Origin of the sequence: Allobosea sp. (genome assembly GCF_051860145.1) — a bacterium.
Taxonomy (GTDB): domain Bacteria; phylum Pseudomonadota; class Alphaproteobacteria; order Rhizobiales; family Beijerinckiaceae; genus Allobosea.
The window spans coordinates 1-42,058 of sequence record NZ_JBHYEM010000007.1 but is presented as its reverse complement, the minus strand read 5'-3'; the positions used below and the strand labels follow the sequence as shown (position 1 = coordinate 42,058).

Here is a 42,058-nt window from a genome sequence, read left to right as displayed (position 1 = left end):
CGATCAAGCTCGTCGGCACCGGCGAGAAGACCGACGCGCTCGAGGATTTCCATCCCTCGCGCGTCGCCAACCGCATCCTCGGCATGGGCGACATCGTCTCGCTGGTCGAGAAGGCGGCGCAGACGGTCGATGCCGACAAGGCGCAGGAGCTGGCCCAGCGCCTGGCCAAGGGCAATTTCGACCTTTCCGACCTGCGCACCCAGCTCCAGCAAATGGAGAAGATGGGCGGGTTAGGCGGCGTCATGGGCATGCTGCCCGGCATGGCGCAGATGAAGAACCAGCTCGCCAACGCCAAGATGGACGACAACGTCATCAAGCGTCAGGTCGCGATCATCAACTCGATGACGGCCGCCGAGCGCAGGAATCCCGACCTGCTCAAGAACAGCCGCAAGAAGCGCATCGCGGCCGGCTCCGGCACCACGCCGGAGGCGATCAACAAGCTGCTCAAGATGCACCGCCAGATGGCGGACATGATGAAGGCGATGGCGCGCCAGAAGGGCGGCATGCTCGGCAAGCTCGGCCAGATGTTCGGCATCGGCGGCGCAGGCGGACTGCCGGCCGGCATGCCCGACCCCTCGAAGATGGATCCGGCGCAGCTCGAGGCCTTGCAGAAGCAGTTTGGCGCGGGCGGTGGCATGCCCTCGCTGCCGCCCGGCGGCTTTCCCGGCCTGCCCAAGGGCGTCACCCCGCCTGCCGGCATGATGCCGAAGCTGCCGGGATTGGGCGGCCTGCCCGGCCTCGGCGGCAACCCGTTCGGGGGGAAGAAGAAGTGAGAGATCGTTCGGCCGTGACGCTCGCCGTCATGGTCGGGCCTGTCCCGGCCATCCACGTCTTCGCGACGTGGCGGCGGGGTGAAGACGTGAATGCTCGCCACAAGGGCGGGCATGACGGTGAAACGCCGGCTGCCGTTTGCGCAGCCCGGCAGAGCAACGACTGAGCAAGGAAGAACACAATGTCCCTGAAGATCCGCCTGACCCGCGGCGGCGCCAAGAAGCGCCCCTATTACCGTATCGTCGTCGCCGACGCCCGCTCGCCGCGCGATGGCCGCTTCATCGAGAAGATCGGCGCCTATGACCCGATGAAGGCGAAGGATTCGCCGGAGCGCGTCGTGCTCGACCTCGAGAAGGCCAAGTCCTGGATCGCCAAGGGCGCCCAGCCGACCGACCGCGTGCTGCGCTTCCTCGACGCCGCCGGCGTGCTGAAGCGTCCGGCCCGCAGCAACCCGGAGAAGGCCGTTCCCGGCGAGAAGGCCAAGGAGCGCGCCGAGAAGCGGGCCGAGAAATCGGCTGCCCCGGCCGCCGCCGCCCCGGCTGAAGCCGCCGCCCCGGCCGAAGAAGCCGCCGAGGCGTGAGCTGCTTCTCGTCATTCTCGGGCGAAGCGCAGCGCAGACCCGAGAATCTCGTGTCCGGAGATGCTCGGGTCAAGCCCGAGCATGACGTGCCGGCTCGGTTCACGCCCGGAATGACGGCTGATGGCTGACAACGACCTCGTCCTGCTCGGCATCGTCGGCGCGCCGCATGGCGTGCGCGGCGAGGTCAGGATCAAGGCCTTCACGGCCGATCCGCTGGCGATCGCGGAATACGGCCCCCTGCGCGACGAGCAGGGGCGCAGTTTCGAGATCGCCGATATCCGGCCGGCCAAGGAGGTGGTGGTCGCCCGGCTCAAGGGCGTCACCAGCCGCGAGGCCGCCGAACTGCTGAACGGCGTCAAGCTCCACGTCACGCGCGACAAGCTGCCCACGGTCGAGGATGAGGACGAGTTCCTGCAGGCCGACCTCGTCGGCTGCGCGGTTATCGCGCCGGACGGCACGGTGCTCGGCAGCGTGAGCGCCGTCGTCAACTATGGCGCCGGCGACCTGCTCGACATCGCGCTTCCCGATGGCCGCTCGGTGCTGATGCCCTTCACCAGGGCCTTCGCGCCGGTGATCGACATCGCCGCGCAGCGCATCGAGGCCGTCCCTCCGGAGGGGTTGTTCGAGGCCGACGATGGCAAGTGAGAGCCCCGTCCGCGCGCTGATCTTCGACATGGACGGCACCATCGTCGACAACATGCGCTATCACGAGGACGCCTGGGAGCATCTTCACAAGGCCCATGGCCTGCCCTTCGACCGCGAGAGCTTCTTCCTTCATACCGCCGGGATGGCGGTGAGGGAGATCGTCGGGCCGCTCTTTCCCGATGCGAGCGAGGACGAGATCGCTGCGTTGGGCAAGGAGAAGGAGCTCTTCTACCAGCAGATCTACCGACCCCATGTCGCCGCCATGCCCGGCCTGCTCGAGCTGATGGCGCGGGCCGATGCAGCGGGCGTCGCCATGGCGGTCGCGAGTGCGGCGCCGCCCGGCAACATCGCCCTGGTGCTCGATACGCTCGGCCTGCGCTCGCGCTTCACCACAGTGATCGCGCCGAGCCAGGGCTTTCGCGGCAAGCCGCATCCCGATCTGTTTCTTGGCGCGGCCGAGCGCATGGGTGTGCCGCCCGAGAGCTGCCTCGTCTTCGAGGATGCGCCCAACGGCGTCGAGGCGGCGCAGCGCGCCGGCATGCGCGCCATCGCGATCCTGACGATGCTGGACGCGCAGGCGTTTGCCGGCTTCGGCAATGTCATCGCCAGCGCGCCCGATTTCGCAGCGCTGGACGGGCTTGCCGCGCTGCGCTTTGCTTGACCGATGCCCTTTCGCGCCTCGATCCTGACGCTCTATCCCGAGATGTTTCCCGGCCCGCTCGGCGCGTCGCTGGCCGGCGAGGGCCTGCGCAAGGGCCTCTGGTCGCTGGAGACGCACCAGATCCGCGACCATGGTATCGGCCGCCATCGCAATGTCGACGACAATCCGGCCGGCGGCGGCGCCGGCATGGTGCTGCGCTGCGACGTGCTGGCGGCGGCGATCGACGCGGCGGTGCCGGCCGACGATCCGCGGCCGCGGCTCCTGATGTCGCCGCGCGGGCGAAGGCTAGACCAGGGGCTGGTGCGCGAGCTGGTCGCGGGCGAGGGCGCGCTCATCGTCTGCGGCCGCTTCGAGGGTGTCGACGAGCGCGTGATCGAGGGGCGCAATCTCACCGAGATCTCGATCGGCGACTACATCCTCTCCGGCGGCGAGATGGCGGCGATGGTGCTGCTCGATGCCTGCGTCAGGCTGATCCCCGGTGTGATGGGCAAGGAGGCTTCCGGCAGCGAGGAAAGCTTCGAGAACGGCCTGCTCGAATATCCGCATTACACCCGCCCGCGCGACTGGGAGGGCAGGGGCCTGCCCGAGGCGCTGCTCTCCGGCGACCATGCCCGCATCGCGAAATGGCGGCGCGACGAGGCCGAGCGGATCACGCGGGAGAGAAGGCCGGATTTGCTGGCTTCCCCTTCTCCCCTCGGGGGAGAAGGTGGCCCGGCGAAGCCGGGTCGGATGAGGGAAGAGTAGCCTCCCGATCCATCCTTCCCTCATCCGTCAGCGCTTCGCGCTGCCACCTTCTCCCCCGAGGGGAGAAGGGATTACGGCGTCACCGGCAGCTTCTCCGCCAGCCAGCCCTTATCCTTCGGCGTTCCGAGCATCCCGCCGCGCACGTCGATAAGATCGCGCCAGCCGCGGCCGGCGAGCTTGCGCTGCAATGTGCTGGTGCGGCTGCCGGTGCGGCAGATCAGGGCGATCGGCTTGCCGGGGTTCTCCAGCCGCAGCGCCGCGAGCCGGACCTCGAAGGCACTGCCGGTCATGTCGAGCCTGATCGCACCCTGCGGCACGCCGGTATCGGCCCATTCCTCGGGCGTGCGGATATCGACGAGGACGATCTTGTCCGCCCTGGCCGCGTCATGGGCCTCGCGGACCGAGAACGAGGGCAAGGCCGTCTGGGCCTCAGTGCGACCCGTGAGCGAGCAGAAGGCGGCGAGCAGCAGGAACACGCGGCGGTTCATACTGGAGCGTTATCCAAAGGCAGGGATGAGAGCAATTCACGAAGCCCGAATGCGGCGAGCGGCGACTGCTCATGGACGGGAGGAGAAAAACCCCGTCTTATCCGCCTCGGTGATCTCGCGGAGCACCTTGCAGGGTACGCCAGCCGCGATGACACCGGGCGGCACATCGCGCGTCACGACGCTGCCGGCTCCGATGATGGCGTCGTTGCCGATCGTGACGCCCTGGTTGATCTGGACGCCGCCGCCGACCCAGACCCGGTTGCCGATCGTCACGGGCTTGGCATAGCAGCCGCCCGCCACCCGCTCGGCCGGATCGATAGCGTGGTTGGAGGTGTAGATGCCGACGCGCGGCCCGAGCAGGACGTAGTCGCCGATCGTGATCTCACCGCCATCCAGCATGACGCAATCGAAATTGGCGTAGAAGTTCCGACCGATGCTGATGTTGAAGCCGAACTCGCAACGGAAATTCGGCTCGAAATGCGCGCCGGGGCCGACATCGCGCAGGAAGGCGCGCAGCAGCGCCTCCCGCTCGGCCTGCGGCTGGCCGAAACTGCGATTATAGGCGTCGGTCAGGCCGACGGCCCGCGCTCGCGCTGCGATCAGCTCGGGCGTCAGGTCGTCATACATGCGCCCCGACAGCATCAAGGCACGCTGATCTTCGAGTGTCATCGCGTATCAGGACGAGGCCGGCAGTCGAGCTGCCGGCCTTGCCAATGTCTCAGCGCAGCTCGGCGCAGAAGCGCTGGATGCGGCGGCAGGCCTCTTCCAGCTTCTCGTCCGAGGTGGCGTAGGAGATGCGGAAGTTCGGGCCGAGGCCGAAGGAGGAGCCGTGCACGGCGGCGACCGCCTCGTCTTCCAGCAGGCCCATGACCAGGTCCTCGTCGGTCTCGATCGTCTTGCCGTTCGGCAGCTTCTTGCCGATCAGCGCCGAGCAGTCGGGATAGACGTAGAAGGCGCCTTCCGGCGTCGGGCATTTCAGGCCGCGCGCCTGGTTCAGCATCGAGACGACGAGGTCGCGCCGGCGCTCAAAAGCCTTCCGGAACACCGGGATATGGTCCTGCGTGCCGTCGAGGGCCTCGACCGCCGCCCATTGCGAGATCGCCGAGGTGCCCGAGGTCTGCTGGCCCTGGACCAGGTCCATGGCGTTCATCAGGTGCTGCGGGCCCGCCGCGTAGCCGATGCGCCAGCCGGTCATGGCATAGGATTTCGAGACGCCGTTCATGGTCAGCGTGCGCTCGTAGAGGCCGGGCTCGACCTGGGCCGGCGTGACGAACTTGAAGTCGCCATAGACCAGATGCTCGTACATGTCGTCGGTCAGCACCCAGACATGGGGGTGGCGCATCAGCACGTCGGTGAGCTTCTTCATCTCGGCGTGGCTATAGGCGGCGCCGGACGGGTTCGACGGCGAGTTCAGGATCACCCACTTGGTCTTGGGGGTGATCGCCTTCTCGAGATCCTCCGGCTGGAGCTTGAACTCGTTCTCGATGCGGGTCTCGGCGAAGGTCGGGGTGCCGCCGCACAGCGCCACCATCTCGGGATAGCTGACCCAGTAGGGCGAGACGCAGATCACCTCGTCGCCGGGGTTCAGCGTGGCGAGGAGCGCGTTGTAGATGACATGCTTGCCGCCGGTCGAGACGATGGTCTGGCTCGGCTTGTAGTCGAGGCCGTTCTCGCGCTTGAGCTTGCGGGCGATCGCCTCGCGCAGCTGCGGGATGCCGGAGACCGGGGTGTACTTCGTCTCGCCGCGCTTGATGGCGGCGATGGCGGCGTCCTTGATATTGTCCGGCGTGTCGAAATCGGGCTCGCCGACCGAAAGCGAGATCACGTCCTTGCCCTGGGCTTTCAGGTCGCGCGCCTTCTGCGTGATGGTGATGGTCGCTGACGGCTTCACGCGCTTCAGGGCATCGGCAAGAAAGGCCATGATCGATCTCCAGGGGGAGCGGACGGGGACGCGCCTTCCGGCGCGCGCGTGGTTTAGGACCCGCAGGCCGGGACCGCAAGCCAGAGTGATTCATGGCTGACAACAGCAAAGTGAATGATGCGGCCCGCTCGGGACGGAATGGGGCGGCCACCCGTGCCATCCCGGCTCGAAAAGTGCATGGTGCCGCATGGCTGAGGGGCCACGCATCACCGGCGCATAGCGACGCGCAGAAGGCAGCTCGTGAAACTCAGGATCGGCTACCAGCTCGACTACGACTTTCCACAGCCGACCCCCGTCATCCTGCTGCTGCATGTGCATTTCAGCCGGGTCTCCGATCTGGCGGAGCCGGATCACATGCGGATCAGCCCGGCCGTCCATGTCAGCGCCTATCGCGACGGCTTCGGCAACTGGTGCAGCCGGCTGCTGGCGCCGCAAGGCCGGATGCGGATTGCGGCCGATGCGGAGATCAACGATAGCGGCCTGCCGGAAACGATCCGGCTCGAGGCCGGGCAGATCCCAGTCGAGCAATTGCCGGAGGAATGCATCGTCTTCCTGCTCGCCAGCCGCTTCTGCGACAGCGACCGCCTGCTCGACCTGGCCTGGCAGCTCTTCGGCCACACCCAGCCCGGCGCCCGGCGCGTGCAGGCGATCTGCGATTTCGTGCACCAGCGCATCGCCTTCGACTACAACGACGCGAGCGTGACGCGGACCGCTTCGGAGGCCTATCGCGAGGGTCGCGGCGTCTGCCGCGACTACGCCCATCTCGCGATCGCCTTCTGCCGCGCGATGAACATCCCGGCGCGCTATTGCACCTGCTATCTCGGCGATGTCGGCACGGCGCCGCCGTTTCCGCCGGGCGATTTCGCGGCGTCCTTCGAGGCCTATCTCGAAGGCGGCTGGCAGATGTTCGATCCGCGCAACAACGTGCCGCGGATCGGCCGGGTGCTGATCGCGCAGGGCCGCGATGCGGCGGACGTCGCCATCGCCACCACCTTCGGGCCGAACACGCTGATCGGCTTCAAGGTCTGGACGGACGAGGTCGCGGAGGCCGCGTGAGCGGCCGACACCCGGACAGGATTCGCGTAGGCGCCGTCCAAGGTGCAGGCGGTCCTGCATCTTGGAATCAGGGCTCCCAGGCTCGCCGGCCTATTTGTCGAAGAGCGGAGCCGCCTCGGTCTTCTTCGCCCGCAACGGCGTCTTGCGGGTCAGGCCCTTGGGCTTGGCTCGCGGCGCGGAATCATCGGCTGCGACGACCCCGACGCTCGCTTCGGCTGCCGATGGCGCAAGCGTGGCGGGTCGGGGCGCCGGCGTCTCGGCCTCGCCCGGGGCGATCGTGCGGAAGCGGATCATTTCTTCTTCGGTCCGGCAGCGGCCGCCTTCGCGACCACGGCAGCAAGGCTCGACGGCGCGGCAGCCGTCACCTTCGGCTTGTCCTTCTTCGGTTTCTTGGCTTCGCGGTTTCCGCGCTGTTCGCCTTTTGCCATCGTCCTGTTCCTTGTTGTCAGGGTCGCGGGCTGCGACCCTTCTGGGTCACGCGGGCAGTCGCCCCTGGCGAGGCGGGATGCCCGATAAGGCGTGGTGCGGCGCCAGGTCCGGCAGCACGAAGGCGCTGCGCTGGTCTGCGAGATCGGTGCTGTCTTTGCTCATGGGCGGCCGCTTTCGGCTGCCGCGTACGGCCCGGCGGAAGCCGGATCACGTCATATCGAAGCAGGAGGCGAGCCTAGGCCGGAATCGGGGAGGGCGCACGCGGATTCTTCCGGGGTTTCGACACTATCCGACCTGGTCTGCCCTGCGCTCCCAGCGGCGTCTCACCCGGGCGACCGCGCCGGCGCTCCAGCGTGGCCGGCCATAGCAGGGAAAGCCGCGGCGGTTGAGACGGCGCGCGATGTCGGCAGGATCGGAGATCCCCACCGCGACGAGCTGCTCGATCAGGGCGCCGGCCGCCTCGATGAAAATGAGAAAGAGGTCCCTGTCGAGGCGACGCTCATCGCCATGACGGGCTCGGCCGGGCTTGCGCCCGGCCGAGCTGGAGGAGATCTCGTCGTTGCGGGCGAGAATTCAGTGTACTCCCATGCCATAGCTGGGCTCGACCGCGCTGGGCGAGAGCATCACGGCATTCGCGTGCCCGCCCTCGAACAGGGCGAAGCGGAGCGCATCCTTCTTCTCGCGAAAAATGCCTTCGGAGCGGCCTTCGAGGTCGCGCGCGACCCAGAAGCCGTGTCTCGACTGGCCGACGAGGAAGAGATGGCTCGTTCCGTCGAGCGGCCGGATCGGCGTGGATTGTCCCATCGCGTGGCGCTCAGTTCGGCAGGTAGAGCCAGGCGCGCAGGCCGATGAAGCCGGCCGTGGCGAGTGCGAAACAGGCCAGCGCGGCGAGCTCGGCTGCGAGCAGGCCGACCGGCGGTCGCGTCTTCGCGATCGTCCGATAGACGATGCGGGCGCGGCGCTGCTGCGAGGTGTGGGCATAGGCGGTATCAGTCGTCATATCGACCTCCATCGATGGCCCTGATGTAGGTCTGCGCCCGCTAAGCTTGCGATGTGGAAGATCGGCCGCCGCATAAGGCCGGCATAAAGCCAGAGCTTGCGCGCAGTGATGTTCCCTGCGATGCGCTCTCAGCCATGGAACCCGGCCGCAACACCATCGCGATCTATGTCGATGCCGACGCCTGTCCGGTGAAGCCGGAGATCTACCGGGTGGCCGAGCGCTACCGGCTCAAGGTCTTCGTCGTCGCCAACAGCTTCATGGCCGTGCCGCGCGAAAGCTGGATCGAGCGGGTCGTCGTCTCCGACGGTTTTGACGCGGCCGACAACTGGATCGCGGAGCGGGTCTCGCGCGGCGCGATCGTGGTGACGTCCGACATCCCGCTTGCTGATCGCTGCATCAAGGCCGGCGCAGACGTGATCGGGCCGACCGGCAAGCCGTTCACCGAGGCCTCGATCGGCATGGCGCTGGCGACGCGCGACATGATGGAGGACCTGCGCGCGGCGGGCGCGGTGACCGGCGGGCCGAAGCCGTTCTCGCAAAAGGATCGTTCGGCCTTCCTGCAGGCGCTCGACCTCGCGATCCAGCGCCTGAAGCGGGCGGGGTTTTCAGGATAGCGGCGTCATTGCGAGGAGCGTAGCGACGAAGCAATCCAGGGGGGAGCATGAGGCCCTGGATTGCTTCGCTTTGCTCGCAATGACGCCCCGCTCAAATATCCCCGAAATCGCCGCCCCGACCCTTGCCCCCGGCAAAGCGGCCGGCGCCGGCTGCGCCCTCACTCGCGATGGTTCCGACGCCGCCGGCCCATTCCTGTACCAGCGCCTCGCGGACGCTCAGCCCGTGACCTGCGATCGCGCTCCTGCGGTCGGCCAGCATCGCGCCTTGCGGGAAGCGCACGATCTCCTGGGCCATGGCCTCGGCGGCGAGCCGCGCCTGCCCGCGCGGAACGAGCTTCTCGCAGAGCCCGATCAGCAGCGCCTCCTGCGCCTCGACCTTGCGCCCGGTCATGATGATCTCGAGCGCACGGCCCTGGCCGACGAGACGGGGCAGGCGCACGGTGCCGCCATCGATCAGCGGGATGCCCCAGCGCCGGCAATAGACGCCGAAATAGGCGCCTTCGGCCATCACCCGCACATCGCACCAGAGCGCAAGCTCCATCCCTCCGGCGACCGCCGGTCCCTCGACGGCGGCGATCACGGGCTTGCCCATTTCCAGCCGAGAGGGCCCCATCGGCCCACGCGGGGGCGGGCCGTCGCCGTCAGGGAAGGCGAGGCCCTGCACGATCTCGCTCTCGAAACGCTCGGGATCGGTGAAGGCCTGCGCGTATTTCAGGTCCCAGCCGGCGCAGAAGGCGCCGCCTTCGCCCCAGAAGACGATGGCATGGGTGGCTGTGTCGCGATCGAGCTCGATGAAGGCCTCGGTCAGCGCCGCGGCGCTGTCCGGATCCATCGCGTTGCGCGCCTCCGGTCGCCTCATGATCACGGTCGCGACCTTGCCGTCGCGTTCGATGCGAATTGCCATCGTGCTCCCTCTCCCCTTGTTGTCGAACGCAGGCTAAAGGCTCCCGCGGCCCCGATATCCGGCGCTGGACGCATGGCGCCTTTGCCCGTAATCCTCGCGCCAAGCCCAATCCTTCAAATCGGGCGCATTCCGGAGGAGTTTCATGTCGTTTACCCGCCGCACCACGCTCGGCCTGATGGCCGGCGCCGTCTTCGCTCCGGCCATCGTCCGGGCGCAGAGCTATCCGTCGAAGCCGATCACCCTCGTCGTGCCCTATCCGGCCGGCGGGCCGACGGATGCGATCGCGCGTTTCGTGGCGCAGGACCTCTCGACCTCGATCGGCCAGAACGTGCTGGTCGACAACCGCGCCGGCGCCTCCGGGGCGGTCGGCACGCGCGCGGTCGCCCATGCCGAGCCGGACGGCCACACCTTCATCTTCGGCAACAACCAGACGCATGGGAACAACATGTTCCTGCTGAAGGACCCGGGCTATGACGCGGTCAAGGATTTCGCACCGGTCTGCGGCGTCGGCGCCTTCGAGCACGCCTTCGTCGTGCGCAACGACCTGCCGGCGAAGAGCATCGCCGAGCTGGTCGCGCTCGCCAAGGCCGATCCGGGCAAGCTGAACTATGGCTCGACGGGCGTCGGCTCCGGCTCGCATCTGGCGATGGAGCTGTTCATGCAGCGCACCGGCATCAAGATGACGCATGTGCCGTTCCGCGGCGCGGCGCCGCTGGTGCAGGAGATCGTCGCCGGGCGCATCGACATCGCCAACTCGACCCTGCCGAGCGTGCTCGAGCAGATCAATGCCGGCAGCATGCGCGCGCTCGCTTTGGCCAGCCCGGAGCGCAATCCGCGCGCCAAGGACATCCCGACGCTGCGCGAGCAGGGCGTCAGCAATGCCGACGCCGATTCCTGGGCGGCCTTCTTCGCGCCGGCGGCGGTTCCGGCGCCGATCCTCGAGACGTTGTCCAAGGCGGTGATGGCCTCGATCGCCAAGCCGGCGATCACGGAGTCGATCCTCAAGCTCGGCTTCACCCTGAAGGTGCGCGATCCGGCCGCGTTCCGGCCCTATCATCTCCAGGAGATCGCGACCTGGAAGCAGATCATCACCGAGGCCGGCGTCAAGCCGGAGTAGGCTCAGGCGCGGTTCGGCCTGCCCTGTCATTCCGGACAAGCCAGTTTTCCCGTCATGGTCGGCCTTGTGCCGACCATCCACGTCTTCGCTCATCGCGGACGGCGTTCAAGACGTGGATGCTCGCCACAAGGGCGAGCATGACGATGAGCGCAGAGCCTTATATGGATACCGGCGTTGCGGCCGGGCCGACGCGTAGCCGATCGTTTCACTTCGGCGTGAGGTCGCGGCAACGGAGTGGTGACCGGCGGCGTTATGCTTCACTGACGTTCATGGGGAACGACAGGGAGACACCGATGCGCCGCACTGCCCTCGTCATCTCGATCATCGTCGGCCTTTCAGCCCTCGCCACCGCTCCGGCGGGCGCGCAGCAGCGCTACCCGTCGAGCGCGGGCGAGCTTGCGGTCGAGACGGTGGCGGGCGGGCTGGAGCATCCCTGGGGCCTCGCCTTCCTGCCGGACGGGCGGATGCTGGTGACCGAGCGGCCGGGCCGGCTGCGGCTGGTCGGCGCAGACGGCAAGCTCTCGGCACCGCTGTCCGGCGTGCCGAACGTCACCGGCCGCGGCCAGGGTGGGCTGCTCGACGTCGTGCTCGATCCGCAATTCGCGCAGAACCGGACGATCTACCTGTCCTTCTCCGAGCCGCGCGCCAATGGCAACGGCACCAGCGTGGCGCGCGCCAGGCTGAACGCCGCCGGCACCGGGCTGGAGGGCACGAGCGTGATCTTCCGGCAGATGCCGACGATCAACAGCAACATGCATTTCGGCTCGCGGCTGGTCTTCGACCGGACGGGCGCGCTCTTCGTCACCGTCGGCGACCGCTACAGCCAGCGCGACCAGGCGCAGAACCCGGCCAACCATATCGGCAAGGTGCTGCGCATCAGCCCGCAGGGCGGGGCGGCGCCGGGCAATCCCCAGAAGCAGGGTTGGCAGCCCGAGATCTGGTCGATCGGCCATCGCAACGTGCAGGGCGCGGCGCTGCATCCCGAGACCGGCCAGCTCTGGACGGCTGAGCATGGCGCGCGCGGCGGCGACGAGGTCAACACGCCCAAGGCCGGCCTGAACTATGGCTGGCCGGTCATCACCTATGGCATCGACTATTCCGGCGCGAAGATCGGCGAGGGCACGAGCAAGCCCGGCATGGAGCAGCCGCTGTTCTACTGGGACCCGTCGATCGCGCCGTCGGGCGCGGCCTTCTATACGGGGCCGGCCTGGCCAACGTGGAAGAACTCGCTCTTCGTCGGCGCGCTTGCGGGTCAGATGCTGATCCGGCTCTCGACGCAGGGCGAGAAGGTCACCGGCGAGGAGCGTCTGCTGACCAATCTCGGCGAGCGCATCCGCGACGTGCGGCAGGGGCCGGACGGCTTCCTCTACCTGCTCGCCGACGCCGCCAGCGGCAAGATCCTGCGGGTCAGGCCGGCGCGCTGAGCGCCGTCCTTACGGCCCGCAATCCCATTCGTTCTCGATGACGAAGACGTTGCGGTTCGCGAGCTGGCCGCGCGTGTCGTAGAGGTCGCCGACATAATAGGATGTCCCGGCGGCGTCGCGCGCCTCCCGCTCGACCTGGAGCGACCAGCCCATGCCGATCTGGTTCGCGCCGCGCCAGTCGCGATGGATCGCGTTCGGCGAGGCGGAGGAGAGGATGCGCGCGCGGTCCTCGCTCGGGCTGCAGGTCGGGCCGGCGGCGGCTTGGGTCGAGGCAGCCGCAAGGGTGCAGGCGATCAGGGCCAGTCGTCTCAAGGCAAGTTCCTTCGGGAATCAGTCAGGTGATCTCGGCGAGGCGCGTATCACGCGACAGCACCAGGCACCAATGCGGCTCGAAATCGGCGCCGAGCGGCCAGATCTGCTCCTTGAAGATGTCGAGCAGCCGGGTCTGGTAGCGCTCGAACCAGCTGCGCTGGCAGAGCACGAACTTGGTCGCGCCGACGATGGTCTCGCGGTCGATGATGCAGAGCGGCACGATCTCGGGGTTTGCCTCGAGATAGGCTTGCACCGCGACCATCAGCGTCGGGTAGCCGGGGTGCAGCATGTCGTCGAGGACGATCAGCCCACCCTCGGCCAGGCAGGCCGTGGCGAGCGCCAGGTCCCGGGTCAGCGCCGCGCGCGAGTGCTCGCCGTCGATATGGATGAAGCGCAGCGTCCGGCCGCCGGCATGCTGCAGAAGGGCGTCCGGCGCCATCGCCCCGGCATCGCCCTTGATCGTGACGCGCCGCTGCGGCCCGACGCCGTGCCTCAGGCAATTGGCCTCGAAACGCTCCTTCACGCCGGCATCCGGCCATTCGAAGATGTCGATGCCGAGCGCCAGCTCGCCCGGTTCGAGCGCAAGCGCGAGCGCGATGAAGAAGCGGCCCTCGAAGGCGCCGATCTCGGCGATCGGGCCATGCAGGCCTTCCTCGCTTTGCAGGCGCAGGAGGCGGGCACAGATCGCAGCGGCGAAACGCGACGACATGCCGACGACGCCGTCATAGCCGTCGGCGAGATAGGCGGCGACGGCGGGATGCCCGGGCGAGGGAAGGTCGGCGATCTCGTTCATGCCCAAGCCTCTCATGCCTTGCCCTGGAAGATGAAGAAGGCCCCGGCCGCGATCAGGCAAAAGCCGATGGCGTGGTTCCAGCCCAGCGGCTCCTTCAGCCAGAGCACCGAGAAGCCGGCGAAGACCGTCAGGGTGATGATCTCCTGCATCGTCTTCAGCTCGGCGGTCGAATAGACCGCGCTGCCGAAGCGATTGGCCGGCACGGCGAGCATGTATTCCGGCAGCGCGATCATCCAGCTCGCGAGGATGACGAGCCAGATCGCTGCGCCCTTGTGGCCGAGATGCCCGTACCAGGCGAAGGTCATGAAGACGTTCGAGCCGACCAGCATGACGATCGGCAGGAGATGGGCTGTGGTGAGGGCGGGCATGAAGAGGGAATCCGGGACGGGGTCGCGGCAGCCTAGCCAAGCCGTGCGGCGAATGGTAGCGCGCCGGCCTTGCCGGTGGCCACCCTATGGTTAACCTCCTTTAACCAATCAGCCCTAGTTTCGCGTCATTCCTCGGATTCGGTGGGTTCATGCGCGCTCTCAAACTGGCTCTTCCGCTCATCCTCTTCGCCTCGGCCGCCCAGGCCGATTTCCAGTCCTGCCTGTCGGGCCTGCGCTCGGCCGCGGCGGCGAAGGGGGTGTCCGGCGCGACCTTCGACCGGGCCATGGCGGGCGTCACGCCCGACATGAAGGTGATCGAGGCGATGAACAACCAGCCCGAGTTCAAGACGCCGATCTGGGACTATCTCGGCACGCTGGTCGACGAGGAGAAGGTCGCGGAAGGCCGCGCCATGCTGCGCCAGCACGCCTCCACGCTGGCCGCCGCCGAGCGCCGTTTCGGCGTCGACCGCCACACCATCGTCGCGGTCTGGGGCGTCGAGAGCGATTTTGGCAAGGCGCGCGGCAAGATGCCTCTCGTGCAGGCGCTCTCGACCGGCGTCTGCCTGGCGCCGCGCCGCAACGCCTTCTTCCGCGGCGAGCTGATCGCCACCTTGCAGATCATCCAGCGCGGCGACGTCGCGGCCGACCGGCTCTTCGGCTCCTGGGCCGGCGCCTTCGGCCATACCCAGTTCATTCCCTCGACCTATTTGCGCCTCGCGGTCGACGGTGATGGCGATGGCAGGCGCGACCTGGTCGATTCGATCCCCGATGCGCTGCATTCCACCGCGAATTTCATGGACAAGGCCGGCTGGGTCACGGGCGCGACCTGGGGCTACGAGGTGCGCGTGCCCAACGGCTATTCTGGCGCGAGCGGGCGCAACCCGAAGCGGCCGCTGTCGCATTGGCAGGCGCAGGGCATCGTCAAATATGACGGCTCCTCGCTCTCGGGCTCCGGCAATGCCGGCCTGCTGATGCCGGCCGGCCGCAACGGCCCGGCCTTCCTGGTCTTCAAGAACTACGACGCCGCCTACAGCTATAACGGCGCCGATTCCTACGCGCTCGCCATCTCGCTGCTCTCCGACCGCATCCGCGGCCGGCCGGGCATCCAGGCCGACTGGCCGACCGACGATCCGCCGCTGTCGCGTGAGGAGCGCCGCGAATTGCAGCGACTGCTGATCGCGCGCGGCTTCAATGTCGGCGAGCCGGACGGGGCCGTCGGCTCGCTGACGCGCGGGGCGATCAAGCAGATCGAGGCGCAGATCGGCATGCAGCAGACGGGGCGCCCGGGCGCCAAGGTGCTGCGGGCGCTGCGGGGGCGTTAGGCCGTCACAGGAATCGGGTGGCGGGCGCCCAATGGGCGCCGGCAAAGATCGCGGCCCATGCTAGCAGGAGTCTTCATCCGATGACACGCCGCCTGATCTCCACCGGCTCGCCCTTCGAACAGGCCTTCGGCTATTCGCGCGCCGTGATCGACGGCGACCTGGTCTTCGTCTCGGGCACGACCGGCTACGACTATGCCACCATGGCGCTGCCGGAGGATGCGGCCGAGCAGGCCCGCAACATCTTCCGCACGCTCGATGCGGTGCTGACCGAGGCGGGCTCGGCGCTCAGCCAGGTGGTGCGGGCGCAATATTTCGTCACCGACCGCAGCTATTGCGAGCCGGTACTCGCCGTCTGCGGCGAGGTTTTCGGCGAGATCCGCCCTGCCGCCGCGATCTATGTCGTCGCCGGTCTGCTCAAGCCGGAGATGAAGGTCGAGATCGAGGTCACGGCCCGGCTGCTGGCACCCGAGCAGGACGAAGACCCGCTCCGCGCCTTCTGAGCTTGCGCCGCCCGCCTCACGCCCGTAATCAGCCGGCGAGGTTTTTCCCAGCGCGAGGCGACCATGGCCACCCACAAGCTCCTGCTCCTGCCCGGCGACGGCATCGGTCCCGAGGTGACCGGTCAGGTCGAGAAGATCGTGAGCTGGTTCGAGAAGCAGGGCCTCGCTTCCTTCGCGCTCGAGCGCGGTCTGGTCGGCGGCGCCGCCTATGACGCGCACAAGCAGGCGATCTCGGAAGGCGACATGAAGCTCGCCCAGGATGCCGACGCGGTGCTGTTTGGCGCAGTCGGCGGGCCGAAATGGGCCGATGTGCCTTACCAGCACCGCCCCGAGGCCGGCCTGCTGCGGCTGCGCAAGGACCTTGGCCTGTTCGCCAATCTGCGCCCTGCGATCTGCTACCCGGCGCTGGCTTCGGCCTCGTCGCTGAAGCCCGAGGTGGTCGAGGGGCTCGACATCCTGATCGTGCGCGAGCTTACCGGCGGCGTCTATTTCGGCGAGCCGAAGGAGATCGTCACGCTGGAGGACGGTAGCAAGCGCGGCGTCGACACGCAGCTCTACACGACGCCCGAGATCGAGCGCATCTGCGCCGTCGCCTTCGAGCTGGCGCGCAGCCGCCGCAACAAGGTCTCCTCGGCCGAGAAGCACAATGTCATGAAGACCGGCGTGCTCTGGAAGCAGACGGTCACCGCCCAGCACGCCAGGGACTACAAGGATGTCGAGCTCGAGCACGTGCTCGCCGACAATTGCGCGATGCAGCTCGTGCGCTGGCCGAAGCAGTATGACGTCATCGTCACCGACAACCTGTTCGGCGACATCCTCTCCGACGTCGCGGCGATGCTGACCGGCTCGCTCGGCATGCTGCCTTCCGCCTCGCTCGGCGCCGAGGACCCGGCGACCGGCAAGCGCAAGGCGCTCTACGAGCCGGTCCACGGCTCGGCGCCGGACATCGCCGGCAAGGGGCTGGCCAACCCGATCGCGATGATCGGCTCCTTCGCCATGGCGCTGCGCTATTCCTTCGGCGCCGGCGAGGCGGCCGACCGGCTTGAAGGCGCCATCGCCGACGTGCTCGGCTCCGGCACCCGCACCAAGGACATCGCAGCGCCCGGTGCCAACGCCGTCTCGACCACCGAGATGGGCGACGCCATCATCAAGGCGCTCGAAGCGCGCGGCTGAGGCCGTTTCGAGGCCTCCTCAACCCCGCCGTCATTGCGAGGAGCGTGAGCGACGAAGCAATCCAGGGGCCGCACGAGACCTCTGGATCGCTTCGCTTCGCTCGCGATGACGGCTCCGATCCGGCGGAAGCCGCTCAATCCGCGGCGACGATCTTGCCGTTCTCCCATTTGAACATCGAGAAGGCCGGCGAGCTGAGATCGCCGGTCTTGTCGTAGGAGAGCTTGCCGATCGCCGTGGTGATCGGGCCGCCCGATTTGATGGCGGCGGCGACGTCGGTCGCCTTGTCCGCCTTGCCCGCCTTCTCGATGCCGGCCTTCAGCACCTCGACGGCCGCATAGGCGTTGAGCGTGAAGGCCTCGGGCGGAATGCCCTTCTCCTTCAGCACCGCGATGGCCTCGGCCGAGTCGGGGTTCTTCTGCGCGTCGGTGGCGTTGGTGAACAGGGTGCCGGCGGCAGCGGCGTCGCCGATCGCCCAGTATTCGGTGTTGGAGAGGCCCTCGCCGCCGATGATGGTGGCCTTGACCCCGGCCTCCTGGAGTTGACGGGCGAGCAGGCCGCCCTCCGGATGGTAGCCGCCGAAATAGATCAGCTCGACATTGGCGGCCTTGAGGCGGGTGATGACGGCCGAGAGGTCCTTCTCGCCCGGGTTCAGCGACAGATACTGTACCTCCTTGATGCCACCGGCATTGATGCCCTTCTTGAAGGCGTCGGCGAGGCCCTTGCCGTATGTGCCCTTGTCGTGGACGATCGCGACCTTCTTGTCCTTCAGGTTCTTCAGCACATAGGCGGCGGCGACCTCCGCCTGCTGGTCGTCGCGGCCGCAGGTCCGCAGGATATTGGTCAGGCCGCGGCTGGTGAGGGCCGGGGTGGTCGCCGTCGGCGTCACCATCAGCACGCCATGCTCGGCGAAGACGTCGGAGGCCGCCATGGCGACGCCAGAGGTCACGGGGCCGACGACGAAGCGGACCTTCTCACCGACCAGGAGGTTCGCGGCCGAGACGCCCTGCTTGGGATCGCCGACGTCGTCGGCCGGCTTCAGCACGAGCTTCTCGCCAAGGATGCCGCCCTTCTTGTTGATGACGTCGATCGCCGCCTCGGCGCCGTTGCGCACCTGGTCGCCATAGGCGGCGACCGGGCCGGTCAGCGGCGCGATCAGGCCGATCACGATATCGGCCTGTGCCGCCGTCGTGGAGGCGAGCAGGCCGGTGGCGCAGGCTGCGCCAATGAGGAATCTCAACTTGCTCATCGCAATCGTCTCCTTAGATGTGTCGTGTGTCGTCGGCATCGCCGCGCTCTGATCGGGCTGTCGCGACGAGACGTCCCTCGGGGAGGTCTCGCCCGCGGCGAGGCGGACGTGGTCGCTCCGATCACTGCCCAAATTTCTAGCATGTGCCCGCGAGAGGAGCATCAAGCGACGTGAGCGGGGCGGCATGACTGCGATGCAGGCGGCAGGCGCTCCATCGCGCCGGCCGCGTGAGGCGAGCCCCTCGCACGAAGTCCTCTCCCCCTCGTGAATTGCGCGCGAGCGGCTTTGGTGGGCTAAGCTTCGAGCACCGAAACGGAGCATGTCCGTCCAATGTTGATCAAACGCCGCCTGGGCTGGGAGATGCCCGAAAGCCAAGCCACGCCCGAGCATGTCGCGCTCAACCGCCGCGCCTTCATCGGCGCGGGAGCAGGCCTCATCGCCGGCGCCGCGCTGCCGGGCCTCGCGGCCGCGCAGGGGGCCGACCCGAGCCTCGATCTCTACCCGGCCAAGCGCAACGAGAGTTTTACGCTCGACCGGCCGCTGACCGACGCGGAGCTGGCGGCGAACTACAACAATTTCTACGAGTTCGGCACGTCGAAGGATGTGGTCGCCGCCTCGCAGAAGCTCGTCACCCGGCCCTGGACGATCGCCATCGACGGCATGGTCGAAAAACCGTTCGAGATCGGCATCGACGACCTCGTCCGGAAGATCCCGCTGGAGGAGCGGCTCTACCGCTTCCGCTGCGTCGAGAGCTGGGCGATGGCGGTGCCGTGGACCGGTTTCCCGCTGAAATCGCTGGTCGCGCTGGCGAAGCCGCTCTCGGGCGCCAAATATGTCAAGCTCGAGACCTTCCTCAATCCGCGTGTCGCGACCGGCCAGCTCCAGCGCTGGTATCCCTGGCCCTATACCGAGGGCCTGACCATGGCGGAGGCGACGAACGACCTCGCCTTGATCGCGACCGGCATCTACGGCAAGCCGCTGCCGAAGCAGCATGGCGCGCCGATCCGCTTGGTGACGCCGTGGAAATACGGCTTCAAATCGGTGAAATCGATCACCAAGGTCAGCTTCGTCGCCGAACGGCCGAAAACGTTCTGGGAGGCGCTGCAGGCTTCGGAATACGGCTTCTGGGCCAATGTGAACCCCGAGGTGCCGCATCCGCGCTGGAGCCAGGCGAGCGAGCAGGTGCTGGGCACGCGCGAGCGCCGGCCGACGCTGCTGTTCAACGGTTATGCCGAGCAGGTCGCGGGGCTCTACAAGGGGCTGGAAGGCGAGCGGCTCTACGTCTGAGGCGGCACGGCCGAGGCAGAAATCGGGTGCCGCCCGGCCGCCGCATGCGCTAGCGTCAGGTCATGCAAAACTTCTGTCTCTTCGATACGGCCATCGGCGCTTGCGCGCTGGTCTGGCAGGATGAGCGCATCGTCGCCGCGCAACTGCCCGAGCATGACGAGGCTGCGGCACGCCACCGCCTGGCGCGGCGTTTCCCGCAAGGGACCGAGGCCGAGCCGCCGCTCTTCGTGCGTGACGCGATTGGCGAGATCGTGGCTCTGCTCGCTGGCGAGCGGCGCGATCTCGCGCATCTGCCGATCGATCTCAGTGCGACGCCGGACTTCAACCAGCGCGTCTACCGGGTCGCACTCGCCATTCCGCCGGGCGAGACGCTGACCTATGGCGAGGTCGCGGCGCGAATCGGCGAGCCCGGCGCGGCGCGCGCCGTCGGCGTCGCGCTCGGCCAGAACCCGATCCCGATCATCGTGCCATGCCACCGGGTGCTGGCGGCCGGCGGCAAGACCGGCGGCTTCTCGGCCGATGGCGGGGTGGAGACCAAGCTCAGGATCCTGACCATCGAAAAGGCGCGCACCAGCGCCGAGCCGTCGCTGTTCGATTCGCTGCCGCTCGAGGCGCGGCGGCGCTAGGACGCCGCTTGCGTCATTGCGAGGAGGCGAAGCCGCCGAAGCAATCCAGGAGGGCTCGCTCAACCGTCGCTGGATTGCTTCGCTTCGCTCGCAATGACGGGAAGGCCAGACAGTGCCGGGCCGAATCGCCACGAAAAAAAGGCCGGCTTCCCGAGGGAAGACCGGCCTTGAAAGTTTGAAACATCCGGCGCAAGCGCCAAACATCTCAGAGGGGAACGGCTGGAACGAACTCAACGCCGGGAGGAGAATGCGGAGCCCGTTCCGAACAACCGTGATTGCAATATTGAGCAGCAGCTGCCTTTTTGCAATGCAACATTGCTTGGGTCCGACATGCGTCGGTTGCATGACTTATGGTCATCTGCGACAAATTTTAGCCTAAATGCCTGAGAAGCATGCGTCTCCCGCAGCGTGATTCGCCTGCGTGGGGCGCATGACCTGCCGGTACGTTAGATTATCCCTGGTAAAGGGCGCGCCCGGCTCTCCAGAAACAGCAGCGATTGCCTATCACGTGGGCACTGCACCATGCGGTGTTCATCCCGCAATGAGGCGGTCATTCCGGGCGGCTGGGCTCTCTGGCAACCCATTCCGAGCTTTTGGGAGATGTTGCGGGATGAAGCCCGGCTCTGGGCCGCTGAGGCGGCCTGGCCGGGATAACGTCCGCCGCAGCCTGGCCTAATAGGTCCAGCGCTGCGCCTTCTGGATCAGGAAGTCGCGGAAGACCTGCACGCGGGCGACGGACTTCATCTCTTCTGGATAGACCAGATAGCTCTCGAGCTGCGGCATCTCGGTCTCGCGCATCAGCTGCACGAGGGGAGAGCCGGCCTCGATCAGGTAGTCCGGCAGGATCGCGATCCCGGCGCCCGAATCGACCGCCCGCTTCATCGCCGTGATGTTGTTGACGGTGAGATGGATCGGCCGCGGGTTGCGCTGCTCGCGGCCGAGCGACCCGAGCCAGTGCACCGCCGTCAGGTAGGACGGCGAGGTGCCGCCGAAGGAGAGCAGCCGGTGATTGTCGAGATCGTCGAAACTCTTCGGCTCACCGAACCGCTTGATATAGGCCGGCGAGCCATAGACGTGGAAATGCACGGTGAAGAGCTTGCGCTGGATCAGGTCCGGCTGCTGCGGCTGGCGCAGGCGGATCGCGATGTCGGCCTCGCGCATCGAGAGGTCGAGTTCCTCGTCGGTGAGGATGAGGTCGACCTTGATGTCGGGATAGAGATCGAGGAACTCGGCCAGCCGTGGCGTCAGCCAGTGGCCGCCGAGACCGCGCGTCGCGGTCACCTTGAGCTCGCCCGAGGGATGCTCGCGCGTCTCGGAGAGCTGGGCGCGGGTGCGTTCCAGCCGCTGCGTCATCTCCCGCGCCGCGCGCCAGAGCAGTTCGCCCTGTTCGGTGAGAATCAGCCCGCGGGTATGGCGATGGAACAGCGGCGCCCGCAGCTCGCGCTCGAGCGCGCCGATCTGCCGACTAACGGCTGATTGACTCAGGCCGAGGACGTCGCCAGCCTTGGTGAAGCTGCCGGACTCGGCGACGGTATAAAAGATCCTGATGCGGTCCCAATCCACCGCGTTTCCCCCGTTATGCGTTTCGTGCATGTTGGGGGGTAAAACGCAGGAACGTCAACGACTGCTTTGCCGGTGCAGCGTCTTTTCACACTGAATCTCGTGAGAGGATCCATCAACAATCGTGATGAATGGCCCAAAAAGGGCTATTCGGCCGCCTGGCGCTGCTCGCTGACATTGGCGGCGAGCCATCTCTCGGCGTCGAGCGCGGCCATGCAGCCAAGCCCGGCGGCGGTCACCGCCTGGCGATAATGCTCGTCGGTGACGTCGCCGGCCGCGAAGACGCCGGGGACATTGGTCTGGGTGGTGCCGGGCGTGACCTCGAGATAGCCCGAGTCGCGCATGGCGAGCTGGCCGGCGAAGAGCTCCGTCGCCGGCTTGTGGCCGATGGCGATGAAGACGCCATCGGTCCTGAGCTCGCTTTCGGCGCCGGTCTTGAGATTGCGCAGGCGCAGATGGGTGACGGAGGGAGGCTGCGTGCCGCCGCAGATCTCGGCGAGCTCGCTGTCCCAGATCACCTCGACCTTGGGATGCTTGAACAGCCGGTCCTGCATCACCTTCTCGGCGCGCAGCGAATCGCGGCGATGGACCAGCGTGACCTTCGAGGCCAGGTTGGCGAGATAGAGCGCCTCCTCGACGGCGGTGTTGCCGCCGCCGACGACCACGACCTCCTTGCCGCGGAAGAAGAAGCCGTCGCAAGTGGCGCAGGCCGAGACGCCGAAGCCCTGGAAGGCCTGCTCCGACGGCAAGCCAAGCCATTTCGCCTGGGCGCCGGTGGCGATGATCAGCGCATCGCAGGAATAGGTCTCGCCGCCATCGCCCCAAAGGCGAAAGGGGCGCTGCGAGAGATCGACTTTCGAGATGTGGTCGGAGACCATCCTGGTGCCCATGTGCTCGGCCTGGGCGCGCATCTGCTCCATCAGCCAGGGACCCTGGATGACGTCGGCGAAGCCGGGATAGTTCTCGACATCGGTGGTGATCATCAACTGGCCGCCGGGCTGGAAGCCGGAGACCATCACCGGCTCGAGCAAGGCGCGGGCGGCATAGATGGCGGCGGTATAGCCGGCGGGGCCGGAGCCGACGATCATCGCGCGGGCATGGGTATGGGCCATCGTCTTCCGTCCTCGTCGCGCGGCGTCCCGCCGCGTCTTGCTTCGCTCAGATACGGTCTCGCGCGCCGGGCGCAAGGGCGGCCCGGGTCAAGTTCAGGCGAGGCCGAGTTCGGCGCGATGCCGCAACCAGCCCTGGCGCACCGCTTCCGCGATGACGCCGGTTGAGTCTATCGGGACATAGCGGGCGCCATCAAGCCGCCCCTCGAAATGATGCACAGCGCCTTGGCGCTTGAGCGCTTCCAGGAATTTCGCCAGCTTGCCATGGCCGCCATGCGGCTCGAAGACGAGGATCGGCGCGCCGGTGGCGGCGGCCTCGCCGATCATGTTGGTCGAATCGGCCGTCGCCACCACGGCGTCGGCATTGGCGAGCAGCGGCACATAGGGGTTGGGGCCGGTCCCGTCCCACCACCAGCCGCCATGGCGCGCGAAGACCTCCGCCACGGCCTTGTCGAGCGCTGCCGGCGTGCGTCGCGAGCGCGAGCCCATCAGCGCCACCCCGGAGGCGGCGAGCCTGTCGAGCAGCCCGGCGAACCGAACGACGTCGTCGGGCCGGAAGCGGTGGTGGCGGCTGTCGCCGCCGACAAGGACCGCCGCGCGCGGACCGGGCAGAGCTGCGAGCGCGGGAGGGGGATGGCGTTTGGCGGCGCCCAATTGCCCCGGCGCAAGCCGGTGCGGCGAGGTCACGGTCACCAGGACATTGTCGCCGCGCAGGCGATCGTGCTCGGCGACCCAGATCAGGTCCGCCGCAGTGGTGCCGATGCGCGGGTCCTTGAGGAAGACGGTGAAGGCGCGGCCGTTCGAGGCCTTCTTGACGGCGCGAAGATAGGCGACGGCGCGCCGCCCCGAGGCGATGACGATATCGGGGAAGGGGGGGCGGATCGGGCTGCCCGGCCGGTCGGGGCCCTCGCGCGGGTCGATCGGCCCGCGCGGCATCAGCCAGGCCCAGGGCCTGCCGGGAGCGACGCGCCGTACCTCGGGCGTCGCGCCCAGCCGCTCGGCGACGCCAAGGCACTGGACCTCGTCGCCCGCCTTGCCGTCGGTGAGAACCCAGATGGTCGGGGATGGCTCGGCGGGCAAGGGCGCGGTTCCGGAGGCTGGCATGGCTGATGCCTTGTATCGCCCCAACGCTGCGTCTACACCAGCGCGACCTTGGGCTCGGGGAAATTCGTGCGTTCCAAACTCGACGATATCGACCTGCGCATCCTGCGCGAACTCCAGGCCGATGGGCGGATGACCAATGTCGAGCTGGCGAGCCGCGTCGGCATCTCGCCGCCGCCCTGCCTGAGGCGGGTGCGGGCGCTGGAGGAAGCGGGGCTGATCACCGGCTATCGCGCGCAGCTCGACGAGCGCAAGCTCGGCCTCGAGGTCGTCTGCTTCGCCTTCGTCCATCTCGCTAGCCAGGCCGAGGCCGATCTCGCGGCCTTTCAGGGCCGCATCCGCGAGTGGGACGCGGTGCGGGAATGCTGGACGCTGTCGGGGGATATCGACTTCATCCTCAAATGCGTCGCGCCCGACCTGAAGGCTTTTCAGGATTTCGTCGGCGATCTCACGGCGCTGCCCAATGTCCGCAATGTCCGCACGGCGCTCGCGCTCGATCGGGTCAAGGACGAGCCGATCGTGCCGCTGGGATGATGCCGGGAAGCCGATGCAGCCCATCATCCGCAAGGCCGTTGCCGCCGATCTGCCGGCGATCCTGGCGCTCTATGCCGAGCTGAGCGCCACGGACCGGCTGCCGCTGGCCGAAGATGCAACCGACACCTGGGCCAAAATTCTCGGCAGCGAGATGATGAGCCTGCATGTCGCCGAACTCGACGGCCGCGCGGTCTCGACCTGCGTGCTGGTGATCGTGCCCAATCTGACACGCAACCAGAGTCCCTTCGCCATCATCGAGAATGTCGTGACGCTGGCGGCGATGCGCGGCCGCGGCATCGGCAAGCGCGTCATCCAGGCCGCGTTCGACGAGGCCTGGGCCGCCGGTTGCTACAAGGTGATGCTGCTGACCGGGCGCAAGGACGAGGCCGTATTTCGGTTCTACGAGTCCTGCGGCTTCGCGCGCGGCAAGACCGCCTTCGAGATCAGGCGGCCGGCCGCTCAGCCGCCGACATAGCGCCTGATCCAGCCGGCATTGTTGCGGATCAGGCTGTCGAGCCGGCGCGCGTCGCTGCCGGAATCGTACCAGGCTCCTCCCGAGGAGGCTGGGGACGAGGACAGGATCGGATAGCTCGCGAGAACCCGGCCGTCGGCGCCGATCAGGCGGGCCTCGGTCTCCATGTTATCGTTGCCGCCGCCGCCGCCCACGCCGGCGCTGCCGCCGCCCGAATAGCTCGGCATGCTGATGCGCAGCACGGAGACGACGAGACGCGCGCCATTGCCGGCGCCGGCGAGTTCCCGCTCCAGCCCGGCCTTGACGATGCCGGCATTGGTTCCCCAGCCCTGTTCGACGAGGCGCGAGACATCGACCGTGACGCCGCCGGCTGCGGCCATGGCCGGGACGCCCGCCAGCACGAAGGCGCCGCCGCCAAGTGCGGCGGCGAGAAGGTTGCGGCGATCGAGCATGGTTCTCTCCTGTCGGTGAGGCCGGGCGGGCTCGGCCGCCGGGCCATGTCGCTCTGGAGAGCTAGTCACGAGCGCCGGCCGTTTCAGGCCCTGATCCCGATCTCGTGAACGCGCCTCAGCCGGCGACGTAGCGCTTGATCCAGCCGGCATTGTGCCGGATCAGGTTCTCGATCCGGCGCTTGTCGATATCGGGCAGGTACCAGGGACCGGCCGAGCTCGCCGGCACGGTCGAGAGCACTGGATAGGTCGCCAGCACCCGGTTGCCGCGCCCGACAAGCGAGGCCTGGCTCTCGAAGCTGTCGCTGCTGGCGCCGCCATCGCCGCCGCCCCAGCGCCCGCCGCCGCCACCATTGCCGGCATAGCTGTTGAGGAAGACCTGGCGCACCGAGACGACCAGGGTCGGTCCGCCGCGGCGGATGTCGCCGCCGAAGGCCGTGCGCAGCTCGCGCTCGAGCCCGGCGCCGATCGCACGGGCATGCTCGCCCCAGCCCTGCTCGACGAGGCGCGAGACATCGACCCTTATGCCGCCGATGGGGCCCGGCGCCTGCGCCAAGGCTGCGCCGACGGGCGCGAGCGCAAGCGCGGGCGCTGCGAGCGAAAGAGCGAGAAAGGCGCGACGCGTGGTCATGAGCATGTCTCCCGATGCATCATCCGAAGATAATGCATCGGCGCGCCATTTCCATGCCGCCGCGATCAGCGGAAGCTGACGCTGACGACCTCGTAGGACTTGCCGCCGCCGGGCGTGTTGACCTGCACCGAGTCGCCGACCTTCTTGCCGATCAGCGCGCGCGCGATCGGCGAGCCGATCGAGACCTTGCCGGAGCGGACATCCGCCTCCGGCTCTCCGACGATCTGGTAGCGCTTCTCTTCCTCGGTGTCGTCGTCGATGAGCTGGACGGTGGCGCCGAACTTGATCGTGTCGCCGTTGAGCTTGGTGACGTCGATGATGTCGGCCCGGCCGATCAGCGATTCGAGCTCCATGATGCGGCCTTCGTTGAGGGACTGCGCTTCCTTGGCGGCGTGATACTCGGCGTTCTCCGAGAGATCGCCGAGCGCGCGCGCTTCCGAGATCGCCTGGATGATGCGCTGGCGCTCGACCTGCTGGCGCTGCTTCAGCTCGACCTCCAGAGCGGCGAAGCCGCTCACCGTCATAGGAACCTTGTCCATCATCTCGTCCCAATTGCGAAAGCCGGGCGCCGCCGGCCGCGTCGCTCGCGGCCTGCGCACTCCACTTCCGATCGTTTTTTTAAACTGCTTCGGCGTCCGCCCGTTCAGGCGGCGCGCACGAAGTAGGATTGCAGCGATCGTACTTCGAGATCGCCGCTGCAATAGGCCTTGATGCCTTCCGCTGCGGCGATCGCTCCAGCCAAGGTGGTATAATAGGGGACCTTGTGCAAGAGGGCCGTGCGTCGGAGCGAGCGCGAGTCGGCGAGCGCCTGCGGCCCGTCGGTGGTGTTGAAGACGAGCTGGATCTCGCCGTTCTTGATCGCGTCGACGACATGCGGGCGGCCTTCCAGGACCTTGTTGATCTTGGCGGCGGGAATGCCTTCCTCCTGCAGCAGGCGCAGCGTGCCGCCGGTCGCCAGGATGCGGAAGCCGAGCTCGGACAGGATGCGCATGCTGGGCACGATGCGCGGCTTGTCCTCGTCGCGCACCGAGACGAAGACTGTGCCCTTGACCGGCACCTTGGAGCCGGCCCCGAGCTGGCTCTTGGCGAAGGCGATGTCGAAGGAGCGGTCGAGCCCGATGACCTCGCCGGTCGAGCGCATCTCGGGGCCGAGCAGCACGTCGACGCCCGGGAAGCGCGCGAAGGGGAAGACCGCCTCCTTGACGCCGACATGGGTCAGCGTCGCAGGCTTCAGGCCGAAGCTCGCCAGGCTCTCACCGGCCATGATCCGCGCCGCGATCTTGGCGATCGGCTCGCCGATGACCTTGGCGACGAAGGGCACGGTGCGCGAGGCGCGTGGATTGACCTCGAGCACGTAGATGACGCCGTTTTGGATGGCGTATTGCACGTTCATCAGCCCGCCGACATCGAGCGCCAGCGCCATGGCCTTGGTCTGGCGCTCCAGCTCGGCGATGGTCGCGAGCGAGAGCGAGCGCGGCGGCAGCGAGCAGGCCGAATCGCCGGAATGGATGCCGGCCTCCTCGATATGCTCCATGATGCCGGCGATGAAGGCGTCCTTGCCGTCGCTGAGGCAATCGACATCGACCTCGATCGCATCCGAGAGGTAGCGGTCGAAGAGCAGCGGGTTCTTGCCGAGGACGGTGTTGATCTGCCCGGTCTTGTCGTTCGGGTACTTGGCCTTGACCTCCGACGGGATCAGCGAGGGCAGGGTGCCGAGCAAATAGTCCTCGAACTGCTCCTCGTCGCGGATGATCGCCATGGCGCGGCCGCCGAGCACATAGGAGGGGCGCACGACGAAGGGCAGGCCGAGCTCGGCCACGATCATGCGGGCCTGCTCGACCGAATAGGCGATGCCGTTCTTGGGCTGCTTCAGGTGCAGCTTGTCGAGCAGGCGCTTGAAGCGGTCGCGGTCCTCGGCGAGATCGATCATGTCGGGCGAGGTGCCGAGGATCGGGATGCCGGCCTCTTCCAGCGCATGCGCCAGCTTCAGCGGCGTCTGGCCGCCGAACTGGACGATGACGCCGTGCAAGGTGCCCTTGCTCTTCTCGGTTTCGAGGATCTCGAGCACGTCCTCGGCGGTCAGCGGCTCGAAATAGAGCCGGTCGGAGGTGTCGTAGTCGGTCGAGACCGTCTCGGGATTGCAATTGACCATGATGGTCTCGTAGCCGGCGTCGCGCAGCGCGTAGCAGGCATGGCAGCAGCAATAGTCGAACTCGATGCCCTGGCCGATGCGATTGGGTCCGCCGCCGAGGATGACGACCTTCTTGCGCTCGGAGGGATTGGCCTCGTCCGCCGGTTTGCCGGCGAAGGGCATCGCATAGGTCGAGTACATATAGGCCGTCGGCGAGGCGAACTCGGCGGCGCAGGTGTCGATGCGCTTGTAGACCGGGCGCACGTCGAGCCCGCGCCGGCGTTGCTTGACCTCGGCCTCGGTCAGGTTGGTGAGCGCGGCGAGGCGCTTGTCGGAGAAGCCCATCGCCTTGATCCGGCGGAAGGCCGCCGGGGTCTGCGGCAGGCCGTGGGCGCGCACCTTCTCCTCGGTCTCGACGATGCCGCGCATCTGGGCGAGGAACCAGGGGTCGATCTTGCAGCTCTCGTGGATCTGCTCGTCGGTGAAGCCGAAGCGCATCGCCTGGGCGACATGGAGGATGCGGTCCGGCGTCGGGATCGAGAGCGCCGCCTTGATCGCGTTCCTGTCGTCGCCATGGCCGAGGCCCTCGACCTCGATCTCGTCGAGCCCGTCGAGGCCGGTCTCCAGCGAGCGCAGCGCCTTCTGCAGCGATTCCTGGAAGGTCCGGCCGATCGCCATCGCCTCGCCGACCGATTTCATCGCGGTGGTCAGCGTCGGCTCGGAGCCGGGGAACTTCTCGAAGGCGAAGCGCGGGATCTTGGTGACGACGTAGTCGATCGTCGGCTCGAACGAGGCCGGCGTCGCGCCGCCGGTGATGTCGTTCTCGATCTCGTCGAGCGTGTAGCCGACGGCGAGCCGGGCCGCGACCTTGGCGATCGGGAAGCCGGTCGCCTTCGAGGCGAGCGCCGAAGAACGCGAGACGCGCGGGTTCATCTCGATGACGATCATCCGGCCGGTGGCAGGATCGACGGCAAACTGAACATTGCTGCCGCCGGTCTCGACGCCGATCTCGCGCAGCACCGCCAGCGAGGCGTCGCGCATGATCTGGTATTCCTTGTCGGTCAGCGTCAGCGCCGGGGCGACGGTGATCGAATCGCCGGTATGGACGCCCATCGGGTCGATGTTCTCGATCGAGCAGACGATGATGCAGTTGTCGGCCTTATCCCGAACGACCTCCATCTCGTATTCCTTCCAGCCGAGCACGCTCTCCTCGATCAGCACCTCGCTGGTCGGGGAGGCGTCGATGCCGCGCTCGACGATGTCGATGAACTCGCCCTTGTTGTAGGCGATGCCGCCGCCGGTGCCGCCCATGGTGAAGGAGGGGCGGATGATCGCCGGCAGGCCGATATCCTCGAGCGCGTCGAGTGCCTGGCCGAGCGTCTTGATATGGTGCGAGCGCGGCGTGTCGAGGCCGATCTTGGTCATCGCCTCGCGGAACTGCTCGCGGTCCTCGGCCTTGTCGATGGCCTCGGCGGTGGCGCCGATCATCTCGACGTCGAATTTTTCCAGCACGCCCATCTTCTTGAGCGAGAGCGCGCAGTTCAGCGCGGTCTGGCCGCCCATGGTCGGCAGCAGGGCGAAGCCGCCGGGGGCGACATGGCGCTCCTTCTCGATGATCTTGGCGACGATCTCGGGCGTGATCGGCTCGACATAGGTCGAATCGGCGAGATCCGGATCGGTCATGATCGTCGCCGGGTTCGAGTTGACCAGGACGATGCGGTAGCCTTCGGCCTTCAGCGTCTTGCAGGCCTGGGTGCCGGAATAGTCGAACTCGCAGGCCTGGCCGATGATGATCGGGCCCGCGCCGATGATCAGGATCGTCTCGATGTCTGTGCGCTTGGGCATGGGTCCGGCCGGTGCTGTGCGGGCGCGCGCCGGACGGTCCCGTTCAAGCGAAAGGGAGGGCCAGCGAGCGCCTGAATGAATGCTAGGCGCTCGCTATAGAGGGGGATGGCGGCGGAAGGAAGGGAAAAGCGCGCCCCGCGCGCTCAACGCACAGGCGCGGGCGCCGGGACGCTGGCGATCTCGAGGTCGCGGCGCACCGCCTTGCGCTGCCGGATCGAGATCCAGAGCAGGGCCAGCGCGCCGAGCTCGCAGAGCGCGCCGACGAAGCCGAGCTGCCACGACTCTCCATGGCGCAGGGTGAGCTGGCCGAGCACCGAGCCGGCGGCGATGCCGACATAGAGCGCCGAGGCATTGAGCGAGAGCGCGACCACCGTCCCGTCGGGCGCCATCGCCGCGAGCCGCGACATCTGCGCGGGGTGGCCGGCCCAGCCGGCCATGCTCCAGACGAACAGGATCGCGGGCGCCACGAACAGCGCCGCGGCCGGCGTCAGCGTCAGCGCCATCAGCGAGAAACCCGCCAGCGACAGCGCCAGCACGGAGAGCACGACCGGCAGGCTGCGCTCCGGCCCGAATCGGTCGCTCGCCATGCCGCCGAGCTGGTTGCCGAGTGCCGAGCCGATGCCGGAGACGACCAGCGCGACGCTCAGCCAGATGCCGGTGATGCCGGCATGGGTGGTGAGGAAGGGCGCGACATAGGTGTAGAGCGCGAAGGCGCCGGTCGTCCAAAGCATGGTCGTGCCCAGGGCAAGCAGCACGTCGGGACGGCGGGCGATCTGCAGGCGCTCGGTCATGGTGTTGCTGCCGCGCGGCAGGCCGGCGGGCAGTTTCGCGATCAGCCCGATGACGGCGAGCGCGCCGACCAGCGCCACCAGCAGGAAGGCGAAATGCCAGCCGCCCCAGGAGGTGACGGCGGTGCCGAGCGGCACACCGAGAATGAGCGAGATCGTCATGCCGCCGGTGACGAGCGCGATCGCCCGGCCGCGCCGTTCCGGCGGCACCAGCGCGACTGCGACGGCGTTGGCGGCGGGCATGAAGGTGCCCGCAGCGAGCGCCATCAGGATGCGCGCGGCCATCAGCAAGCTGAAATCGGCGGCGAAGGCGGCCAGTAGGTTGGCGAGCGCGAAGACCGAAAGCGAGCCGGCCAGCACCGTGCGCCGGTCGACCTCGCCGAGCAAAGTCGAGAGGATGGGGGAGCCGATCGCATAGGCGATGGCGAAGAGCGAGAGCAGCAGGCCGGCGGTGTCGAGCGAGGCGCCGAAGGCCGTGGCGAGATCGGGCAGGATGCCGGTGATGATGAGGCTGCCGGTGCCGATGGCGAAAGCGCCGCCGGCGAGCCAAAGGAGACGGGTGTCCATCGGACAGTCCTTACAATTTCAATGATCGTTGAAATATAGCCGCCGCCGGCGACGCGTCAAGGCTAATTTCAAGAAATGTTGAATCTTGTCAGGAGCGGCGGCGTCGCCTATGTCAAATCGTCATGAAAGCGGTGGTTCATCCCGAGATCGACGACGTCGCCGTCGCCGATGTCTTCGCTGCGCTGGCCGATCCGATCCGGCTCGGCATCCTGCTCGCGCTCGCCGATGTCACGGAGATCGACAAGGCGCGCTGCGGCAATTTCACCGAGCTCGCCTCGCCCTCGCTGCTCTCCTACCATTTCGCCAAGCTGCGCGAGGCGGGGATCACCCGGATGCGGATCGAGGGCACGGTGCGCTATCTCAGCCTGAGGCGCGAGGAGTTCGGCGCCCGCTTCCCCGGCCTGCTCGAGAGCGCGATCGAGACCGCGCGCCGGGACGCTTCGATACCGCGCGTCTCCACGCTGGATTGATCGCAGGGCGTTGAGCCGGAAAGCGGCTTGCCAAGTTTCGGTGATGCGGTTTATGTAATGTTGTAACATTGCATAGATGGACGCCTCATGGATTCGCGCCTTCCCGTCACCGTGCTCTCCGGCTTCCTCGGGGCTGGCAAGACGACGCTGCTCAACCACGTCCTGAACAACCGCGAGGGCCGCAAGGTCGCGGTCATCGTCAACGACATGAGCGAGGTGAATATCGACGCCGACCTTGTACGCGAGGGCGGCGGCGGGCTCTCGCGCACCGACGAGACGCTGGTCGAGATGAGCAATGGCTGCATCTGCTGCACCTTGCGCGACGACCTGCTCGCCGAGGTGCGCCGGCTCGCGGAGGAGGGGCGCTACGACTACCTGCTGATCGAGGGCACCGGCATCGCCGAGCCGCTGCCGGTCGCGGCCACCTTCGAATTCCGCGACGAGGACGGCCGCAGCCTGTCCGATGTCGCCCGGCTCGACACGATGGTGACCGTGGTCGACGCCATCAACCTGATGAAGGATTACGGCTCGCGCGAGTTCCTGCGCGAGCGCGGCGAGACGGCAGGCGCGGGCGACGAGCGGACCCTGGTCGATCTCCTGGTCGAACAGATCGAATTCGCCGATGTCGTGGTCATCAACAAGGTCTCGGAGGTGCCGGCCGCGCAGCGCGAGCTCGTGCGCAAGATCGTGCGGGCGCTCAATCCGGACGCGCGGCAGGTCGAGACCGATTTCGGCCGCGCGCCGCTCGAGGCGATACTCGACACCGGCCTGTTCGATCATGAGAAGGCGCAAGCGCACCCGCTCTGGCACAAGGAGCTCTACGGTTTCGGCGAGCATGTGCCGGAGACCGAGGAATACGGCATCTCCTCCTTCGTCTACCGGGCGCGGCGGCCGTTCCATCCCGAGGCATTCAGCGAGGTCCTGGCCCGGACCTGGCCGGGCCTGATCCGCGCCAAGGGCCATTTCTGGCTGGCGACGCGGCCGGATTGGGTCGGCGAGATGTCGCTCGCCGGCAGCGTCTGCCGGACCGAGGCGATGGGCTTCTGGTGGGCGGCGGTGCCTCGCTCGCGCTGGCCGGACCATCCCGAATGGAAATCGATCCTGAACCGCAACTGGCATTCGGTCTGGGGCGACCGGCGCCAGGAGCTGGTCTTCATCGGCTCAGGCATGGACGAAGCCGCCATCCGCGCGGCGCTCGATGCCTGCCTCGTCGGCGAGACGCCGACGATTGCCTTCAGGCCCGAGCGCTACCGCAACCTGCCGGACCCGTTCCCGGTCTGGCGCCGGGCCGAAGCGGCCTGACCTTTCCGGCCTGCGCGGCAGGCCGGCCTCACAACCTTGCTCACAGGAGACGATGATGCGTTTTTATTTCGCGGCGGGTGCCGCGCTCGCCCTCATTTTCGGTTGCACGGGTGCTGTCGCCCATGACCACACCGTCCTGCGCGGGCGGCTGGTCTTCGCCGATCACGAGAAGCCGGTGGTGCGCGTGCTCGATCTCGATACCGGCGAGGTGACGCACAGCTTCGACATGCCGAAGCCCAATCCCGGTTTCGCCTCCACCGAGGGCGGCCGCTTCGTCGTGGTCAAGACCGGCGACGAGGCTGGAACGCTGCGCTTCCTCGATACCGGGCTGCGCTACGAATCCCATGGCGATCATGTCGATATCGACAAAGGCGAGGTGAAGCTGCTCGACTTCTCCGTGACGGGCGACCGCCCGGCCCATGTCATCTCGAAGCACGGGCAGGTCGCGCTGTTCTTCGACGGCGACCGGCCCTGGGAGCGCAAGAGCGAGCCCAGGGCGGTGTTCGTCGAGCTCAAGAGCCTCGACCGCAAGGCGCCGGCGAGCGAGACCTGGGCGAGCCCGGCGCCGCAGCACGGCATCGCCGTGCCGCTCGGGCGCGGGCAGGCGCTGATCTCGGTGCCCAACCCGGTCTATGCGAAGGGCGAGGATCGCAGCGCCTCGTCGCGGCCGGACGGTTTCGAGATCCTCCAGCGCGGCAAAGGCTGGAAGCGGCTGGCGAGCTTCAACGATCCGGTTCGGGCCGGGGCGTCCTGCAAGCTCTTCCATGGCTATGCCGAGAGCAAGGGCCGCCATGTCTTCGGCTGCACTGAGGGCACCGAGGGCGGGATGCTCGTGCTGTCGCAGGAGCGCGGCCGCGGCTGGGCCGGGCGCAAGCTCGCCTATCCCGACGAGCGCCGCGTCAGCGCCATCAAGGGCCGGGCAGGCGGGCGCCATCTCGTCGGCAATTACGGCGCGAAAGGCCCCTATACGGCGCTGTTGCGGATCGACCCGGCGGCAGCCTCGCTGGCGGAAGGCGACATCCTGGCGGTGCCAGGCGGCCAGCCGGCCTGCCAGTTCGATCTCGATGCCGGCGGCGGGCGGCTCGCCAACCTGACGCCGGACGGGAAGCTGCGCGTCTACGAGATCGCGAGCTGGAAGGAGCTCGCCACCTTCGACGCGGTCCCGGCCTTCGACTGCCAGTACGGGGCGAAGACGCCGACGCCGAGCCTCGGCATCGTCGGCAACAGCGCCTTCGTCAGCGACCCGACGAACGGCCGCATCCGGGAGTATCATCTCGACACGCTGAAGCAGGGGCTCGACATGCCGGTCGGCGGCATGCCGGCCAATCTCGCCGGTGGCGGCGACGCGGGGTGAGGCGGCCGACCGCGTAAGCAATCCTTCGGCATCCGGGCTATAGACTGCCCGGATGCCGCTCTCGCGATTCCCCCGCCATTCCCGCCAGATCCTTGCTTATGTCTTCTCGGGCGGCGTCACCGCGGTCGCGCATTACGCGCTGCTGATCGGGCTGGTCGAGCTCGGCGGCGTCGATCCCGTACCGGCGACGCTGGCCGGTTTCACGCTCGGCGCGGTCGTCTCCTACACGCTCAACCGCTGGCTGACTTTTGAGGCCACCCATAGCCATGCCCAGGCGACCTGGCGCTTCGCGCTGATCGCGGCCGGCGGCTTCGTGCTGACCGGCATCCTGATGCATCTCTTCGTGGCGCGCGCCGGGCTGCCCTATCTGCCGATGCAGGTCGTCACCACCCTGATCGTGATGGTGTTCTCCTTCCTCGGCCACAAGTTCTTCTCCTTCGCCGACCGCGCCGGCGCTTAGCGCGCAGCGTCATTGCGAGGTGGCGCAGCCGACGAAGCAATCCAGGGGCCGTAGAGCGCATCCTCCCGGATCGCTTCGCTGCGCTCGCGATGACGGCAGGCGTCTGGTAGCTCAGCCGGGGCTACGGGCCGAGAAGGTCATCCGGTGGGGGTTGTGGCCGAAATTCGGCTGGCGCTCGATATCCTGATAGCCGGCCTCGCGGATCAGCAGGGTGATCGCCGGCTCGCTATAGGTCGAGAGCCCGTATTCGGCGCGCAGCTTGCGGTAATCCGAGAAGGCGGTGCGCACGAGCCCACCGAGCGCCGCGGTCAGAAAGCCGCCGCGCCAGGCGAAGGCGAGAAGCTGGGTCGCGTCGGTCAGCGGGCTGATATCGGGCGGGATCACGTCGGCGAGGACGAGCTTGCCGCCGGGCTTCAGCTTGCGCCGCCAGAGCGCGAGGAGCTGGCCGAGCTCCTGCTGGCTGAGATATTGGATCAGCGAATTGGCGACGACGAGATCGAGCGTGCCCTCGGGCAGCGCCTCGACCTCCTCGGGCGAGACGACATGGATCGTGCCGACCGCGCCGAACATGGCGCGCAGCTTCTCGCGCACGCTCGCCGCCGCCTCGCAGAGATAGAGCCGGCCGCAGGCGGCGGCGACCCGGTCGGCCGCCAGCGCCTCGCCGCAGCCATGGTCGAGCACGACGGCGTCCGACGCCGGGATATGGCGGATCAGGTCGGTGGCGATCTGCCGGTAATGCAGCAGCTTGTGCCGGGGCGAGACATAGATCGCGTGCTCGCCGTTCCAGAAATCGCGCCAGGACATGGGTCTCGTCATTCGCCGATGGCGGGCCCCGCGCCCGCGTCCGGCCTCAGGACTACGCTTTCAGCCGAGGGCTCGGCAACTGCCCTTATGGTCGCCGTGCAACACTCGGCCACGTCATCGCGGCCCGGCGCCTCCCGGCATTCCCTTGGGTTGCCGGCTCGGCCTAAACTTGCTGGCTGAGGGGGGATTTGCATGCTGCTTCTGCCGCGCCTTCTGAAACGCTTCGTCCGCCAGGGACGCCTCACGGTGATCACGCCGGACGGCAAGCGCCATGTCTTCGGCCCGGGACCGGGGCCGATCCTGTTCGCCGGCCAGATGAAGACCGCGCCTGCTGTCACGGTGCGCTTCACCGACGACAGGATCGAGCGCGAGATCTTCCTCAATCCCGAGCTCGCCCTGGCCGAGGGCTATATGGACGGCCGGGTGAATTTCGAGGACGGCTCGACCATCCACGATCTGCTCAGCCTGTTCTGGCTGCAGCGCAAGGAGATGCGCAAGCATCCGCTGCAGAAGGCGATCCGGAACATCCGTTTCCGCATCCGGCGCTTGCGCATGCACAATCCGCTCGGCACTGCTGGCAAGAAGGTCGCGCATCACTACGACATCCCGACCGAGTTCTACCGGCTCTGGCTCGACGAGACGATGACCTATTCCTGCGGGTACTGGCATTCTCCGGATGTCGGGCTGGAGAACGCGCAGAAGGCGAAGCTCAGGCACATCGCGGCCAAGCTCGGGATCGAGCCCGGCATGAGCGTGCTCGACATCGGCTCGGGCTGGGGCGAGCTTGCGATCTATCTCGCCAAGGCCTGCGGGGCGACGGTCACGGGCCTCAACGTCTCGCCGGACCAGATGGCGGCCGCGCAGCAGCGCGCCGAGGCGGCGGGCGTCGCCGACAAGGTGACGTTCGTCAACAAGGACTATCGCGAGCTGACCGGCTCGTTCGACCGCGTCGTCTCGGTCGGCATGATGGAGCATGTCGGCGTCGCACATTACCTCGAATACTTCGAGAAAATCCGCGACCTGCTGACGCCCGAGGGGATCGCGCTGGTGCATTGCATCGGCCGCGTCGGGCCGCCGGGCTTCACCGGGCCGTTCTTCGAAAAGTACATCTTCCCGGGCGGCTATGCGCCGGCCATGTCGGAGGTGTTTGCCGCGGTCGAGCAGACCGGGCTGTGGTCGTCGGACTGCGAGTTCTGGCGGCGGCACTACCACTGGACGCTGGAAGCCTGGCGCGAGCGCTTCATGGCCAGGCGCGAGGAGGTGGTGGCGATGCTGGGCGAGCGCTTCGCGCGAATGTGGGAATTCTATCTCGGCGCCTGCTCGATCTCCTTCGATATCGGCGGCGACATGGTCTTCCAGCTCCTGCTCGGGCAGCACAAGAGCGCCGTGCCGGTGATCCGGGACTATGTCACCGAGGCCGAGCGGGAGCTGGCGGGGAGGGGGTTTTAGGGGGTGGGCGGCTGGAGAAAGCGGGCTCAGGAGCAGGCATTCATGGCAAAACACCGAGTCTATACGATCAGCTTCGCAAGCGTTTATCCCCTCTATGTCGCGAAGGCGGAAAAGAAGGGCCGCACGAAAGCGGAGGTCGATCAGATCATCTCCTGGCTGACGGGTTATGGCGAGAGGGACCTGCAAGCTCAGTTGGACAAGAAGACCGACTTTGAAACCTTCCTTGCAGAAGCCCCTCAGCTCAATCCTTCGAGAGCCTTGATCAAGGGCGTGGTTTGCGGTGTCCGGGTCGAGGATATCGCGGAGCCGACCATGCAGGACATTCGCTACCTGGATAAGCTGGTCGATGAGCTGGCGCGGGGAAAGGCGATGGATAAGATCCTGCGCAGGAATTGATCCCGGGTCAGCCAATCTCCGTCGATAACGTTTCGTCAGCCAGCGCCGCATTCCACAAGCGGAAATTAACCCATTCGCGCCAGCTTGGGCCTCGCACCGTGGGCGAGTGCGACGCGCTCGGCCACGCCTGAAATCGATAACGGGCGCCGCTGACGATACGATGGATCTTCCGACCCTCTGGTACCTGACCATCGGAACGCTGCTCGTCGCGGCCGCGATGACGCTGTGGGAGCGGAAGGCGCAGGTTCTGCGGTCGCGGGAGCTCGGCATCTGGGCTTTGGCCTATTGCGTGTTCGCCATCGGCTGCGTCCTTGCGATGAACCGGCACATGTTTCCAGGCGTGTCCGGCCCGGCTCTCACCAATGTCGTGATGGTGCTCGGCTACATGCTGGTGCTGCAGGGAGCTCTGGCGCTGGACGGCAAGGCGCTGCGCCCCGGTCTCGTCGCAGGTCTCCTCGCCGCCATCGCCGCGGCATGGTTCGTCGCCGGCACGGGCCTGGGCCGCATCTTCTGGAACCATGTCAGCTCGCTGCCGATCGCGATCATCTGCGCCTTCACCGCCCTTGCGCTGTTTCGCAGCGGCACGGCGAAAGGGCTGCGTTCCCGCCCGATCGCGGTCGCCGTCTTCGTCTGCCACTGCGCCTTCTACGGCGCTCGCACATTCGTCGTGCCGGTCGTCGCCGCGCTCCATGGCGACAGGGTCCTGCCCGTCGTCGCCGAGATCACGATGTACGAGGCCGTGCTGTTCACCGTCGCGATGCCGATGTCCCTCCTGCTGCTCGTGCGCGAGGAGGACAGGGCCCGGCTCCTCGCCGCCTCCCGCACCGATTTCCTCACCGGCCTCAGCAACCGCCAGGCCTTCTTCGAGCTCGGACCCGCGCTGCTCGGCCGGACCAGGACCGGCATTCCGTACGCCCTGCTCGCCATCGATCTCGACCACTTCAAGGCCGTCAACGACAAGTACGGGCACGATGCGGGCGACCGCGTCCTGAAGCTCTTCGCCGACATCGCCCGCGAGACCGCCGGGCCCGACGCCATGAGCGCCCGTCTCGGGGGCGAGGAATTCGCGATCCTGCTGCCGAATATCGGCGGGGAGGGTGCTGCCACGGTCGGACAAGGCATCGCCCGGCGCTTTGCCGAGCAGGCCGCGCGAAGCGATGGGCTCGGCATTCCGGCCACTGTCAGCATCGGTCTTGCGGAGGCCAGAGCCGGCGAGACCGATCTCGGCGAGCTCCTGGCTGCAGCGGACCGCGCCCTCTACAGGGCCAAGACACTGGGCCGCAATCGCATCGAGATCGCGAAGCCGACGAAGACCGCCAAGGCAGCCTGACCATGATCGACGACCCCGCCGGCTTGCGTCGCGAGGGTTTGCGCTGAACGCCATCCGAGGGAGGCGCGGGGTCGGGCGGCGTCGCAGTCGACGGCTGCGTGCCGATGTCGATGTCGATGTGTCGAAGCAGCGCCACTGGCCACTGCCCGAACCCCGCGCGCGATTCTCTATGAGACTTCGCCGTGTGTTGCGTCCGGCTGGACCGGGGTGCCTGCCCCGAACGACGAAACCCCTCCGCGCTACTTCGAGCTTGCGAAGCTCTTTCGCCACGGACACCGCTCTCCCGCCCGGCCTCTTGACGCCTCGCGAAGCCCCCTCGGTTCGGGCGGGACGGCGAGAACATAGAGCAGGTTCGGGAAGCGGGGATTGTTTAGCGGGTTATCCCCGTTGGCGTCCCTTCTCCCCTTGCGGGAGAAGGTGGCTCGGCGAAGCCGAGACGGATGAGGGGTCGCGCGGCGCTTTCCGGAATTTGACCAAGGCAGGGGCGGTCGCTTTTCAATGTCGCGCGACCCCTCACCCCAGCCCTCTCCCGCAGGGGGAGAGGGGGTAGGGCGCGGTTCGGGCGCCACCCGAAAGGAATTGCTGCGCGAAAAACCCTCTCCTGGAGGGAGAGGGCAGGGTGAGGGGTAGGCCGTTGGACCAGTAAGGCGGGCGCTTACCGCGCACCTTGGTTCAGGCCAGCGATTTCTGACCTACACCTCACCCCTACCCCTCTCCTTCCAGGAGAGGGGTTCTTGTTGGCGCCTCTCACTCTCCCGCCGGCATCGCCGCCATGTCGGCGAAGACGGCCTCGAAGGTGTGGCCGTCGGCGTCTTCGAAGGCGCGGTTGTAGAGCCAGCCCATGTCCATGGCCGGGCGCGGATCGGCCTTGCCGCCGGCGGCGGCCACGGCCTCGACCGTGGCGTCGACCTCGGCGCGGCTCTCCAGCGTCAGCGCCAGCAGGACCTGCGCGCCGGCATGGGCGTCGGCGATCGGCTTCGAGATGAAGGTCGCGAAATAATCGCGGGCCAGCAGCTGGAAGGTGATGGTCTCGGACCAGACCATGCTCGAGGCCTGGTGGTCGCTGAAGTCCGGGTTCTGCTTGCAGCCGATCGCCTCATAGATGCGGGTCGCCGCGGCGATGTCCTTGACGGGCAGGTTGATGAAAATGGTCCTGGGCATGGTCGTTCTCCTTTCGCGGTTTTTAGGGGCAGTCAGGTTCAGAGGTTCCGTTCAGAGATTCTCTTGCAGGATGCGCTCGCTGGGGTGGATGCAGACGAGCTCGAGCCGGCCTTCGCCGACATTGAGGAAGCGGTGCGGGATGTCAGCCGCGGCGACGACGATGTCGCCGGGATAGCCGCGGGCCGTCTGCCCGCCGACGGTGAACTCGGCCTCGCCCTTCCGGACGATCCAGGTCTCGGAATAGGGGTGGACATGCATGGCCGAGCCGCGGCCCGGCTCGGCGTCGACCAGGAAGAAGGAGACCGGGCCGCCAAGCTCCTGCCCCTCGAACCGGACCGTGCGGTTCTGGCCGACCTGCTGCTCGTCATGACGAAGGACCTTGAACATCTCCGCGCCTCCCTCCTAGGCCGCCGCAGCGGCTAAAACTATCTTCGCGAGAAGTTATATCGATGATGATATCTTCCTGTCAAGACAAAATCTCTTCGCGTCGAGCTATCTTGGCCGGGAGGCGAGGGCGGTGTATCTGTCGCTCTCGGGGCAGCGACGGCCGAGGCAGGGGCAAGGTACGGACATGACGGGCGAATCCGACAGGCCGGCGGGCGGCGCGCGCAGCGATCATGTCGACCGGCTACGCGCGCAATGGGCGCGGGAGCTGCCCGATCTCGACACCGAGCCGATGGCGATCCTCGGCCGGGCCTTCCGGCTCGGCAACATGGTGCGGCCGAGCATCGAGGCGACCTTCGCCGGCTTCGGGCTCGACCGCGGCGAGTTCGACGTGATCGCGACGCTGCGCCGCTCCGGAGCGCCCTACAGGCTGACGCCGACCGAGATGTATTCGCTGCTGATGATCTCCTCGGGCGGGCTCACCCACCGGCTCGACCGGCTGGAGAAGGCGGGCCTGATCCGGCGCGAGAAATCGCCCCATGACGGGCGCAGCGTGCAGGTCGTCCTGACGGAGGCCGGGGCGGCACTGGCCGAGACGGCGTTCCGCACCGACATGGCGAGCGAGGCGAGGTTCCTGCGCGGACTCGATGCGACGGAGCGGGAGGCGCTCGCCGGCCTGCTCAGCAAGCTGATCGCCGGGGTCGAGGCGGAGCTGGCGGGGCGTTGAGAGGCGGGCTCTCCGGAATGTGCTGATTTCGCGCGAAAGCGGGCCGTCGTTCCGGGACGGCTCGCAGGGCCGAGCCTGGAAACCCAGAACCGCTGGCTTTCAGGGATGAAGCCGTCTCCAAAATCGAGATGGAATACGCGTGATCCGATCGGATTACTTCGCACAATCTGATCGGCGCCTGGTCCGGAGGGCTCGCGAGCGGCGGTTCGTTGGACCTCCAGTGAACCTGGCGGTCAAGGCGGATGGCTGTAGCGGTCCCGGCCAGCGCGATCCCTCGGGCGAGCCGTGAATTGAGGGGTATCAAGTTTCCGCTGGGTCATTTGTCCATGCTCTGACGCACTAAGCGCGTACTCGAGCAATCGAGCAGTCAATGCGTTGGTATTATTGGTTAAGCGTTTATGCGCGGCAAGTTGTACCGAGTATGGACAGGCCCATGCAACGTTCGGCAGTCTTTACATCCACGCTCAAGTTCGACAGTTGGGGCGACCGCGTGCGCACCCTCGATCGCCCCTATCGGGGACCGGCGCGCCATCGACTGCGGGGCGAGGTCGTGAGGCTCTGGCGAGTCCTCAAGGCCGCGAGGACGGAGCGCATGCTCCTGCTCGACAGCGTGTCGGGCCGGCTGCACCCTGACCTCATCGCCTGCGCGCTTCTCGCGCTTCTTCCAAAGAGCCGTCGCCCGATCCTCGTCTTGCAAGGTGACATGTGGGCGCCGCGCCCGGGCGCGCGAGGCCTCTTTGAAAGAGCGCTCATCGATCTCGTCGACCGAGCGGTTGATCGCTACATCGTCTACTCGAGCGATGACCGCGACGTTTTCCCGGGTCTCTGGGGCATCAATCCGGACAAGGTCGGAGTGTGCCTCTGCTATCATCACGTCACCGACGAAGAACTGGCGGGCGAAGAGCCTGCAAATGAGGGGCATGTCTTTGCGGGCGGCGACAGCGGGCGCGACTACGCGCCGCTCGTCGAGGCCGCGCGGCAGTTCCCCGAGACGCAGTTCGTCATCGCGACGGCGTGGACCAGCCCGAAGCCCGTTCCTCCGAACGTCAAGCT

Annotated in this window: 47 protein-coding genes and 1 pseudogene; 25 read left to right on the top strand and 23 right to left on the bottom strand. The window is 67.4% G+C overall.

Annotation, left to right across the window (positions count from 1 at the left end):
* The 5 genes and pseudogenes from ACTIF2_RS13765 to trmD form a co-directional block, all read left to right on the top strand.
* Window positions 1-773: pseudogene (locus ACTIF2_RS13765) on the top strand (signal recognition particle protein); the annotation flags it as partial.
* A gap of 179 nt (window positions 774-952) precedes the next feature.
* The gene (gene rpsP / locus ACTIF2_RS13760) at window positions 953-1,351 is read left to right on the top strand and encodes a 30S ribosomal protein S16 (protein WP_439497653.1); all 399 of its coding nucleotides are present in this window, start codon (window positions 953-955) and stop codon (window positions 1,349-1,351) included.
* Between the two features lie 120 nt (window positions 1,352-1,471).
* Entirely contained in the window at window positions 1,472-1,996 is a 525-nt protein-coding gene (rimM, locus tag ACTIF2_RS13755; protein WP_439497652.1) for a ribosome maturation factor RimM, read from the top strand.
* Window positions 1,986-2,657 carry an HAD family hydrolase gene (locus ACTIF2_RS13750; protein ID WP_439497651.1) on the top strand — a complete coding sequence of 224 codons (672 nt, stop codon included), beginning with the start codon at window positions 1,986-1,988 and terminating at the stop codon, window positions 2,655-2,657. Before rimM ends, ACTIF2_RS13750 begins: the two co-directional genes overlap by 11 nt.
* Before the next feature lie 3 nt (window positions 2,658-2,660).
* On the top strand, window positions 2,661-3,401 hold the full coding sequence (gene trmD / locus ACTIF2_RS13745) for a tRNA (guanosine(37)-N1)-methyltransferase TrmD (RefSeq protein WP_439497650.1): 741 nt from the start codon (window positions 2,661-2,663) through the stop codon (window positions 3,399-3,401).
* Between the two features lie 71 nt (window positions 3,402-3,472).
* Here the strand turns inward: trmD and ACTIF2_RS13740 are convergent, their stop codons facing one another.
* The 3 genes from ACTIF2_RS13740 to ACTIF2_RS13730 form a co-directional block, all read right to left on the bottom strand.
* A complete protein-coding gene (locus tag ACTIF2_RS13740; protein ID WP_439497649.1) occupies window positions 3,473-3,889 on the bottom strand; it encodes a rhodanese-like domain-containing protein in 417 nt (138 codons plus the stop codon).
* Window positions 3,890-3,958: 69 nt separating this feature from the next.
* A complete protein-coding gene (locus ACTIF2_RS13735) occupies window positions 3,959-4,558 on the bottom strand; it encodes a sugar O-acetyltransferase (RefSeq protein WP_439497648.1) in 600 nt (199 codons plus the stop codon).
* 49 nt (window positions 4,559-4,607) lie between these two features.
* Entirely contained in the window at window positions 4,608-5,810 is a 1,203-nt protein-coding gene (locus ACTIF2_RS13730; RefSeq protein ID WP_439497647.1) for a pyridoxal phosphate-dependent aminotransferase, read from the bottom strand.
* A gap of 240 nt (window positions 5,811-6,050) precedes the next feature.
* On the opposite strand from ACTIF2_RS13730, the gene ACTIF2_RS13725 reads away from it, so the two are divergent.
* Window positions 6,051-6,866, top strand: coding sequence for a transglutaminase-like domain-containing protein (locus ACTIF2_RS13725; RefSeq protein ID WP_439497646.1), 816 nt, complete (start codon window positions 6,051-6,053; stop codon window positions 6,864-6,866).
* Between the two features lie 90 nt (window positions 6,867-6,956).
* Here ACTIF2_RS13725 and ACTIF2_RS13720 read toward each other — a convergent pair whose 3' ends face one another.
* From ACTIF2_RS13720 to ACTIF2_RS13705, 4 genes are all read right to left on the bottom strand, one after another.
* A complete protein-coding gene (locus ACTIF2_RS13720; RefSeq protein ID WP_439497645.1) occupies window positions 6,957-7,160 on the bottom strand; it encodes a hypothetical protein in 204 nt (67 codons plus the stop codon).
* On the bottom strand, window positions 7,157-7,294 hold the full coding sequence (locus ACTIF2_RS13715) for a hypothetical protein (RefSeq protein ID WP_439497644.1): 138 nt from the start codon (window positions 7,292-7,294) through the stop codon (window positions 7,157-7,159). The genes ACTIF2_RS13720 and ACTIF2_RS13715 overlap by 4 nt, the downstream gene beginning before the upstream one ends.
* A 574-nt stretch (window positions 7,295-7,868) precedes the next feature.
* Window positions 7,869-8,099: a hypothetical protein gene (locus ACTIF2_RS13710; protein ID WP_439497643.1), complete on the bottom strand. Its 231-nt coding sequence runs from the start codon at window positions 8,097-8,099 to the stop codon at window positions 7,869-7,871.
* Window positions 8,100-8,109: 10 nt separating this feature from the next.
* Window positions 8,110-8,295 (bottom strand): hypothetical protein, encoded by a 186-nt coding sequence (locus ACTIF2_RS13705; RefSeq protein ID WP_439497642.1) that lies wholly within the window; start codon window positions 8,293-8,295, stop codon window positions 8,110-8,112.
* A 134-nt stretch (window positions 8,296-8,429) separates the two neighbouring features.
* On the opposite strand from ACTIF2_RS13705, the gene ACTIF2_RS13700 reads away from it, so the two are divergent.
* Window positions 8,430-8,909, top strand: a complete 480-nt coding sequence (locus ACTIF2_RS13700; RefSeq protein WP_439497641.1) for a YaiI/YqxD family protein — start codon at window positions 8,430-8,432, stop codon at window positions 8,907-8,909.
* 91 nt (window positions 8,910-9,000) lie between these two features.
* Here the strand turns inward: ACTIF2_RS13700 and ACTIF2_RS13695 are convergent, their stop codons facing one another.
* A complete protein-coding gene (locus ACTIF2_RS13695; RefSeq protein ID WP_439497640.1) occupies window positions 9,001-9,813 on the bottom strand; it encodes a crotonase/enoyl-CoA hydratase family protein in 813 nt (270 codons plus the stop codon).
* A 142-nt stretch (window positions 9,814-9,955) separates the two neighbouring features.
* Between ACTIF2_RS13695 and ACTIF2_RS13690 the strand changes: the two genes are divergently transcribed.
* On the top strand, window positions 9,956-10,930 hold the full coding sequence (locus tag ACTIF2_RS13690; RefSeq protein WP_439497639.1) for a Bug family tripartite tricarboxylate transporter substrate binding protein: 975 nt from the start codon (window positions 9,956-9,958) through the stop codon (window positions 10,928-10,930).
* A gap of 293 nt (window positions 10,931-11,223) precedes the next feature.
* Complete coding sequence (locus ACTIF2_RS13685) at window positions 11,224-12,354, top strand: PQQ-dependent sugar dehydrogenase (RefSeq protein WP_439497638.1); 1,131 nt, start codon at window positions 11,224-11,226, stop codon at window positions 12,352-12,354.
* A 9-nt stretch (window positions 12,355-12,363) separates the two neighbouring features.
* On the opposite strand, the gene ACTIF2_RS13680 is transcribed toward ACTIF2_RS13685, so the two are convergent.
* Genes ACTIF2_RS13680 through ACTIF2_RS13670 form a run of 3 tightly spaced genes read right to left on the bottom strand, consistent with a single transcriptional unit; the run spans window position 12,364 to window position 13,827 of the window.
* Window positions 12,364-12,666 carry a hypothetical protein gene (locus ACTIF2_RS13680; RefSeq protein ID WP_439497637.1) on the bottom strand — a complete coding sequence of 101 codons (303 nt, stop codon included), beginning with the start codon at window positions 12,664-12,666 and terminating at the stop codon, window positions 12,364-12,366.
* A gap of 22 nt (window positions 12,667-12,688) precedes the next feature.
* A complete protein-coding gene (locus ACTIF2_RS13675) occupies window positions 12,689-13,459 on the bottom strand; it encodes a class I SAM-dependent methyltransferase (protein WP_439497636.1) in 771 nt (256 codons plus the stop codon).
* An 11-nt stretch (window positions 13,460-13,470) separates the two neighbouring features.
* Window positions 13,471-13,827 carry a DMT family protein gene (locus ACTIF2_RS13670; protein ID WP_439497635.1) on the bottom strand — a complete coding sequence of 119 codons (357 nt, stop codon included), beginning with the start codon at window positions 13,825-13,827 and terminating at the stop codon, window positions 13,471-13,473.
* 149 nt (window positions 13,828-13,976) lie between these two features.
* On the opposite strand from ACTIF2_RS13670, the gene ACTIF2_RS13665 reads away from it, so the two are divergent.
* From ACTIF2_RS13665 to leuB, 3 genes are all read left to right on the top strand, one after another.
* Window positions 13,977-15,149, top strand: coding sequence for a lytic murein transglycosylase (locus ACTIF2_RS13665; protein ID WP_439497634.1), 1,173 nt, complete (start codon window positions 13,977-13,979; stop codon window positions 15,147-15,149).
* Between the two features lie 80 nt (window positions 15,150-15,229).
* Window positions 15,230-15,649: a RidA family protein gene (locus ACTIF2_RS13660; RefSeq protein ID WP_439497633.1), complete on the top strand. Its 420-nt coding sequence runs from the start codon at window positions 15,230-15,232 to the stop codon at window positions 15,647-15,649.
* A gap of 63 nt (window positions 15,650-15,712) precedes the next feature.
* Window positions 15,713-16,822 (top strand): 3-isopropylmalate dehydrogenase, encoded by a 1,110-nt coding sequence (gene leuB, locus ACTIF2_RS13655; RefSeq protein ID WP_439497632.1) that lies wholly within the window; start codon window positions 15,713-15,715, stop codon window positions 16,820-16,822.
* A gap of 133 nt (window positions 16,823-16,955) precedes the next feature.
* Here the strand turns inward: leuB and ACTIF2_RS13650 are convergent, their stop codons facing one another.
* Window positions 16,956-18,068, bottom strand: a complete 1,113-nt coding sequence (locus ACTIF2_RS13650; protein ID WP_439497631.1) for a branched-chain amino acid ABC transporter substrate-binding protein — start codon at window positions 18,066-18,068, stop codon at window positions 16,956-16,958.
* 330 nt (window positions 18,069-18,398) lie between these two features.
* On the opposite strand from ACTIF2_RS13650, the gene msrP reads away from it, so the two are divergent.
* Both msrP and ACTIF2_RS13640 read left to right on the top strand, forming a co-directional pair.
* On the top strand, window positions 18,399-19,355 hold the full coding sequence (gene msrP / locus ACTIF2_RS13645) for a protein-methionine-sulfoxide reductase catalytic subunit MsrP (RefSeq protein WP_439497630.1): 957 nt from the start codon (window positions 18,399-18,401) through the stop codon (window positions 19,353-19,355).
* Between the two features lie 62 nt (window positions 19,356-19,417).
* Window positions 19,418-19,981: a methylated-DNA--[protein]-cysteine S-methyltransferase gene (locus ACTIF2_RS13640; RefSeq protein ID WP_439497629.1), complete on the top strand. Its 564-nt coding sequence runs from the start codon at window positions 19,418-19,420 to the stop codon at window positions 19,979-19,981.
* Between the two features lie 672 nt (window positions 19,982-20,653).
* Here ACTIF2_RS13640 and ACTIF2_RS13635 read toward each other — a convergent pair.
* From ACTIF2_RS13635 to ACTIF2_RS13625, 3 genes are all read right to left on the bottom strand, one after another.
* Complete coding sequence (locus ACTIF2_RS13635) at window positions 20,654-21,544, bottom strand: LysR family transcriptional regulator (protein WP_439497628.1); 891 nt, start codon at window positions 21,542-21,544, stop codon at window positions 20,654-20,656.
* A gap of 143 nt (window positions 21,545-21,687) precedes the next feature.
* Entirely contained in the window at window positions 21,688-22,653 is a 966-nt protein-coding gene (gene trxB, locus ACTIF2_RS13630; RefSeq protein WP_439497627.1) for a thioredoxin-disulfide reductase, read from the bottom strand.
* Between the two features lie 93 nt (window positions 22,654-22,746).
* Complete coding sequence (locus ACTIF2_RS13625; protein WP_439497626.1) at window positions 22,747-23,754, bottom strand: mitochondrial fission ELM1 family protein; 1,008 nt, start codon at window positions 23,752-23,754, stop codon at window positions 22,747-22,749.
* Window positions 23,755-23,820: 66 nt separating this feature from the next.
* Between ACTIF2_RS13625 and ACTIF2_RS13620 the strand changes: the two genes are divergently transcribed.
* Both ACTIF2_RS13620 and ACTIF2_RS13615 read left to right on the top strand, forming a co-directional pair.
* The gene (locus tag ACTIF2_RS13620; RefSeq protein ID WP_439497625.1) at window positions 23,821-24,285 is read left to right on the top strand and encodes an Lrp/AsnC family transcriptional regulator; all 465 of its coding nucleotides are present in this window, start codon (window positions 23,821-23,823) and stop codon (window positions 24,283-24,285) included.
* A 13-nt stretch (window positions 24,286-24,298) separates the two neighbouring features.
* Window positions 24,299-24,760 (top strand): GNAT family N-acetyltransferase, encoded by a 462-nt coding sequence (locus tag ACTIF2_RS13615; RefSeq protein ID WP_439497624.1) that lies wholly within the window; start codon window positions 24,299-24,301, stop codon window positions 24,758-24,760.
* Here ACTIF2_RS13615 and ACTIF2_RS13610 read toward each other — a convergent pair.
* The 5 genes from ACTIF2_RS13610 to ACTIF2_RS13590 form a co-directional block, all read right to left on the bottom strand.
* Window positions 24,745-25,209 (bottom strand): hypothetical protein, encoded by a 465-nt coding sequence (locus tag ACTIF2_RS13610; protein WP_439497623.1) that lies wholly within the window; start codon window positions 25,207-25,209, stop codon window positions 24,745-24,747. The genes ACTIF2_RS13615 and ACTIF2_RS13610 overlap by 16 nt on opposite strands.
* A gap of 115 nt (window positions 25,210-25,324) precedes the next feature.
* Entirely contained in the window at window positions 25,325-25,837 is a 513-nt protein-coding gene (locus tag ACTIF2_RS13605) for a hypothetical protein (protein WP_439497622.1), read from the bottom strand.
* Between the two features lie 65 nt (window positions 25,838-25,902).
* Window positions 25,903-26,376, bottom strand: a complete 474-nt coding sequence (gene greA, locus ACTIF2_RS13600; protein WP_439497621.1) for a transcription elongation factor GreA — start codon at window positions 26,374-26,376, stop codon at window positions 25,903-25,905.
* A gap of 104 nt (window positions 26,377-26,480) precedes the next feature.
* Window positions 26,481-29,813: a carbamoyl-phosphate synthase large subunit gene (gene carB / locus ACTIF2_RS13595; protein WP_439497620.1), complete on the bottom strand. Its 3,333-nt coding sequence runs from the start codon at window positions 29,811-29,813 to the stop codon at window positions 26,481-26,483.
* Between the two features lie 143 nt (window positions 29,814-29,956).
* A complete protein-coding gene (locus tag ACTIF2_RS13590) occupies window positions 29,957-31,168 on the bottom strand; it encodes an MFS transporter (RefSeq protein WP_439497619.1) in 1,212 nt (403 codons plus the stop codon).
* 122 nt (window positions 31,169-31,290) lie between these two features.
* Between ACTIF2_RS13590 and ACTIF2_RS13585 the strand changes: the two genes are divergently transcribed.
* The 4 genes from ACTIF2_RS13585 to ACTIF2_RS13570 all read left to right on the top strand — a co-directional run bounded on the left by ACTIF2_RS13585 (window position 31,291) and on the right by ACTIF2_RS13570 (window position 34,754).
* On the top strand, window positions 31,291-31,638 hold the full coding sequence (locus ACTIF2_RS13585; RefSeq protein WP_439497618.1) for an ArsR/SmtB family transcription factor: 348 nt from the start codon (window positions 31,291-31,293) through the stop codon (window positions 31,636-31,638).
* An 87-nt stretch (window positions 31,639-31,725) separates the two neighbouring features.
* Window positions 31,726-32,940 carry a zinc metallochaperone GTPase ZigA gene (gene zigA / locus ACTIF2_RS13580; protein WP_439497617.1) on the top strand — a complete coding sequence of 405 codons (1,215 nt, stop codon included), beginning with the start codon at window positions 31,726-31,728 and terminating at the stop codon, window positions 32,938-32,940.
* Between the two features lie 52 nt (window positions 32,941-32,992).
* Complete coding sequence (locus ACTIF2_RS13575; protein WP_439497616.1) at window positions 32,993-34,294, top strand: hypothetical protein; 1,302 nt, start codon at window positions 32,993-32,995, stop codon at window positions 34,292-34,294.
* A 52-nt stretch (window positions 34,295-34,346) separates the two neighbouring features.
* Window positions 34,347-34,754, top strand: coding sequence for a GtrA family protein (locus ACTIF2_RS13570; RefSeq protein ID WP_439497615.1), 408 nt, complete (start codon window positions 34,347-34,349; stop codon window positions 34,752-34,754).
* Window positions 34,755-34,865: 111 nt separating this feature from the next.
* Here ACTIF2_RS13570 and ACTIF2_RS13565 read toward each other — a convergent pair whose 3' ends face one another.
* Entirely contained in the window at window positions 34,866-35,558 is a 693-nt protein-coding gene (locus ACTIF2_RS13565) for a class I SAM-dependent methyltransferase (protein ID WP_439497614.1), read from the bottom strand.
* Window positions 35,559-35,750: 192 nt separating this feature from the next.
* Between ACTIF2_RS13565 and ACTIF2_RS13560 the strand changes: the two genes are divergently transcribed.
* The 3 genes from ACTIF2_RS13560 to ACTIF2_RS13550 all read left to right on the top strand — a co-directional run bounded on the left by ACTIF2_RS13560 (window position 35,751) and on the right by ACTIF2_RS13550 (window position 38,733).
* A complete protein-coding gene (locus ACTIF2_RS13560) occupies window positions 35,751-37,007 on the top strand; it encodes a class I SAM-dependent methyltransferase (RefSeq protein ID WP_439497613.1) in 1,257 nt (418 codons plus the stop codon).
* A gap of 42 nt (window positions 37,008-37,049) precedes the next feature.
* Window positions 37,050-37,403, top strand: coding sequence for a DUF2200 domain-containing protein (locus tag ACTIF2_RS13555; protein ID WP_439497612.1), 354 nt, complete (start codon window positions 37,050-37,052; stop codon window positions 37,401-37,403).
* Between the two features lie 160 nt (window positions 37,404-37,563).
* The gene (locus ACTIF2_RS13550; RefSeq protein ID WP_439497611.1) at window positions 37,564-38,733 is read left to right on the top strand and encodes a GGDEF domain-containing protein; all 1,170 of its coding nucleotides are present in this window, start codon (window positions 37,564-37,566) and stop codon (window positions 38,731-38,733) included.
* A gap of 747 nt (window positions 38,734-39,480) precedes the next feature.
* Here the strand turns inward: ACTIF2_RS13550 and ACTIF2_RS13545 are convergent.
* Together ACTIF2_RS13545 and ACTIF2_RS13540 are read right to left on the bottom strand one after the other, a co-directional pair.
* Window positions 39,481-39,894 carry a VOC family protein gene (locus ACTIF2_RS13545; RefSeq protein ID WP_439497610.1) on the bottom strand — a complete coding sequence of 138 codons (414 nt, stop codon included), beginning with the start codon at window positions 39,892-39,894 and terminating at the stop codon, window positions 39,481-39,483.
* Between the two features lie 51 nt (window positions 39,895-39,945).
* Window positions 39,946-40,281 (bottom strand): cupin domain-containing protein, encoded by a 336-nt coding sequence (locus ACTIF2_RS13540; protein ID WP_439497609.1) that lies wholly within the window; start codon window positions 40,279-40,281, stop codon window positions 39,946-39,948.
* Window positions 40,282-40,465: 184 nt separating this feature from the next.
* Here ACTIF2_RS13540 and ACTIF2_RS13535 point away from each other — a divergent pair, with 184 nt between their 5' ends.
* Together ACTIF2_RS13535 and ACTIF2_RS13530 are read left to right on the top strand one after the other, a co-directional pair.
* Window positions 40,466-41,005, top strand: a complete 540-nt coding sequence (locus tag ACTIF2_RS13535; RefSeq protein WP_439497608.1) for a MarR family winged helix-turn-helix transcriptional regulator — start codon at window positions 40,466-40,468, stop codon at window positions 41,003-41,005.
* A gap of 592 nt (window positions 41,006-41,597) precedes the next feature.
* Window positions 41,598-42,058, top strand: a 461-nt coding sequence (locus ACTIF2_RS13530; protein WP_439497607.1) for a hypothetical protein, incomplete at its 3' end; no start/stop codon positions are given.

Coding starts and splice junctions, on each gene's coding strand:
- rpsP (WP_439497653.1), top strand. CDS start 953: ATGTCCCTGAAGATCCGCCTGACCCGCGGCGGCGCCAAGAAGCGCCCC.
- rimM (WP_439497652.1), top strand. CDS start 1,472: ATGGCTGACAACGACCTCGTCCTGCTCGGCATCGTCGGCGCGCCGCAT.
- ACTIF2_RS13750 (WP_439497651.1), top strand. CDS start 1,986: ATGGCAAGTGAGAGCCCCGTCCGCGCGCTGATCTTCGACATGGACGGC.
- trmD (WP_439497650.1), top strand. CDS start 2,661: ATGCCCTTTCGCGCCTCGATCCTGACGCTCTATCCCGAGATGTTTCCC.
- ACTIF2_RS13740 (WP_439497649.1), bottom strand. CDS start 3,889: ATGAACCGCCGCGTGTTCCTGCTGCTCGCCGCCTTCTGCTCGCTCACG.
- ACTIF2_RS13735 (WP_439497648.1), bottom strand. CDS start 4,558: ATGACACTCGAAGATCAGCGTGCCTTGATGCTGTCGGGGCGCATGTAT.
- ACTIF2_RS13730 (WP_439497647.1), bottom strand. CDS start 5,810: ATGGCCTTTCTTGCCGATGCCCTGAAGCGCGTGAAGCCGTCAGCGACC.
- ACTIF2_RS13720 (WP_439497645.1), bottom strand. CDS start 7,160: ATGATCCGCTTCCGCACGATCGCCCCGGGCGAGGCCGAGACGCCGGCG.
- ACTIF2_RS13715 (WP_439497644.1), bottom strand. CDS start 7,294: ATGGCAAAAGGCGAACAGCGCGGAAACCGCGAAGCCAAGAAACCGAAG.
- ACTIF2_RS13710 (WP_439497643.1), bottom strand. CDS start 8,099: ATGGGACAATCCACGCCGATCCGGCCGCTCGACGGAACGAGCCATCTC.
- ACTIF2_RS13705 (WP_439497642.1), bottom strand. CDS start 8,295: ATGACGACTGATACCGCCTATGCCCACACCTCGCAGCAGCGCCGCGCC.
- ACTIF2_RS13700 (WP_439497641.1), top strand. CDS start 8,430: ATGGAACCCGGCCGCAACACCATCGCGATCTATGTCGATGCCGACGCC.
- ACTIF2_RS13695 (WP_439497640.1), bottom strand. CDS start 9,813: ATGGCAATTCGCATCGAACGCGACGGCAAGGTCGCGACCGTGATCATG.
- ACTIF2_RS13690 (WP_439497639.1), top strand. CDS start 9,956: ATGTCGTTTACCCGCCGCACCACGCTCGGCCTGATGGCCGGCGCCGTC.
- ACTIF2_RS13685 (WP_439497638.1), top strand. CDS start 11,224: ATGCGCCGCACTGCCCTCGTCATCTCGATCATCGTCGGCCTTTCAGCC.
- ACTIF2_RS13675 (WP_439497636.1), bottom strand. CDS start 13,459: ATGAACGAGATCGCCGACCTTCCCTCGCCCGGGCATCCCGCCGTCGCC.
- ACTIF2_RS13670 (WP_439497635.1), bottom strand. CDS start 13,827: ATGCCCGCCCTCACCACAGCCCATCTCCTGCCGATCGTCATGCTGGTC.
- ACTIF2_RS13665 (WP_439497634.1), top strand. CDS start 13,977: ATGCGCGCTCTCAAACTGGCTCTTCCGCTCATCCTCTTCGCCTCGGCC.
- ACTIF2_RS13660 (WP_439497633.1), top strand. CDS start 15,230: ATGACACGCCGCCTGATCTCCACCGGCTCGCCCTTCGAACAGGCCTTC.
- leuB (WP_439497632.1), top strand. CDS start 15,713: ATGGCCACCCACAAGCTCCTGCTCCTGCCCGGCGACGGCATCGGTCCC.
- ACTIF2_RS13650 (WP_439497631.1), bottom strand. CDS start 18,068: ATGAGCAAGTTGAGATTCCTCATTGGCGCAGCCTGCGCCACCGGCCTG.
- msrP (WP_439497630.1), top strand. CDS start 18,399: ATGTTGATCAAACGCCGCCTGGGCTGGGAGATGCCCGAAAGCCAAGCC.
- ACTIF2_RS13640 (WP_439497629.1), top strand. CDS start 19,418: ATGCAAAACTTCTGTCTCTTCGATACGGCCATCGGCGCTTGCGCGCTG.
- trxB (WP_439497627.1), bottom strand. CDS start 22,653: ATGGCCCATACCCATGCCCGCGCGATGATCGTCGGCTCCGGCCCCGCC.
- ACTIF2_RS13625 (WP_439497626.1), bottom strand. CDS start 23,754: ATGCCAGCCTCCGGAACCGCGCCCTTGCCCGCCGAGCCATCCCCGACC.
- ACTIF2_RS13615 (WP_439497624.1), top strand. CDS start 24,299: ATGCAGCCCATCATCCGCAAGGCCGTTGCCGCCGATCTGCCGGCGATC.
- ACTIF2_RS13610 (WP_439497623.1), bottom strand. CDS start 25,209: ATGCTCGATCGCCGCAACCTTCTCGCCGCCGCACTTGGCGGCGGCGCC.
- ACTIF2_RS13605 (WP_439497622.1), bottom strand. CDS start 25,837: ATGACCACGCGTCGCGCCTTTCTCGCTCTTTCGCTCGCAGCGCCCGCG.
- greA (WP_439497621.1), bottom strand. CDS start 26,376: ATGGACAAGGTTCCTATGACGGTGAGCGGCTTCGCCGCTCTGGAGGTC.
- carB (WP_439497620.1), bottom strand. CDS start 29,813: ATGCCCAAGCGCACAGACATCGAGACGATCCTGATCATCGGCGCGGGC.
- ACTIF2_RS13590 (WP_439497619.1), bottom strand. CDS start 31,168: ATGGACACCCGTCTCCTTTGGCTCGCCGGCGGCGCTTTCGCCATCGGC.
- ACTIF2_RS13585 (WP_439497618.1), top strand. CDS start 31,291: ATGAAAGCGGTGGTTCATCCCGAGATCGACGACGTCGCCGTCGCCGAT.
- zigA (WP_439497617.1), top strand. CDS start 31,726: ATGGATTCGCGCCTTCCCGTCACCGTGCTCTCCGGCTTCCTCGGGGCT.
- ACTIF2_RS13575 (WP_439497616.1), top strand. CDS start 32,993: ATGATGCGTTTTTATTTCGCGGCGGGTGCCGCGCTCGCCCTCATTTTC.
- ACTIF2_RS13570 (WP_439497615.1), top strand. CDS start 34,347: ATGCCGCTCTCGCGATTCCCCCGCCATTCCCGCCAGATCCTTGCTTAT.
- ACTIF2_RS13565 (WP_439497614.1), bottom strand. CDS start 35,558: ATGTCCTGGCGCGATTTCTGGAACGGCGAGCACGCGATCTATGTCTCG.
- ACTIF2_RS13560 (WP_439497613.1), top strand. CDS start 35,751: ATGCTGCTTCTGCCGCGCCTTCTGAAACGCTTCGTCCGCCAGGGACGC.
- ACTIF2_RS13555 (WP_439497612.1), top strand. CDS start 37,050: ATGGCAAAACACCGAGTCTATACGATCAGCTTCGCAAGCGTTTATCCC.
- ACTIF2_RS13550 (WP_439497611.1), top strand. CDS start 37,564: ATGGATCTTCCGACCCTCTGGTACCTGACCATCGGAACGCTGCTCGTC.
- ACTIF2_RS13545 (WP_439497610.1), bottom strand. CDS start 39,894: ATGCCCAGGACCATTTTCATCAACCTGCCCGTCAAGGACATCGCCGCG.
- ACTIF2_RS13540 (WP_439497609.1), bottom strand. CDS start 40,281: ATGTTCAAGGTCCTTCGTCATGACGAGCAGCAGGTCGGCCAGAACCGC.
- ACTIF2_RS13535 (WP_439497608.1), top strand. CDS start 40,466: ATGACGGGCGAATCCGACAGGCCGGCGGGCGGCGCGCGCAGCGATCAT.